The sequence below is a fragment of the Rhodococcus sp. NJ-530 genome (assembly GCF_003860625.1).
Taxonomy (GTDB): Bacteria; Actinomycetota; Actinomycetes; order Mycobacteriales; family Mycobacteriaceae; genus Rhodococcus_F; species Rhodococcus_F qingshengii.
Map to the genome: position 1 here is coordinate 57672 of NZ_CP034152.1, position 56774 is coordinate 114445.

Here is a 56774-nt window from a genome sequence, read left to right on the forward strand (position 1 = left end):
GGGAGACAACCGGCTGATGGTGCGTCCGAGCTTGGCTTCGACGGTCACGGGTACGACGGCCTTGTTCGTGCGAACTGCTTTCACGATGGCACTGGCCACTCGATCAGGAGTGAAGTTCCGCTTGCGGTAGAAGTTGTCGACCTTGGTCTGGTTCTCGAGCTGCTCCTCGGCGGTCGTCCCGGCGAACTCGGTGGTCTTGAGGATGTTCGTGTGAACGAGGCCGGGACAGATGGTGCTGACGCCGATGCCGTGTGGAAGCAGCTCTGCCCGTAGGCAATCCGAGAGCATGAATACCGCTGCTTTGCTTGTCGAATACGCGGTGAGGGCCTTCTGTGGTGTGTACGCGGCGGCCGAGGACAGGTTGACGACGTGCCCTCCTGTTCCCCGGTCGATCATCATCGGGGTGAATGCCCGGCAGCCGTAGACAACTCCCCAGAAGTTGATGTCCATGACGCGCTCGAACTGGCGCTGCTCGGTGTCGGCGAATGTCCCGGAGAACCCGATTCCGGCGTTGTTGACGACGATGTCCGGTACGCCGTGATGTGCCGCGACCGTCTCCGCGAACCGAATCACGGCCTGTTCGTCGGACACGTCCACCTGATAGGCGTGGGCACCGCCACCGAACACTGCTTCGGCGCCGCCCGCTTGCGAAGGGATGTTTACAAGTGCCGCAGTGTCCTGCGCGCTTTCGAGATTGATGTCGGAGACCACGACGATAGCTCCCTGGGCAGCGAAGGCGAGGGCCGTTTCACGCCCGATGCCGCTGCCCGCACCGGTGATCACCACCAGCGTGCCGGTGAGATCGCGCAGTCGACGCTGCAACTTCGTTCCGCGTCGCCAGCCGGTGACGTCCTTGAGTAGCCCCATTGGTTGCCCTTTTCGTGTGTACGTTTGTGGCGTGTGTCTCTAGCTGACTTCCCCTCTGCGAAAGGTATCCGATGAGCGAGCTTCGTGTAGTTGCAACCATCCCGGCCAAGTCCGGTTCCGAGGACGACGTCCGATCGGCTCTGACAACTCTCGCGGAGGCGAGTCGGTCCGAGGACGGCTGTGTGTCGTACGAGTTGTTCGAGTCAGCGGCTGCGCCCGGCACGTTCGTCACGATCGAAACTTGGCGCGGGCAGGAGGAGTTGGACGCTCACATGCAGTCCCCGCATCTACAGGCCGCGCTGGCCGCCGCCGGACCACTTCTCGACGGCGCTCCGGCGATTCATCCGTTGAAAGGCGCCTGAATCAGAATGAATTCCTGACCTTCGCTAAGGGTCTGACCTGCGAATGTCGCTCGAAACTGACGAATCGTCGCGCTTCATTCCACTGAGCGGGACCTGCGACTAATACCTGTGCCTTAAGTCACAAACTGTCTCGACAATGCTTCACATCACAGTTTCTGACCTGGAGGTTTTGAATGAGTCGCAGTTCTCGGCGCGGTCACCGCAAGGTTGCCGCCGTCGCGCTGGCAGTCTCCGCCGGCCTGTTCGTCTCGTCGTGCGCTGACAGCGGGAACGGGGGTGGGAGCGGCGACGCACCGGACTCCGGTTCGGGATTGTCCATCGGCCCGGTCAACGAGCAGTCCGGCGAGGGCGATCCGGTCAAGGGCGGCACCCTCACGTTCAGCGGGTACTCCGCCGTCACCAATCTCGATCCGGCGAAGACTCAGATTGCCGGTTCGGTCGCCGGTTCGGAGTTGGGCGCGATCTACGACACGCTCCTGCGGTACGACCCGGCGTCCAAGGAATTCGTTCCGAAGCTCGCAGAGTCGATGGAGCCGAGTTCCGACTTCAAGACGTGGACCCTCGAACTGCGTGACGGTGTGAAGTTCAGCGACGGGACGCCGGTGGATTCGGCGGCCGTCTCGGCGAGCCTCAATCGCTACGTCACCAACAAGGGACCGCAGTCGAGTCTGTACGCGTCGAAGGTCGCGTCGGTAGACACTCCGGATCCGTCGACGGTCGTCTTCAATCTCGTCGACCCGTGGACCGGTATCGAGTCACTGCTCTCCACCGGCCCCGGCATGATCGTCGCGCCGAGCGCCCAGCAAGGTGATCAGTTCACCCCGATCGGCGCGGGTGCCTTCACCCTCGAGAAGTTCGCTCCCAACGAGGAATTGATCCTCGACGCTCGGGAGGACTACTTCGACGGTGCCCCGAACGTGGACAAGCTGCGGTTGATCAGCATTGTCGGTTCGCAGTCCACCACCGAATCGCTCAAGAGCGGCGGCACGGACGTCGCATACATGCGTTCGCTACCGAACGTGCTGGATCTGATCGACTCCGGCTACCCGGGCTTCGTCGACATTCCGTCGCTGTCGTACCTCTCGCTCGTCAACACGGCACCCGGTCGTCCCGGTGCCGACGTGCGCATCCGTCAGGCATTGGCGCTCGCAACCGATCCCGTCGCACTCGACAACCGACTCAACGAGGGCAAGGGTCTGCCCGGACAGGTCATCTTCCAGGACACCTCCCGCTGGCATAACGACGTCGCTCCGATCGGCGTCGACACCGCCAAGGCGAAGCAGCTTCTCGACGAGGCCAAGGCTGACGGTTACGACGGCAAGATCACATACCTGACGCTGCAGGAGAATTCGGCGCAGGCGATGGCTCTCGCACTGCAGTCGATGGCCAACGCCGTCGGATTCGATTTCCAGATCGAGTACGTCAACTCGGTTGCCGACGTCGTCAAGCGTTTGTACGCCGACCGCGACTTCGACATGGCAACAGGTTCCGCCAGCCTCGCGGAAGCCGATCCTTTCGAGCGTCTGTACTCCAATCTCAAGTCGGGTGGACGGAACAACGCCACGAGCTTCTCCGACCCCGAGATGGATACGCTGCTCGATCAATTGGGTGTCGCGACGTCGACCGACTCGAAGATCGAGGTGCTCGCCAAGATCCAGGAGCGCGCCAATGAGGTTGTGCCGTGGCAGGTTTACGGCAACACCCCGTGGCTCGGTGTGTGGGGACAGAACGTCCACGGCATTCAGCAGAGCCTGGACGGAATCATGTTCTTCGACAAGGCCTGGAAGAACTAGACACCTGAATGACTGAATGGACCCGAGAAGCGTCCCTGCGGGGACGCTTCTCGGCATCAGAGAGTGGGATAGATCAAGAAGTGAGATCGAGGGCAGCGCGGACGATGCTGTCGGAGTCGAGGCCGTGGTATCGGTAGACGTCCTCGAGCGAACCGACCTGACCGAACCGGCTCACTCCGAGCGCAGCACCCGGAACGTTGTTGATTCCCGTCAGGAACGCGAGGGTGTGCGGGTGCCCGTCGAGAACGGTCACCATCGGCGCGGACCGGCTACTCGGAAAGACCTGATCCAGGATCCACGACGGACCGTCCGCGAGACCGCGCCGAGACTGGAGTGCTTCGAAGAGCAAGCCGGGGCTGGTCACGCAGACGACGTCGGCGGAAATGCCCTGCTCGCCCAGTCTTTCGGCTGCGACCAGTGTTTCGGTGACAGTGGCACCCATGCCGACCAGGGTGACGGCCGGATCAGGGTTGTGCCGCAGTGTGTACGCGCCGGCCACCACCTGACGTCGACGGCGTTCTCGCGCAGCCGGATCGGTCGGTACCGCGGCCAGGGCCTGATCGACCGGACGGGTCGACAGGCGCAGGTACGACGAGCTGCCGTCTGGTCGGCCCAGGCGTCCGATGCTGTCGAGGAGCGTCCACTCCACGTCGACGGCGAATGCCGGTTCGAAACTGGTGCAACCCGGCTGTTCCAGTCCGATGGACGGGGTCTTGATCGACTGGTGCGCACCACCTTCGGCGGCCAAGGTGACGCCCGACGGAGTGCCGACCATGATCGACTGTCCACCGGCGTAGATGCCGTACGACCACGGTTCGAGAGCCCGCTCGATGAAGGGGTCGTACATCACGCCGATAGGGAAGAGTGGCTGGCCCCAACGACTCCAGGTTGCACCGAGTTCGCCCATCAGTCCGACCAGGTTGGTCTCGGCGATACCGAGTTCCATGTGCTGACCGGTGGGCTTCTCACGCCAGTGCATGATCGTTTCGGCGTCGTCGGCAAACCAGTTGTGCCGCTCGTCGGGGGACCAGACCCCGACCTTGTTCAGCCAGCCTGCGAGGTTGGTGGTGGAACTGACGTCCGGGCTCAGTGTGACAACACGTTTCGCGGCGTCCGGCGCTTCGCGGCTGAGGTCGAGTAGTACCCGGCCGAGAGCTGCCTGAGTGGTGGACGTGCCGGAGGGCGTACGGCCGATGTCTTTCGGAACTGCCGGGGGCACCAGATGCTCCACCTTCGGGCGAGTCAGGCGCCCAGCGGTTTCGGCGCAGATGCGGCCGGACGGGCTGTCGGTCTCGAACCGTTCCCAGGGCTTCGACGGATCCATGCCGAGTTCCGCCGCCAGGTGCTCGAACTGCTCGGCGGTGAGCAGCGACGAGTGGTTCTGCGGATGACCCTGCGTCGGCAGACCCCGACCCTTGATCGTGTACGCGATGATCACGGTGGGACGGGTGTCGTCGATCTGTGCGTACGCCTCTCGCAGAGCGTCGAGGTCGTGGCCACCGAGATTGCGGATGGCCTCGAGCACCGTGGCGTCGTCGAGGTCGTCGATCAGCGCCGTGATCGCGTCGGCGTCCGCCGCGTCGCCGGGCAGTCTCAGACGTACCTCGTCGGCCGTGCATCGCAGCAGGCGCTGGTACTCCGGATTCGGCATGTCCAGGATTCGTTCGCGCAACGCGGTGCCGCCCGGCCGGGTGAACAGTGATTCCAGCAGCGCACCGAACTTCACGGTGATGACCTGCCAGCCGGCACCCGAGAACATGTGCTCCAGGCGGGTTGCCGCGATGTTCGGCACCACCCGGTCGAGTGATTGGCGGTTGAGGTCGACTATCCACACGATCTCACCCAGTTCGGCAACCGAATGATCGAGAACTGCTTCCCACACCGCGCCCTCGTCGAGTTCGGCGTCACCGACCAGGGAGTACTGACGCCCGGTTCCGGCGCCGCCGAGGGAGGCGTCGACGTATCGGCGAGCGATGGCGCCCCAGATGGGAGCCGTCGCGCCGATACCCACCGAACCGGTCGAATAATCCACCGGATCAGGATCTTTCGATCGACTCGGGTAGCTCTGCAGGCCCCCGAATTCGCGCAGAGTCGTCAGGTAGGACTCGTCGAGTTCGCCGAGCAGATAGTTGATGCCGTGGAGCACCGGCGCCGCATGCGGCTTGACGGAAACCCGGTCGCCGGAACGAAGTTGGCCGAACCACAGGGACGTCATGATCGAGACCATCGACGCGCACGAGGCCTGATGGCCGCCGACCTTGAGCCCGCTGGGATTCGGACGGACACGGTTGGCGTGATGGATCATCGCGGTCGACAACCACAGAACGCGCTTCTCGATCTCCGCCAGTGACTCGGGAGCGTTCTGGTCGATGTTGGGGCTGTTCACGGCCGGTCCTGCCTTCAGTAGTGGACATCGATCACCGCACCGCCTGTACCCCAGATCGTGGGGCCGACGATGTGGTTGTGATCTTTGGCAGGACTTCCTGAGGCCGAACCGTTCGGTGCGGCAAAGTCCAGCCGCACCTGTCGATCTGTTGTGCAGATTCTGCGTCAAAGTCCATCATCGGCATACAGATTGAGCAATAGCTACCCGGTGGATTGAGCAATGTGCGCAACACCGAGGGCTGTGCGCCGTGACAGGTGGGCACTATGCGCAGTGCACTGCCAGTCGCGCGCGGTCAGTCCATCAGGTCGTGGACGTAGCACCAGCGCCAGGATTCGCCGGGCTCGTGTGAGCGCATGACCGGGTGCCCGGTTTCGCGGTAGTGGTTGGTGGCGTGCTGATGAGGGCTGGAATCGCAGCATCCGACGTGGCCGCAGGACAGGCACATGCGCAGGTGAGACCAGTTATCCTCACCCAACTCGGCGCACTCCTGGCAGACGCCGGGCGTCAGCGCCGCCGGGTCCGTTTCGGGCGCGTTGGTTAGTTCCTCGCAACCGGTGGGAGCGGGTGCGGGCTGCTGTGTGCGAGCTGCTGCTCGCTTCAGGATTTTCTTCATCGCCTTCCATACTGCATGCTGCCAGGGTGAACGGCATATTACTGGGGGTTGTAGTAGCGGCGTTGCTGGTGGCGGCGGTCGCGCGAAGGTTCGGGCTGTCTTCGCCGCTGATCCTCGTCCTGGTCGGTTTGATCGCCTGTCAGATACCGGGTGTTCCGGAATTGGAACTCGATCCCGACCTCGTCCTGTTCGTCGTGTTGCCTCCACTTCTGTACTCGGCAGCACTGGACAGTTCATACCTGGCTTTGCGCTCGAATCTGCGTCCGATCGGATTTCTCGCGGTGGGGCTTCCGCTGGCGACGACGGCTGCGGTGGGCTTTGTCGCCTACCTGATCGTGCCGGAGTTCTCGATAGCGGCTGCTCTGGTTCTCGGCGCCATCGTGGCGCCGCCGGACGCGGTGTCCGCGAGCGCAATCGGACGCAAGCTCGGCCTGCCGCGCCGGATCATGACCCTGCTGGGCGGGGAGAGCCTGCTCAACGACGCCACCGCTCTGACGGCGTACAAGGTCGCTCTCGCGGCTGCCGTCGGTACGGGTGCGACGCTGATCGGCGGCTTCGAGACCTTCCTCGTCGCGGCGGTCGGTGGAACGGTGATCGGCCTCGCGGTGGGGTTCGTCATCTCGAAGGTTCGCGGCAAGCTCCAGGATCCGGTGATGGAGAGCGGAATCGGATTGGTGGTGCCGTTCTTCACCTACCTGGCTGCGGAAGAGGTCCACGCGTCGGGCGTCATCGCGGTCGTCGTAGCCGGATTGTTCCTCGGCCAGCGCTCCACCCGTGCGAGTTATGCGACGCGTTTGCAGGACACGGCAGTGTGGAGGGCCGTCGACCTGATCCTGGAGTCGTTCGTCTTCCTGTTGATCGGTCTCCAATTGCCCAGCGTCGTCAACGGATTGCAGGGGTACAGCACTTCGATCGTCGTCTGGGCGTCGGTTGCCGTTCTCGTGACCGTCGTGGTGGTCCGAATCGCCTGGGTGTTCCCGTTCACGTACGTACCGCGCTGGCTGTCGCCGCGTATTCGAGCGAGGGAGCCGGAGATTTCGGCGCGGGCGGTGTTCGTCGTGTCGTGGGCCGGTATGCGAGGGGTCGTGTCGCTGGCAGCTGCCTTCGCCATTCCGCTGACGGTCAACAGTGGTGAGGACTTCCCGGGGCGGTCGCTGATCCTGTTCCTGACGTTTGTCGTCGTGGTCGGCACGCTGTTGCTGCACGGCCTGACGTTGCCGTGGGTGATCCGTGTCCTCGGCGTGCAGGGGGACGAAGAGCAGTCCGACGCTCGCGCCGAGGCGGCCGCTCAGGACAAGGCTGCACGGGCCGCTGCGGCGCGGCTGGACGAATTGGTCGGAGCCGACGCCGACGACGTCCCTCAGGTCCGCAATCGTGCCGCGGACATCTTGCGAAGCTGGAACACCCACCGCGCGAACTCGGCGTGGGAGCGACTGGGACGCAGCGACGAGGATCTGGGGGAGAGCCCGTCGAACGCCTTCCGCTCGCTGCGCCTCGAGATGATCGATGCCGAGCGAGGCGTCTTCATCGCCGAACGCGATGCCGGCCGGATCGACGACGAGGTCCTCCGGAAGGTACTTCGCGAGCTCGATCTCGAGGAAGCGACGCTCGACCGGGACTAGACCGGCTGGTCTGCTGTCCACGAAGGTAACCGCTGGCCAGGGTCGGTTTACCTGACTGTTGAGGCCTGCAACTTAACCGATTCCACTGAGCGAGACTCGATCCAATTTTCTGTGCCTCCCATCACAGACTGTTTCGTGTTCAACATCACGTCACGGTCTTACCCCGCCTTGGAGGCATTCGAATGAGTCGTAGTTCCCGCCGCGGAAGTCGCAGATTGGCTGCGGCTGCGCTGGCGATCACCGCAAGTATGTTCCTGGCGTCGTGCGCCGACGACGGCTCGAGCAATGGCGGCGGCGAATCCGCTGATTCCGGTTCCTCGCTGAAGATTGGCATGGTCAACGAGCAGGCCGATCCCGGCACTCCCACCAAAGGCGGCACGCTGACGTTCAGCGGCTACTCGGCGGTCACGACTCTCGATCCCGCGAAGGCTCAGGTTGCCGGCGCCACCGGAGGCAGCGAGCTCAGCGCCATCTACGACGTGCTCATGCGTTACGACCCCATCGGGCAGAAGTTCGAGCCCAAGCTCGCTCAGTCGCTCGAAGCGAGTTCGGACAGCAAGACCTGGACGCTGAAGCTCCGCGACGGTGTGAAGTTCAGCGATGGCACAGCTCTCGACTCGAAGGCCGTCGCCGACAGCATCAACCGCTACGTCACCAACAAGGGACCTCAGTCGAGCCTGTGGGCTTCCAAGGTTGCCTCGATCGACACCCCCGACGCGACGACCGTAGTCTTCAACCTCGTTGATCCGTGGACAGGCATCCAGTCGATGCTCGCCACCGGACCCGGCATGATCGTCGCCCCGAGCGCCCAGCAGGGTGACCAGTTCACCCCGATCGGCGCCGGCGCCTTCACCCTCGAGAAGTTCGCTCCCAACGAGGAACTGCTGTTGGCTGCTCGCCCCGACTACTACGACGGCGCACCGAACATCGACAAGCTCAAGCTGATCAGCATCGTCGGCGCTCAGCCCACCGCCGAAGCACTCAAGACGGGCGGCATCGACGCCGCGTACATGCGTACGCTCACCCCGATCCTGGATCTGATCGAGTCGGGTTACCCCGGCTTCGTCGACATCCCGTCGCTCGGTTACATCGCCAACGTGAACATGGCCCCGGGCCGCCCGGGCTCGGATGTCCGTGTCCGCCAGGCGATGGCGCTGGCCGTCGATCCGGAGACGCTCAACACCCGCGTCAACAACGGCAAGGGACTGCCCGGCCAGGAGATCTTCCAGGACACCTCGCGCTGGCACAACGACGTCGCACCGATCGGCGTCGATCCCGCCAAGGCGAAGGAACTGCTCGATCAGGCCAAGGCCGACGGCTACGACGGAAAGATCACCTTCCTCTCCATCCAGGAACCGTCCGCACAGGCAACGGCTCTGGCCATCCAGGCGATGCTCAACGCAGTCGGCTTCGACGCTCAGATCGAATACGTCACCGGTGCAGGTGATCTGGTCAAGCGGATGTACGCCGATCACGACTACGACATGAGCACCGCAGCACTGAGCCTCGCCGAGGCCGATCCCTACGAGCGTCTGTACACGGGCATCAAGTCCGGTGGCCGTAACAACGCGACCGGCTACTCCGACGCCGAAATGGATGCTCTCCTGGACAAGTTGGGCGTCGCAACCACCGACGAGGACAAGAAGGCAGTCCTGGCACAGATCCAGGAACGCGCCAACGAGACCGTCCCGTGGCAGGTGTGGGGCAACGTCGCCGCACTCGACGTGTGGAACCAGAACGTTCACGGACTCGAGCAGAGCCTCGACGGAATCGTGCTCTTCGACGGAGCTTGGAAGTCCTAGAGAGCCTGAAGTTCACAGCCGGCCCCGCGCCCGTATTGCAGCGGATCGGGGCCGGCTGCGAACGAAGAAATGAAATCAGAGGAACTGCTGTGTATTGCGAGCTCGCTGTCCGAAGGAGACGAAATCGATGAACATCGGCGCAATAGGTAAGAAATTGGGCCAGCTCGTCATTGTGATCCTGATCGTCAGCTTCGGAACCTTCGTGCTGGCATCACTGATCCCCGGCGATCCCGCTGTCTCCGTTCTCGGTGAAGGCCGAACGCCTGCCGAGTACGAGGAAGTTCGGCAGCAGCTCGGACTCAACGATCCACTCCTGGTTCGCTATTGGGACTGGCTGACCAGCGCTCTCCAGGGCGACCTCGGCAACTCGCTCGTTCCCCCGCAGCAGGACGTCCTCACCGCGATCAGTTCCGCTCTCCCCGTCAGCGTTCAGTTGGCAGTGATGGGTCTGGTCATCGCACTGGTCGTCGCAGTTCCGCTCGCACTCTGGTCGGCGCACCACGAAGGCGGCGTCATCGACCGCGTCATCAGCGCCGCGACATTCGGTGTTCTTTCCGTCCCGAGCTTCCTCGCCGGTCTGTTGCTGATCATGGTCACCGTCAACTGGCTCGGCTGGTTCCCGCGATCACAGTGGGTGCGCATCGGCGACAGCCTGTCCGGAAACCTCTCACACGCAATACTTCCCGCGATCACCATCAGCCTCCTCGAGATGGCGATGTTCACTCGCGTTCTCCGATCCGACCTGGTGACGACGCTCCGTGAGGATTACATCCTCGCGTCGAAGGCCAAGGGAATGCCCACGCTGCGAGTGCTTTTCAGCGACGCGCTTCGCCCGTCGTCGTTCTCGCTCATCACGATGATGGGTCTGGCTCTCGGCGGCATGATCGGCAGCACCGTGATCGTCGAGACGCTCTTCTCGTTGCCCGGAATGGGCACGCTCATCGTCCGCGCAGCGCAGCAGGGTGATTCGCCGATGCTGCTGGGCGCGGTGGTCGTGATCGCGGTCATCTACGTCCTCGTCAACAGTGCGATCGATGTTCTGTACACCTATCTTGACCCGAGGAGTCGTCGTGTCCATGTCTGAAGTGACGCCAGACGGAGCGGCCCCGTCGCCGGCCCCGTCCGAGGTGATGACATACCGGCAGCAGACAGTCCTGCTGGCTCCCGGTCCCGTCGAGACGCTGGAACAGCCCAAGAATCTGGTCCTGATCGGATCGATTCTCACAGTGGTCGGCGTTGCGCTGCTCGGCACCGCACTCTTCGGTTCAGCGATCATGATGACCGTCCGCATCGTGCTCGCGCTCGTTGCCCTGGTTTTCCTCTTCAAGGGGCTCGGCAAACTCGGTACGTCCAAGTGGGGCAGTCAGTTCGATCTCTCGTACTGGTTGGCGTGCATCTGGCTGGTCGCGCTGATCCTGGCCGCGATCTTCGCGCCGCTGCTGCCGCTCGGTGAGTACAAGGACACGGTCAAGACCTTGGCCGAGCCGGGCTTCGCATCGCCGAGCCTGCTCTCCGATCATCCGTTGGGTACCAACAACTTCGGTCTCGACCTGCTTGCCCGCGCCCTGTTCGGTGCTCGCGCCTCCTTGACTGTCGCCATCTGCGCCGTGCTGATCGGCATGATCATCGGTGGCACCATCGGCGTCATGGCCGGCTATTTCCGTGGCAAGGTCGACGCCGTGGTCGGAATCCTGACCAACTCGCTGCTGGCCATTCCTTCTCTGGTGCTGCTCATCGCACTGGCCGCGGTGCTCACGTCGAACCTGCGCAACATCACCCTCGCACTGTCGATTCTCTGCATTCCCAGCATGGTTCGAATCGCCAGGGCAAACACCATCGTCGTAGCCCAACGCGAATTCGTGCTTGCCGCGAGAGCCATGGGCGCCACCAAATGGCGCGTCATCTGGCGCGAGCTGGTTCCCAACGTCCTCGTTCCCGTCGCCGCGCTCGGCCTGGTGGCCGTCTCCGGCCTGATCGTCGCGGAAGCATCACTGAGCTTCCTCGGACTCGGTATCGCACAACCTGATCCGACCTGGGGCAACATGATTGCGGAAGGTCAGGGCGGGATCGTGGAGAAGCATCCGTTCATCGTCCTGGTACCAGGCGTCTTCCTCTTCCTGACGGTGTTCTCCTTCAACCTCATCGGCGAGAAGTATCGGAGTAAGCTGTGACCACTTCAGCTCAGCACGGCGTTCCGCTGCTGCAGGCGGACAACATCAGAACCGTATTCGCCACTCCCCGTGGCCAGTTGCGAGCAGTCGACGGTGTCTCGATCCACGTCTCCGCCGGCGAAACTCTCGGCATCGTGGGTGAATCCGGTTCCGGCAAGTCGGTTCTCGGGCGCACCATCATGGGACTGCTCCAGAAGGGTCCGGCTCTCGACATCAGCGGGACGGTGACGTTTGCCGGCCGCGACATGTCGACGATGAAGAAGTCGGAGATGAAGCACTTCTGGGGACCCGAGATCGCCATGGTCTTCCAGGATCCGATGACCTCGCTCAATCCGTTCAAGCGCATCGGTACCCACATCACCGAATCCTTGAAGTTCCACCTGGGTCTGAAGAAGGACGCGGCCCGCGATCGCGCAGCGGAACTCTTGTCGATGGTGGGTATCCCCGAGCCCAAGCGTCGGCTCGACCAGTACCCCCACGAACTTTCGGGCGGTATGCGACAGCGCGTGGTCATCGCGATGGCCCTGGCCTGCGAGCCGAAACTGCTGATCGCGGACGAGCCGACCACCGCTCTCGACGTGACGGTGCAGAAGCAGATTCTCGATCTGCTCGCCTCACTCAACGACAAGCTCAACATGGCCGTCATCCTGATCAGCCACGACCTCGGTGTGGTCTCGGGTCGATCGGATCGCGTCGCTGTCATGTACGCCGGTTCCGTCGTGGAAACGTCGGCGACCGAAGAGTTGTTCACTCGTCCTCGCCACCCGTACACCGAAGCGTTGATGGCTGCGATTCCGCGACTCGAATCACCGACGCACACAGTGCTGCAAACAATTCCGGGTGTGCTCCCGGACATGACGAAGCCGATCACCGGTTGCCGCTTCGCCGCTCGCTGCCGGTACGCCCAGGACGACTGCCTGACCGGCGACCCGGCCCTGGCTCCCGGCGGCCCGGGGGACAACACAACCGAAAGCCACACGTTCGCGTGCCACTACCCGGTCGACACCCCTGAAGGCACAACGGCATTGGTCGCCAACGAGAAGGCCGGCACTACCGCAGCGGGCCTGACGCTCGCGGTGAAGGAGATGGTCTGATGACTGCAGCAACCGATACCAGGAAGCCCGAGACGGTGGACGCGGCCCTGACGGTCGAGGACTTGGTCGTCGAATTCAACGTCGGCAAGGGCCAGACCGTTCACGCCGTGTCCGGAATCAGTTTCACCGTCGCTCCGGGCGAAACCTTGGGCGTGGTCGGTGAATCCGGCTGTGGCAAGTCCACGGCGGGCCGGGCGATCATGCAGTTGCCCTCACCGACGTCGGGCTCGATCCGCCTCGGAGAGACGGAAATGACGGCACTGGGCGCGGAAGAATTGCGTCGCAGCCGCACTCAGCTGCAGATGATCTTTCAGGATCCCATCTCCTCCCTGAATCCCCGTCGCAAGGTCAAGGCTCTCATCACCGAGGGTCCGTCGATCTGGGGTGGAAAAGACAAGGCTGCCATCGAAGCTCGGGCGCGCGAGGTTCTTGCCGAGGTCGGGCTGGACCCGGACATGGTGTGGGATCGAACCCCACGCGAACTCTCGGGTGGTCAGTGCCAGCGCGTGTGCATCGCCCGCGCATTGATGCTCGACCCCAAGGTCCTGATCTGTGACGAGCCGGTCTCGAGTCTCGACGTCTCCGTGCAGGCGCAGATTCTGAACCTGCTCGAGGACGCGAAGAAGCGTCACGGGCTGTCGCTGCTGTTCATCGCACACAACATGGCCGTAGTGAAGAACATCAGCGACCGCGTGATGATCATGTACTTGGGCCGCGTCTGCGAAATCGTTCCCGCAGAAGACATGCAGAACCGCGCGCTGCACCCGTACACGCAGCTACTGCTGGCGTCGATTCCCGATCCCGACGCCACCGTCACCGCGGCGCAGAACGTCGAGCAGAAGGTCATCGAACTGCCGTCGCCGCTCAATCCGCCCAGTGGCTGCCGCTTCCGCACGCGGTGCCCGCTGGCTACTGATCTCTGCGCCGAGGAAGTTCCCGAGCTGCGTCTCGTCGAGGGCGGCCATCAGGTGGCGTGCCACCACGTGTGACTACACGCGAAGCATGTTGCGTACGTGACCGGTTTCGTTGATCGACCCGACCCTGCGGCTTCCGTTTCGCGACACGAGAATGCGCGTGACGGACACGTACTCGATCGGGAAGGTCAACGGGCGCTCCAGTCCGAGCAGTTCCTGCAGAACGATGTTGACGACGCCGCCGTGGCAGAAGATCGCCACGGTGGCGTCGTTGTCCGTTGCCGCGACTATCTCGTCGATCGCACCGAGGACTCGCGCACGAAAGGCGTCGCCGTCCACCGACTCGGGGAGCCAGCCCGCTTTGATGCGCGCATAGGTTTCCGGCGCCCGCTCCAGGACCTCGTGCATCGGGATGTAGTGCGGCTGCTCGTAGTCGTATTCCGCCAGACCCTCGCGCTGGGTGACCGGAAGGCCCAATATCTGCGCTACCGGGGCTGCGGTCTCGAGTGCGCGCTTCTGCGGGCTGCTGAAGAGTCCGGTGATCCGGTACGGCGCCAGTGCTGCGGGCAGCCGTAGTGCCTGGGCACGACCTTCGTCGGTCAGCGAGGGATCTGCGCGGCCTTCGGTGACCTCGGCCAGTTCGGGGAGCGCGTGTCGGATCAGGAGTAGTTGCACCTACGTCACCTTGCCATGTAGAGATCGAACGCCACCACGAGGTTTCGGCCGTCGCGTTTTGCCTGGTACATCGCGTTGTCGGCGATATCGAGCAGAGTCTCCATGCCCGGCATCGCGCGATCGGCCCAGGCGACGCCGATACTGACCGTTCCCGCGAAACCGCGAATGGATCGCGCGTGGGCCTCTTGCGCCTCTCTGATGCGCTCCGCGAGCTGGATGGCTTCCTCGAAGGTGCAGTCGGCGGCGGCGACGGCAAATTCTTCACCACCCAGTCGGCCGGAGAGTGCCAGCCCTTCGGTAGCGGCGAGGAGGGTGTTTCCGAACTGTTCGAGGACCGAATCGCCGGTGAGGTGGCCGAGGTTGTCGTTGATCGATTTGAAGTGGTCGAGATCGAGCATCATGACGGCGATCGGTCGTTGCGCCGCGTGCTGGGCGTCGAGGAGTTCCTGCGATTGGGTCCAGAACGCGTGGCGACTCAGCGTTCCGGTGAGGGCGTCGCATTCGGCGATGCGTTGGAGTTCTCGCTCAGCGCGCCGCTGTGCGCCAGTGGCGACGGCTACGGCGATGGGGGAGAGTGCCATCAAGATGACGGAGATCCGGGTGGTCACCCCCTCACTGAGTAGGTGCACCGGATCTGCCAGTGCCAGGCGTCCCTTACCCGCCATGACCAGTGCCCACGCGCTCCATCCGGCTGCCAGGAGCGAAGTGCTGAACAGTGAGACACGCATTGCGCACCACAGGAGCGCCGGCATCGGCAGCAGCAGCGCAAGGGCTCCCTGGACCTCCAGGGCGAGTGGCAGACAGGCCAGGAGAGCGGCCAGAGGTGCCAGGATCTGTGCGAGCCGCCTCAAGCGCAGACTCTGCCGCACGGACGGCCCGCAGGTTCTTCGAATGTGTTCGAGCGTCGGTGCCGACAGAACGATCGGCAGCACGATCAGATACGTACACAGGTCGGCGAAGAACCACCCCACCAATTCCGTTGCCGCACCGCTTCCTTCGTGGAGTTGAGTGCGTAGTGCGCTGGCGGACCCGGCCGTGAACGACGCCAGAACCGAGATGAGGAAGATTCTGGCCGTGTACTTCGTCTCGGAGATTCGCCGCGGAAAGCAGCCGAGCAAGTTCGCGGCGATCAATCCTGTCGTGACGCCGACCAGATTGATCGCATTCAGTTCGAAGGCCCTCTGCACGGGGCTTCCGGTCGCAAGATCCGCCGTCAGCAGCGCTGCGCCGCCGACAGCGAGTCCGATCGGCGCAAACGAGCGCGGGTTACGGAGGAGAATGCCCAGAAGGATCGCGTTGGCGGGCCAGAAGGTCGACAGAAAACCGGGCGGACGGGCGGCGATGCCCGCCAGGGCGACAACGAGGATCGCCACGAAAATCAGGCACGAGCGCACCCGACGTGTCGAACGGTCCATGGTCAGCCTGTCGTAGAAAGCAGAAGCTGTCCGAGACTAGCAATGATCCGGCTACTGTCCGAGTTGTAACTTTAAGTGTCATCCCCGACGGTTCGGCTGCGTGAGGCGCCGAATCAAGTTCGCCAACTCCTCGGGCTGATCGATCATCGCGTGGTGATGCGCCGGGCGCAGGACGTGAAAACTCCCGCCGAGGTAGGTGGCGAGTTTCTGCTGCTTTGCCATCCAGGCGATGGACCAGGGAGTGGTGTGGCCAGTGTGTGCGGCGACGACGCTGAGGTCGATGTCGGGCAGTGGATGCTTGCTCGAGCGTCGTAAAGCGGTGAGCTCCAGCGCCATATCGGTGTACGCGACGTATTCGATCATCGCCGCTTCCAGATAATGAGGCTCGCGGTAGATCTTCCGGACCCATTCGAGAGTGGCTTCGGACGACCCGCTCGGCGGCACGGACTGGTTGAGGATCTTGCGCGTCGTCGTGCCGAGGAGTCGTTGGAGCCCGGTGGTGCTGAACGAGGCCGCGGCGGCTCGGGAGGCGATCAGCAGCAGGTCGCGGGGGAAAAGACGTTTCGGTTCTTTCTCGGCACTGGAATCGAGGAGCAGCATCCCCGCCGCCCGATCGGGGAACAGGCGCGCGAAGCCTTCGACGTAGAAGCCGGCGATGGAGTGGCCGACCACCACGGCCGGACCACTCAGTCCCAGAATGTCGAGCACGTCGCGGATCCGCTCAGCTTCGCCGCGGACGGTCGGAACTTCGGAAGTAGGCTCGCTGAGCCCGAAGCCCGGGCGATCGAAGCGGACGACGGTGTGGTCCGACTGAAGATGACGCGCGCAGTCATCCCAGTCGAACCAATTGCCCGCCAGCCCACCGCACAGGACGACGACGGGGCCGTCGCCCTCGGCAAGAACATGCAGTCGGCTCTCGCCGACCTGCAAGATCTCGCCCGGTGGTTTCACGTGGAACAATTCCGGCACGCGAGAATCCGGACTACTGACGCGGTTTCGCGAGGGGGAAGGCCAGCGTCTCGCGGATGCTGCCACCCGTGATCAGCATGACGATTCGGTCGACGCCCATCCCGAGACCACCCGTCGGCGGCATCGCGTGTTCGAGGGCTTGGAGGAAGTCTTCGTCCAATTCCATCGCTTCTGGATCACCGCCGGCCGCGAGCATCGACTGCTCGGTGAGCCGGTTGCGCTGATCCACAGGGTCGGTCAGCTCGCTGTACGCGGTTCCGAGTTCGACGCCCCACGCCACCAGGTCCCACTTCTCGGCGACGCCGGGGATGCTGCGGTGCGGCCGGGTGAGCGGCGACATCGAGGTGGGGAAGTTGGTGTAGAACGTCGGAAACTCCGTGTAGTCCTCGACCAGATGCTCGTACATTTCCTGCGCGATGGCGCCGGTATCCCAGCTGGACTGGTACGGGATCTCGTTGGCGTCGCACAACTTCTGCAGGTCTTCGAGACTTGTCTCGGGGGAGACGTCGACACCAAGTTTTTCGGCGACGGCGCCGTGCATCGTCTTCACCGGCCACTCACCGGAGATGTCGACCTCGACCAGTTCGCCGTCCGGGCCGGGACGCATGATGATCTCGCGACCGAATGCTGCGACGGCCGCCGCCTGGATCAGCTCGCGGCACATCCGCATCATGCCCTCGTAGTCGCTGTGGGCTTCGTATGCCTCGAGGATCGTGAACTCGGGATTGTGTTTGAAGTCGACGCCCTCGTTGCGGAACACGCGGCCGATCTCGAACACCTTCTCCATACCGGCGACGCACAACCGCTTCAGGTACAGCTCGGGTGCGATGCGGAGATAGAGGTCGAGGTTGTACGCGTTGATGTGTGTCAGGAACGGAGCGGCATTCGCGCCGCCATGCACCTGCTGCAGAATCGGGGTCTCGACTTCGAGGTATCCGCGACCACCGAGTGAATCGCGCAGCGACTTCACGACGGCGCTTCGGGCCTCGAGCAGTTCGCGGGCCTTCGGGTTGAGGGCGATGTCGAGGTACCGCTGGCGGACGCGGGTCTCGGGATCCGAGAGGCCCTTCCACTTGTCCGGCAGCGGGTGCAGGCACTTGCCGTTCATGCGCCACTCGACGGCGATGAGCGACAGCTCGCCCTTGCGGCTGCGCCCGATGGTTCCGCTGACTTCGATCAGGTCACCGAGATCGAACTCGGCAGCGAACTCCGCCAACTTCTCGCGGCCGACGTTGTCCTGGTCGACCAGAACCTGGATGTCGCCGGACCAGTCGCGCACGTCCGTGAACACCACTCCGCCGTAGTCGCGGACCCGCAGGAGGCGTCCCGCGATTCGCACGCGGGTGCCCTCCGGTGACTTCGCTGCGGCGGCAATCGTGTGGGTCGGCGGATAGGCGACGGGGTACGCGGCGATCCCTTCGTCGGCCAGTTGCGCGAGCTTGTTCATGCGCACGCGGACCTGCTCGGGTCGACGCGGACCGTTGGTCGTGAACGTCGGCGCCGAGTCCGGCGGGCTGCCGTCGGCATGCAGTCCTTCGGAAGTCACCAGAGCTGCCGGCACCGCCGCATGCGTGCCCGTGTGCTTGACGACCTGGCTGGACTTGCGCCCGAAACTGGGCAGAACCACAAAGCCTTCGGCGATGGCCGACGCGAATCCGACGCGCGGCAGTTCGCGGTTGTCCTCGAAGCAGAGGAAGCGCGGCGCCCAATCCGGCTGGTATTTCACGTTCGAGCGGTACAGCGCTTCGAGCTGCCACCAGCGGGAGAAGAAGACGAGCACCGAGCGCCAGATGCGGAGGATCGGGCCCGCGCCGATGCGCGAACCTTCCTCGAACACCGAGCGGAACACGGCGAAGTTGAGCGAAACTCGCACGACGCCGATCTCGTCCGAACGTGTGGCCAACTCCGAGACCATCAATTCGACGACACCGTTGGGCGCCGTCGGCTTACGGCGCATCAGGTCGAGCGAAACACCGTTCGGTCCCCACGGCACGAGCGAGAGCATGCCGACGACGCTTTCGTCCTCGGTGCCTTCACCCATGACGGCTTCGACGAGGAGGCAATCGCCGTCGAGGTGATCGCCCAGTCGGCCGAGCGCCATGGAGAAGCCGCGCTCGGTGTCGGTGTCGCGCCAGTCGTCGGCGCGGATGATGACGGCTGCCATGTCCTCGGGCGGGATGTCGCGATGGCGTCGCATCCGGACGGTGACGCCGTGACGCCTCACGCGGGTGACCGCCTGGCGCACCGGGCGCATGTCGCGTCCGTTGAGATTGAACTCGCGGGTGCGCAGGATCGCTTCGTCGCCGAGCTGCAGGACGCTCAGGCCCGCCTTCTTGTATGCCGTCGCCCCGGTTTCGCTGGCGCCCATGACGGCCGTCGCCCAGCCGTACTGCGACGCGAGCCCCTGCCACGCTTCGATGGCGTGCGGCCACGCTTCGGGATCACCGATGGGATCACCACTGGCGAGGCAGACGCCGATCTCGACGCGGTACGTGATCGCGGCCTTGCCGCTCGGCGCGAAGATGACCGCCTTGTCGCGGCGGGTGGCGAAGTAAGCGAGAGAGTCGTCGGCACCGAAGTTCTGGATCAACCCGCGGATCGCGGACTCGTCGTTTCCGGTGAGGGCGTTGTTGGAGCGTTGCGCGCGGAAGAGCGTCATGACGGCGGCGAGGAGCGCGATGGCGCCGAGCAGACCGAGGACCGTGTTGACGAAGACGCGCGGGTGGCCGTCGAACACCTCGTTGTCGACCGAAGCCGCCGCGGTGACGCGGTTCAGGGCCCACAGGAATCGCTGGTTCTGCGGTAGGTCACCTGGGAAGAGTTCGACAAGGCCCCAACCGATCACGGTCGCTACAGCCATGCCGCCGATCAGCACGCCGAGTGCTTTCCAGCCGGCGCCGCGCCGTACGCGTGTGTAGAACTCGGGCCTCGCCGCGATGAGGATTCCGATCACGACAAGCAAAACGACAACGGCCACGGCGTTGTTCGGGTTCTTGTCGACGATCGCGGAGGCGATGTTGGTGAGGGTGATCAGTGACAGGTAGATCGTCAGCAGCCACCAGGCGATGCGCTTGCGGCTCGCGAGGGCGGCGGCGAGCAGGGCGACGACGAGCGCCCACGACAGGCTCGTATCCGGTGCGTCGAAGTAGTAGCTGTCGATGTATTCGCGTGGGACGCGGAGGATGTGCCGCAGTACCGGCGAGATGCTCCACAGGAACACCAGTACGGAGAAGACTCCGAGGATCAGTCCCGAGATATGGGGAACCTGGCTGAACCGCCCTTTGCGGAATCGACGCGCCTGGCGCGGATTTTCGGGTGGCGATTCCACCAACTCTGCAGTGGTGTCCGATACCTCGGTCAATGGTGCCATCGAGCTTCCTCTCCTACCGGTCGATCAGATCCTCACGCTAAGTGTGGTCTGTCGTGTCCAGTTTTGTGGGAGGAGGAAGATGATTGACATGACCGACAACATTCCAGCAGTACCCATCCGCGACGAAATGATTCGGCTCGGTCAGTTTCTCAAGCTCGCGAACCTCATCGAATCGGGCGCGGAGGCCAAGGAAGTGATCGCCGACGGCATGGTTTCGGTCAACGGTGAGGTCGAGGATCGCCGTGGCCGTCAGCTTCGTGACGGCGATGTCGTCGAGATCGGCGGGATGGCCGCCAAAGTGGAAGCCCCCGCCTGATCCCGCGACTTCTGACTAGCTTTCGCGAACGACGACGCCGTCCTGGTCGCTGTAAACGATCTCGCCGGGGTTGAAGGTGACTCCGCCGATTTCGATCGGCACGTTCTTCTCGCCCGAACCGGTTTGCGTGCTCTTGCGCGGGTTGGTGCCCAAAGCCTTGACGCCGATGTCGAGGGTGCGCAGGATCGCGGAGTCGCGGACGGCTCCGTTGACGATGACGCCTGCCCAGCCGTTGTCGACGCCGCGGCCGGCAATGATGTCGCCGACCAGCGCGGTGTGGATGCTCGCGTCACCGTCGACGACGAGGACTCCGCCGTTGCCGGGTTCGCTGAGGGTCTGCTTAACGAGCAGGTTGTCCTGGAAGCACTTGATGGTGGTGATGGGGCCGGCAAAGACTTCACGTCCACCGAACTGGGTGAACTGCGTGTCGCAGCTACGGATGTCGGGTCCGATCTCGTCGGCAAGGTCAGCGGTCGCTACAGGCTCGGTCATGCCCACAGGATAGTCGGCGGGGTTGGCGCCTAGTTGTCGTCGGGGAGTATGCCGTTCAGCACTATGTCGGCAAGAGAATCGGCAAACGGTCCCGGGTCCGAGACGTCGCGAACCGACATCGCAAAGATGGCCGCGCCAGCCATGATGTCGAGAAGAGCGTCGGCGTCGACGCCGCTTCGGATGTCGCCGCGCTCTCTCGCCGCCTCGAGTCGACGGTTCAGCTCGACGCGGACTCCGGCCAGTTGCCGCACCACGAGAACGTCGCGTAATTCCGCGTTTGTTCGCACTTCGCTCATCAATCCGGGAGCAGCGGCTCGCGTGGCGGGAGCTGCGAACAGAGCAACCGCGCCGTGCACCAGCGCGCGGATCTGATCCGTGATCGTGCCCTCGGTGCCGAGTTCGGTGTCGATGTCCGCGCCCTGTTCGACGTCGAGTACGGGATAGATCGCGTCGTTGACGATGTGTGCCTTCGACGGCCACCGACGGTAGATGGCTGGACGTCCTACTCCCGCACGCGTGGCTATGGCGTCGATGGACGTGCCCGCGTACCCCTTTTCTTCCAACAGTTGCCTGGTCGCGTCCAGTACTGCGTCGTCGATTGCAGGGTTTCGTTGCGGGCCCAGGCGGTGCTGAGTTTCGGAATCTTTGGACATTTTGGGCAAATCCCTTGCGGTATCGCTGTGATGGCCGTTACATTCTGTCACGGCTTTAGTCGATACATATTGTATCGACAATCGGCACGTGCGCATCGGCGCCACCGAACCACGAGGAGTGGTGATGAACCTTCGAACCGAAACAGAAAACTCCGGCGAAGATCCCGACTACGCCGAATTTGCCAGGCCCGGCGAATCCCGCAACGACCCGGCAGAGATGCGGCGCAGCCTCGAAGGCTGGCTCGCAACCGTGCTGTGGCGAGGCTCGAAACCTTCCGTGACTTCGGTCGAGGTGCCGGCCGCGAACGGCATGTCCAACGAGACTGTGCTTTTCGATGCGACGTGGATCGAGGACGGGATTCGAGGCGAGCATCGCCTGGTCGCCCGTATCGCCCCGCGGGACAGTGCGGTACCGATCTTTCCGTCTTACAACCTGGACCAGCAGTTTCGGGTCATGAGCGCCGTCGCCGCTCACACGTCGGTGCCGATCCCGCGGGTGTACTGGTCCGAGAGCAACCCGGACGCGCTCGGCGGTGAGTTCTTCGTGATGGAACGGCGCGAGGGCGAAATCCCGCCCGATGTCATGCCGTACACGTTCGGCTCGTGGCTCTCGGAAGCTTCGGCCGACGACTGTTCTCGACTCCAGCAGTCATCGGTCCGGGTGCTCGCCGAGCTACACGCTATGGCCGATCCGCACCTCGCACTTCCCGAGTTGTGCCGCGAGGGTGCCGAACCGACTGGGGCAGAGGCACTTCGCGCGCACCTCGAGGACCAGCGACGCTATTACGAGTGGGCAACAGCCGACGGACCAGGATCTCCGTTGATCGAGCGCGGTTTCGACTGGATCGAAGCGAACTTTCCCGTCGATGCCGGTTCCGCAGTGCTCTGCTGGGGTGACTCGCGGATCGGAAATGTCATCTACCGCGACTTCGAGCCGGCGGCGGTCCTCGACTGGGAGATGGCCACACTGGGGCCGCGTGAGCTGGACCTCGGCTGGATGATCTTCCAGCACAGGTTCTTCGAGGATCTCGCTGCCATGGCCGGACTCCCCGGAATGCCGGACTTCCTTCGTCGCGAGGACGTGGCAGATGCCTACCGCTCGCTTTCGGGCCGCCAGGTTGTGGATCTAGATTTCTACATCCTTTACGCCGCGCTGCGGCACGCGGTGATCATGTTCCGAGTCCAAAGTCGCGCAGTGGCTTTCGGTCAGGCCGAATTCCCCGACAACCCGGACGAGATGATCCTGCACCACAAGACACTCGAAGCCATGCTCGACGGCACCTATTGGGATTCGCTCGCAACATCCCCGCTCACAACAGGAGATGCACGATGACACTGTCCCCGCTCGACGACTACCCGGTACATCAGATCGCCGAGACCATCCGCCACGTGGGCACCTCGGATCGAAACTTCTACGACCGTTACTACTTCAACTGCCATGCAGGCGTCGACGGCGACACCGAGCCACTGTTTCTCATCATCGGTCTCGGTCAGTACCCCAATCTTGGTGTATGCGACGGCTTTGCGGTTCTTCGGCGCGGCGATGACCACATAGTCTTCCGGGCATCCCGAGCCTTGGGTGACGATCGTATGGACCTGTCAGTAGGCCCGCTGCGAATCGAAATCATCGAGGGTCTGCACCGCCTACGTGTGGTGTTGGACCCGAGTCCCGAAGCGCCGGACCTGAGCTTCGACCTCACCTTCGAGTCCGACGGCCCCGCCAATCTCGAGGCCAGACATTTCCATCGCCAGCTCGAACGAGTCACCTTCGACACGCAACGATTCGTGCAGACCGGAACATGGTCCGGATCCTTGACCGTCGACGGCGACGTCATCCCGGTCACCCCGGAGACGTGGCGGGGTAATCGCGATCGGTCCTGGGGTGTGCGACCGGTCGGCGAAGCGGAACCGCCTGGACGCAAGGCAGATCCGGCGATAGCCGGCAGTCAGAACTTCTTCTGGATTTACTCGATCATGCAATTCGGCGACTTCACCATCGTCACGATCGTCCAAGAAGATCAGCATGGACGCCGAATCCTCGAAGATGCGACTCGCGTCTGGGCGGACCGCTCGCGCGAGCCGGAGTGGTTGGGTCGACCGGACCACCAGCTCACGTTCATTTCCGGTACTCGCGAGGTGAAGAGCGGAACTCTGTACTTCCGGCGTCCCGGTGCACCAGGCGAATCCGACCACATCCTGGAGATAACCTGCGAACCGATTCTGCCCAACTACATCGGTGTCGGTACGGGCTACGGACTCGAGCAGGATTGGCGCCACGGGATGTGGCAGGGAGAACTGGTGGTTCAGGGCCTGCGAGAGAAGGTTTCGGACATCGAACCGTGGAAGAAGATGCTGTGCCCGGTCGACAGCTTGGCTCGGTTCACCCTCGTCGAGGACGGCGTAACCCGCACCGGGACAGGCCTGTTCGAGGTAGCAGTCATCGGACCTCACCAGCGATACGGATTTACCGGCATCGGTGATGTCGCTCCGTAACTCCAGATCACCACACCACAAATCCCAAACTGCAGAGAGAGGCACTGCCACATGTCCACACGCACACGAATGTTGTTCGCTCGCACTGCAAAGGCCGCCGCATTAGTTGTTACAGGTGGTCTGATGTTTGCTGCTCCCGCCACGGCAATCCCGCTCGACCTGGGCTCTCTCAACACAGGCTCGCTTGGAGCGGTCGATCTCGGCTCGCTCGATCCTGTCCTCGCGCCGACACCGAACTTGGCCTCCGTGGCCAACTTTCGCGACGTCGCCGGCAACGACGGTAGGGGATACGCCACCGTCGACGGCTCACACCTCAAGCGCGGCGTCATCTACCGGTCCAATGCGCTGACCGCGACCACCGACGCAGACAAGACGACACTCACCGGCCTCGGACTTGCCGACGCCTATGACCTGCGCGGCGCAACCGAGATCTCCAACCCGTTCATCGGTGGCGCGGACAAACTCCCGGACGGTGTGACATACACGAACATCCCCATCGAGTTCAAGGATCTCACTCAGCTCGCCACAACTATCAAGTCGCCGGAAGAGGCCAAGCAGTTCTTGGTCGACACCAACCGCAGTTTTGTCACCGATCCCGTTCGCCGTGCCGGCTTCAAGCAGGTCCTCTCGGACATCGCTGCGAGTGACGGGGTGCAGTTGTTCCATTGCACCTCAGGCAAGGACCGCACGGGTTGGACCGCGATGTTGCTGCAGTCCATCGCCGGTGTCCCCGCCCAGACGATCATGGACGACTATCTGTTGAGCAACACCTACCTTCAGGCGACCAACGAGAAGATCCTTGCGCAGATCTCTCAGGCCCTGAGCCCGCAGGTAGCGACCAATCTCGAACCGGCCCTAGGTGTCGATGCGTCATACCTGGAAGCTGGACTCGCGCAGATAGCCAGCGATTACGGAACCGTCGACGGTTATCTCACCGAAGGTCTCGGACTCACTCCGGACACGATCGCGCTTCTGAAGGCCAAGCTGGTCGGCTAGTTTCTCGCTGCTAAAACGCTTGAACGAACGAGTACCAGTCGCCGTCGAACTCCTGGTATCCGATCTCGCCGTCGCGGCGGGGCTTGCCGAGATATGGTGCGCCGTCGGGTAAGTACGCCAATCCGATCGAATCGATCAGACCGCCCTCGATGTGGAAGCGGCACCCGTTGCCGACGGGCCAGACCTGCAGGACCCGGTAGACGCCAATTGTTCGGTTTTCCAACGACTTCTGGCAATCCGCCGCCACTGCTTCGAGCGAATCTTTCGACAATGCAAACGCAACACGCGAAGGGACGGACAAGTTCACGAGCGCGCCGGTGACGAGGACTATCACCGGCGCGATCGTGCTCAACCGGAGCGTTTTGTACTTCATCCAACCAATCAGGCTGAGTATCAACCACACTCCACCCAATCCGAGTAATACCGAGGCGGCGAGCGCAAAGAATGGAAAGTACACAACCGGCGGCATGAAGGACCACACGATGACGCCGCATGTGAGAGCGACAAGCACTGCGATGACAACTGCCATCACCTTCCACCAGGATGCCGGACCTCCGCGCATAGTTATCGGATCACCGTCAGTCATCGGACAACCCTTGCACAAGGCAGTAATTGTGGGGTGGCAACGAATGGAATTGTTGCCACTGGTTTACGTCGAGGCCGTCGTGCGTTGATCCGAGAGTTGGTCACTTTCAGCGCCGGCTATCTCTCTGATGCCGGAGGGTATGGTCGGATTGTGAACCAGGATCTGATCATTCGCCGCTACGTATCCTCGGATGAGGATGTGGTCGTCGACCTGTGGTCGCGCGCTGCCCGTGAAGCCCATCCGTTCCTTGCGGGTGAGGGGACGGGCGAACGCGAGCAGAAGATGCGAGAGGTCTATCTGATTCAGGCCGACAATTGGGTCGCTGAGCACAACTCCGCTGTCGTTGGACTGTTGGGAATGATCGGCTCCGAAATCGGGGGACTGTTCGTCGCGCCGGCGTCACAAGGGTTGGGCGTCGGGCGGGCGTTGGTCGAACACGCCACAACCATGCACGGCGAGGTGACACTGGAGGTCTACACGCTCAACGATCGCGCCCGCAGGTTCTATGCGCTGATGGAGTTCGAAGAAGAGGGGCGTCGACACGACGCCGAGACGAACCATGAATTGATCACCCTGCGTCGCGCGGGTCGAGGCTCTTCCCTTTCCCAGGCATGAGAATTACGGATCAGCCCAGCACGGGCCTGACATTGTGCACAGATCTGGCGGCTACCGATTGGCTGGTCGATCAGGATCTTCCTTGGTATCAGTTGGCGGGGCGCGGCCCGATCGGATTTCCGAAGTATGCGCGCTTACGGTTCATCCCCGATCCGAGCTTTCCCGGTCAGAAATCCAATGATGTCGACTTCGATCAAACCGGGCCGGAAGAGAAAGTGCTGATCGGCTTCGCCCTGGATGTGTTGTCCAGTTACACAACCACACCCGACGAGTGCTATTTCTGCATGTGGACCGGGTGGGGGTCGGCAGTCGGTGATGACGTTCCGCGGTTCGAGATCCCCAATCGTGACTACTGGCTCTTTCGTGGAACGCTTGCCGACTACGCCGATTGGAGCGTGGAAAACTCAGCTCGTTGGCCGTGGGGTTCTTCCCCTGATCCGGCCTTCATCTGGCCGGCTGATCATTCCTGGTGCATAACCAATGATGTCGATCCACATTTCGCGACCATTGCGGCCCCCGAGGAGGCCATCATTCGAATTGTGGCTGATTCGCGGATCGACGCCGTGCTCGACGACCCGGATATCGATCCGCCGTATTGGCACTGACGCCCGATCACTTCCAAGTCTCGAGTTCGACTACCAGCGTGTTCCAGCGGACGCCGAAATCGGTAGGTACCCAACTCGTCTCGCAGTACACCGTCGGCCCGTCGAAGACGACGTTGAAGAGACCGGGATGAATTGTCGTCAAGAGTGTTTCGTGTTGAACGAGGTGGCCGGGCCGCTCTTTCACCCGCACCCGCCCGGTGGGCTGAGTGCGGTATCGAGTCCAGAGGTAGCGATCCCACACCAGGCAGCCTCTCAACCGCGTCTTGCCGACGGCTCCGACATCGTCGCCGATCAGTGTCGTAAATCCGTTTCTGAGATGGGCTATGTGCTCAGTGCGGCCGTCGATTGTCACGGTCGCGATGCGTGCATCGATTTCGCAGCAGACCTCGGCGGGAAGGTCCAACATTTCGGGACTGGCCCAATAGGTCGTCGGTTCGCAAGTATCGCCAGGCATGGGGGTGTCGCGCCACGGTTCGAGATCCTCGAGCATCCAGAGTTGCGCCACCGTGCAAGTATCCCAGGTGCTTACGCTTGGGCCTGCTGGTCTGCCTGCAGGTGCTTGACCGGGCATCCCGTGGGGAAGGTGCCGAGGTCTTCGACCTTGTAACCGTTCGGGTAGCTGCGGATGTTGGGCAGCTCGCGGGCGAATTTCCGCTTCGTACGCACGGGGAAGAACCGCAGCAGGCGCGCGCGGACCTTCAGCGCACCGCGCGAGACGACGCGCATCGCGGTGCTCGGGTGCTTGTAGTGGAAGGCGTCGAGTAGGTGATCGTCCATGAGAGCGAAGGCGAATCCCTTGACCAGAGCCTTCGGCGCCAGGTTGTTGGGCGGGAAGGTGCACATCAGGTCGAGGGTGGAATCAGCGACGGCTCGGGCGCCGGGATCGAATGAAAAGTGTTCGCGCTCATAGTCGTCGAGAAGTTTAACGAAGCCCTCGTAGGTGTCAGGAGTGTCTTTGATGTTCATGTACCGACCCAGGTGGCGGTAGTAGTTCGTCGACCCGACGATCTCGTTGTCGGTCATCTTCCGCCAGCCGTACTCGTCGAGCCATCTGACCGGCGTGACGACGAAGGTGGCCAGAACGTAGAGCATGTCGTCGTTGGAGATGTCGTACGAGCCGTGCATCTGATTCATTCGACGCACGCTCTTGCGGCCTTCGGTGCTGCTGAGGCCGTGCTCGAGGATGGCGTCGAGGATCAGGCTGGTGTCGTCGTAGCGCTTCTGAACCTTGTCGGTGAACTCGCCTGTGGAGAAGAGGAGCTTGCCGATCGAGGGGACAGCGTACGTACGAAACAGTGCGAAGCTGAGCGCCTGATTGATGTCCCAGGGAAACTCTTGCGCCGCGAGAATGCGCGACATCTCTTCGTAATCGGTTTCGGGATCGAGTTGATCCGTGCGACTGCGGAGGTCGTAGCGCTTCATCTGAACACTCCCTGGGACTGGTCTGCACGCGGCAGAGATAGGTGTGAGCTGCACCACCGACTGTAGTTCTGACAACACGCGTTGTCTAGGGGGGTGTGAATAGTCGTCTTTCCTTCGTTTCGGGCGTTGTACCAGGGGTATCCGGAAAGTGTTGTCGACCCGAGGAGCAGCTATGAGCGTCACACGCACGGCCGGGGTTTTTGCGGCCATCGGACTACCGATTGCCGCGAGCGTCATGTTCGCCGGAGTCGCCTCGGCTGATCCGCCCCACCCTTTCGGCGGCGCCGCCGTCACTATCGGGTGTCCGAATCAGGGGTCGCTGGCCTCGTTGACCGGGCTCACCGGCCAGTCCGGGCCAGAATCCAATCCGCCCATCGCCAAGGGTGACATTCGCTTCGATTCGTTCCCGGCCGCTGCACCCATCCCGGCGGCGGGTCAGGTGACTGTTGCTTGGGTCAACACCGACACGGGCAAGTCCGGAATCGTCGACCTGGTCGGTACCTATCCGTACCTGTCCGCGACGGTGAACACCGGCGTCGGCAATGTCGTTGCGACGGCGTTCGGTTCGATCAACTGGGGCAGTAGTCCCATTTGCCAGTCGAATCCGACGATCGGCAGGTTCATAGCCTGATCTTTGAAGCCTCATCGTCACAGCCTGGACGGGCACAGGGTTGGCGGTATCGCGTGATTATCTGTCATCTCGGAGATACCGCCGCGTCCGTCCCATCCCATATTCTGAAACATGTTAGGTGAAAGCATATTTCAGGGATGGAAAAGGTGGCGACGTGAACGGGTCGAGCGCGCGTCAGTTGATGAGCCAGATGCTCGTCGAAAAACGAAACAGTCTTGCGCCCGAAAAGGTCGGCATGCGCTGCGAGGGTGCTCGCCGAATGCACGGCCTCAGTCGGCGCGATGTCGCGCAGATTGCCGACATCAGTTTCAATCACTATCAGCGGCTGGAACAGGGTACGTCCGTTGGTGTTTCGGCTCCGGTCATCGTGAGGATCTGCGATGCCTTGTTGATGGAAGACGACGAGAAGGCGCGCATGCTGGCATTGCACCAGGTATGGGCGCGCCCTCGTCGACCGCTGGCTGGATCCCGAGTTGCCGGACCTCAGGCTGCCGGTGAAATCTCCGGCAGGCAGCGGGCCAGTTCGTCCGGCGTGTAGAAGAAACTTCCGGCGCTCACCGGAGCGCACGGGGCAGCAAAGGCCGTCTCGCGCTCGTTGTAGAGCATTCGGACCAGACGCTTACCCTCCGGTCCGGCGTAGACGTCCCACTGCACGTTCGCAGCCATCGGGCTGACCTGTGATCCGCGCCAGGGGTTGTTCGCATAGGTGTAGAGGTCGCCCTCCGCCTGCGAGACGGTGCTTCCCGGCAGTTTCAAGAGTGCTGCGAAGGGGATGATCGTTTCTGCGTGTGCAAACCGGAAATCCGCTCCCGGGACGGCGTCGTCGCCGGTATGTTTCTGCAGGCCGCGCAGGAACTCGTCGCGCAGGACAGTTGCCATCCGGTAGGTGACGTCTTCACCGGTGAAGCCCGGGCCCTTGGCGTAGAAGTCCTCGGCATCGTTCGTGTATGCGAGCCACTGCGCGTCAGCAGGTTCGATGAACCGCTCGAAATTCCACTTGCCTTCTTCGGCCATGCCCGGAGTGATGATGTACGTGTTGTACAGCATGTACGCGGCGTCGACTTCGTTGTCGATCGTGCTGGAACCCTTGCCACGGTCGACGAGTGAGAACTCGCCCGCACTCAGCCGGTTCACGAAGTCCTCCGAGTAGAGCCTGAGCATCATGTGCCGCGAGACCTCGCGGGTGCGGGGAAGATCGGCGATCTGGTCGTCGACGGCTTTCAGTCGAGGATCGGACTCTTCGTAGTCCTTGTAGTCGGCGTTTGCATCCGAGTCGTGGAAGTAGAGAAGGTCGGCATCCGTGGTCACCGGTGCAACATCGCCGGCGACGGCTGGAAACGCACCGGTCAGCCCTTGCGCGAAGTTCTCGGCGCTGTCCACGGCACGGTCCACACCCGACGAGGTCAAGGTGATGGTGCCCTGTTGCGCTGCGATGGCGTCGAACAGTTGGGGGAGGCGTTCAGTGACCCGCGCGCCGAGCTGTCTGTGTTCGGTGATCCCGCGTCCGCTGAGGTTGCCGTACCCCAGCTTCTTGTTGGCGGCCATGAGATCACGGAGGGCCGGGCCGAATTCCTTGCCGACGGGAGTCAATGCGTTCTCGGCTTCGGCGATTTCCCACAGCTGCAGGCTCAGGTCGTCGTACTTCAGGCTCGACAGTGCTCTGGAACCATGGCGCGCAACACTTTCCGTGTACACGGGGGAGTATCCCGTCGGCGGCGCCTGATAGTCGGCGATGCGCTGGCCGGGAGTGTAGGGCGTCTTGGACGTGAAGCCGCCGTCGCTGACGGTTGGTATCTCTGTCGAACCGGAGCTCGAACCGGCGTCGAGCGAACCGAACGGTGACGCCGTGGCGATGGACTGGACGCTGCTGGTGACAAGCACTAGTCCGACAGCGCCGGCAGCGGCCAGCACGCCGAAGCGTGAGCTTCGCATGGTGAGTTGATCCTCTCCGTCGGTGCCGAGGTGACACGACGGAAGGAAAGTTAGAACAGCTAAGCGTCCGAATTGCACCTATTTGCCCATGTGCAGATGGACGCGGGGTTACAAGTTTCGGATTCGCAGAGCTCAGGAGGGTTTGGCGGCAATCCCGATCGACACGGAGAGCGACAAAGCGATGAGGGTCATGGCCAGCCACTGGTAGCTCTTGGGCGTGGGCTGCTTCTTACGTCCGAACTTGCTCACTGATGTCTCCCGTTTGTCCGTGGGTACTCAGCACATATTACTGTTCCATTACCCCAATGGCGCGGTCGACCGGAAACTGTGCGCGATCAGACAGCAGGCGGACCGCGAAGTCCGCCCGCTGCCCCGCGATCAAGAGATCGTGCGCAGTTCCCGTCGCAGTATCTTGCCGGTGACGGTCTTGGGCAGTTCCTCCACCAGCACCACGGAGCGTGGGTACTTGTACGCCGCCATCCGCTGCTTGCAGTGATCGATCAGATCTTCCGGGGTGACGGACGCCCCCGCGACGAGGCTGACAAACGCCTTCACCGTCTCACCGCGGTATTCGTCGGCGATCCCGACGACTGCCGCCTCACGGACTGCGGGATGCTCGGCAAGAACGTCCTCGACTTCGCGTGGCCACACCTTGTAGCCGGACGCGATGATCATGTCCTTCTTACGGTCGACGACGTAGAACCAGCCGGCTTCGTCCATGAAACCGACGTCGCCGGTGTGGAACCACCCGTCGCGAATGGCCGACGCACTCTCCTCCGGCTTGTTCCAGTAACCGCGCACCACCTGTGGACCTCGGACGACCAGTTCGCCGATCTCTCCGATCGGCAGGACCGCACCGCCCTCGTCTTCGATGCGGACCACGGTGTTGGGTACGGGAACGCCGACAGACAGTGCTCCGGATGTTGGGTCGACCGGCGTATCCGCACCAACGGGAACGGCATGGGTCGGCGACGTGGTCTCGGTCAGCCCGTAGATGTTGTGCAGCGCAGCACCGGTCATGGCGCGGACGGCCTCGGCGGCAGTCGGCGAGATGGGTGCGCCGCCGGAATACAGCAACCTCATGGAGGTGAAGTCTTCCGGCGCGCAACCCGGAGTGTTGAGCAGTGCGGTGAACGCAGTGATGGCGCCGACTGTGAATGTCGGGCGGTGCTCACGAATCGCGTCGAGCATCACCTCGGGGTGGAAGCGATAGGCCAGCACCAGCGGCATTCTCGCCAGGACGGACACCGCGATGTGACCGATCAACCCCGTGATGTGGAAGAGCGGTGCAACTCCGAGAACCGTGTCTTTCGGGGTGAGCCCCAGCCAGTCCCGGTAGACCTGGGCGTTGAAGGTCATGTTCGCGTGAGAGGTCATCGCTCCCTTCGGCGGACCGGTGGTTCCCGACGTATAGGTCAGTACCGCAATGTCTTCCGGTGCAGCGTCGGTAGTGATCGGATCGCCGAGACGATGCTGGTCGATCAGCGTCGCAAGATCGTCGGTACCGAGGTCCTTCTTCACGATTCCGTCGAAAATCCTCGGATCGTTGCGGCTTTGGTACTCGAGTTCCGAGGTGGTGATGACTCGCCTGACCGGCGAGTCGGAGACGACATTGCGGCCGACGGACTCGTAGAGCCCCTCGAGAGCGATCAGAACCGCTGCTCCGGAATCTTCGAGTTGGTATCCCAGTTCTCGTTCACGGCTCATGGGATTGATCGAGACTGCGACGCCGCCGGCTTTCCAGATTCCGGCGAGCGCAAGCACGAACTGCGGAACGTTCTGAAGGAACAGAGCGACGCGGTCACCCTTCACCAGTCCACCGGCTCGGAGTGCTCGGGCCAGGGCGTCACTCTGCTGATCCAGTTCGGCGAAACTGAGTTGACCGTCGAAGTACTTCACAGCCGTGGCGTCCGGATCAGAGCGGACCGCCGCTGCCAACATTTCGAGCATCGTGGGGTGTTCGACGTCGATGTCGGGGGGAACGTCGTTGCGGTACAACGCCAACCAAGGGCGATCTTCGTATGTCATTTGATGGCAACCGGATTCACGGGAGAGCCGCTGGCCTTGGCAACCTTGAGTGGTGCGGCGACGTACAGGAACGTGTACTGGCCGTCGGCCGCGCAGTCCGCGGCCAACTTCTCCAGATCGCAGATCTCGGTGAATACCACTCCGAGGTTGCGCATCAATGCGTTGTGGAGAACCAGTGCCACACCGTTTTCGGGGTCGGTGGTGACCTCGTTGGCAATGGTGTCAGTGACAAGGTTGGGGATCTCCATGTCCTGGAACCACTGCACGAGTTCGGGGCTGTAGATCAAGCCGGGCTCGCAGAAGCCCTCGTAGAAGGCTTCGCCCTGGTCGAAGAACAGCTTGAGGAAGTTGGTGCGGATGACGAGGATGTCACGCTTCTCGATGGTGACGCCCTGCGCTTCGGCACAGGCCAAAAGATCATGGTGCGTGAATGTTTCGGCCTTGTCGAGGTTTTCCTTGCCGCGGAACTTCGCCATGTCGAGAAGTACTGCGCGTCCGACGACGCCACGGTCGGCAATCGGTTCGACGCTGGCCTTCTCGAGGCCGCCGACAGTGGTGTCAGCGGAGTATCCGTTCCACAGGGCGCCGTCGTACCAGACATGGCCGAGTGCGTCGTACTGCGTCGAGCCCTGCAGGAACGCGTCGATCTTGTCGTCCGCGTAATGCAGGCCGCCGGGGAAGTTGGGTGCGTCGTCGCCGTCCCAGCTGCTCTCGTCGAAGATCTGTGTGCGCTCGGCGGGGCTCCGGCCCGGCCAGACCGGATCACCCTTGGGGTCGCCGATGAGCCGTTGAAGCGTGAACACGGAACCCTGCTTGATGGTTCCGACGCCACGAAGCACCTGTCCGGCGTCGAGGTAGTTCAGTGAACCGACCTCGTCGGACTCTCCCCACTTGCCCCAGTTGCTGGGTGCGTCGCGCAGGAGTTCTCCAAGATATGGCGCCTCGGTCATGGTGATTCGATCCTCTCGCTACCGACACCGAACGATCGCTCGGGCGGACCTGGGTCTTTGTGATCCACATCATGTTCAGGCCGATAATCAGTAGTCAACAGGTTCACCGATTGCCGTGGTCATCGCATTGTTGGAAATCCAATGTTCGGGAATACTGAACACTGTGACCGAATTCGAGAATGCCGTCCTGATCGGAGCGTCGATCCGGCAAGCGCGGCGTCACAGCGGGCTCTCGCTGCGTGAATTGGCCAGGCGTCTCGATGTCAGCCCGGCTACCCTCAGCGCTGTCGAGACCGGAAAGACCAGAGTCAGCGTCGACCGGTTGGCGGCAATCGGCGGGATTCTCGGAGTGCGTTTCGACGCTCTGCTCCCGGCTGCGATAGTGCGTCCGCCGGAACAGCCGCGATGGGGAGGCGACGACGCCGACCAGGACGCACATTCTCGGCCGAACGAGTGGCGAAGGTTCGGCCCGAGTCCGTTCGATCCGGTGTTGGCGGCCGCGCTCGCGGAGATGGTGAAGACCGGATATCACGGCGCTGCGATGCGTGAGATCGCCAAACGTGCGCAGATGAGTGTTCCAGGTCTGTACCACCACTATTCCAGCAAGCAGCAGATGTTGGCCGAAATTCTCGACCTCACCATGGATGAACTCAACACGAGATCGTTGGCGGCAATCGACGAGGGCGAAAGTCCCTCCGAAAGGCTGGCTTTCCTCGTCGAATGTGTGACCTTGTTCCATATCTATCGGCGTGATCAAGGATTTCTCGGTGCCAGCGAAATGCGCAGTCTCACAGCCGAGAACAGGTTGCGCATCACGGAATCACGCAACTACCAGCAATGGTTGATGACGAAGCAGGTCGACGACGGAATCGCTGCCGGTGTGTTCGGGACGGATCGGCCGCGACAGGCCGCGCGTGCAATCGTCGTGATGTGTGTCTCTGTCGCGCAATGGTATCGGCCGAGCGGACCACAAACGCCCGAGGAAATTGCACGCGACTACGCGCGTTTTGCACTGGATCTGGTGCGCCTTCAGCGACCGTGACGGACGTCATCCGGTTCGGGTGATGCGCCAGCGGGCAAAGGGGTCCATGCTTGGAAGGTATCCGTACCGCGACTCGAGTAAGGAACGAAACCCAATGTCTTCCAAGCTGTCTCACAAGGCCTACATGATCGGTGCCGGCATCGGAAACCTCTCGGCTGCCGTCTATTTGATTCGAGACGGTGAGTGGAGCGGTGAGGACATCACCATCATGGGGCTGGACATGCATGGAGCGAACGACGGCGAATCTGCCGCTACCTTCCAGCACCAGTACGGTCATCGCGAGCTGGGCAACGACGCGGGCTTCATCAATCGTGGCGGTCGCATGCTCAACGAGGAGACCTATGAGAACCTCTGGGACGTGCTGAGTGTGGTTCCGTCGCTGGACAACCCGGGAAAATCGGTGACGGATGACATTCTCGATTTCGACCACGCGCATCCAACGCACGACGTCGCACGATTGATCGATCGCGACGGCATTCGCAACAAGGGTGAAAACGACTACAAGCACATGCAATTCGACAACAAGGATCGGTACTTGTTGACGAAGCTGATGACGATGCCGGAGTCGGACGAGGCAAAACTCGACGACATCAGTATCGAGCAGTGGTTCGAGGACACTCCGCACTTCTTCACCACCAACTTCTGGTACATGTGGGAGACCACATTTGCTTTCAAGCGGGTGAGTTCGGCGATGGAGCTGCGCCGGTACATGAACCGAATGATTCTCGAGTTCAGTCGGATTCAAACTCTTGCCGGTGTCACCAGATCCCCGTACAACCAGTACGAGAGCATCATCTTGCCGATGCGGGCCTTCCTCGAAGGCAAGGGCGTGAAGTTCGTCAACGAACTGAAGATCACGGAGTTCGTGTTCAAGGACACCCCGCTACGAGACGAGATCATCGTGACGGGACTCGATTACGAAAACGTCCGCACCGGTGAGAAGGGCCGAATCGACGTGGCGGAGGGCGATTTCGTCTTCGACACCAACGGCAGCATCACCGACAGTTCTTCGATCGGCGATCTCGACACGCCGATCGTCGAAGACATGAGATACGCACCGAGTGCGCTGCTGTGGAAGCAGGCCACCGAGCATTTCTACGATCTCGGGAATCCCGACAAGTTCTTCGGGGACCGGGCGCAGAGTGAGTGGACCAGCTTCACCGTCACCACTTCGTCACACGAGCTCATCAACGAGATTTCCCGAATCACCAAGCAGCTCCCCGGAAATGCGCTCAACACATTTGTGGACTCGAACGTGCTTCTGTCGATCGTGGTCCACCATCAGCCGCACTACCACGCGCAGAAGGAGAACGAAGGAGTCTTCTGGGGTTACTGTCTGTTCCCGCGCAAGGACGGCGACTACGTGAAGAAGCCGTTCATCGAGATGACCGGGCGGGAAATGCTGGAAGAGACGCTCGGACACCTCGAGGCGCTCGACGAGAGCGGTGCGCTCGCCGCGCGTCGACAAGAGATTATGGACAGCGTCGTGAATTCGATACCCAGCCATATGCCTTACGCCAGTGCGCTGTTCAATCGGCGCGCCGTCGGCGACCGGCCGCTGGTGGTGCCGAAGCACTCCAAGAACCTGGCGTTCATCAGTCAGTTCGCGGAGCTGCCGTTCGACATGGTGTTCACCGAGCAGTACTCGGTGCGCTGCGCTCAGGTAGCCGTCTACAAGTTCCTGGGGATTCCGGAAGACAAGCTCACCAAGATGCATCACTACGAGAAGGATCCGAAGGTCCTCGCCAAGGCCGCAGTGACGATGTTCCGCTGAGGGGTGCTCAGCGACCGTGCCGCTTCTCGTAGTCCTCGCGAGTGCGATCGGCACGGCGCTGGGCCTTCTCGTCGAGCAGTTCGGGATCGAGTCCGTGGCTCAGCAGGCGGTGACGGCGGTAGATGGTCCCGAGCGCCACGACGAAGTACGCGAGCGGGATGAGCAACAAGGCCATCATGGCCAAGGGAATCCAGATCGGTCCCGGGATCAAGAGGAACAGCAGAAGAATCAGCGTCGCCGGCACGGTGAAGCGGATGATGTAGCGGGCCTGGGCGCCCGGGCCGACCAGATCGTTCCGAACCCAGTCTTGATACCGGTCGGGGAGCGTCTTCCCCAGGAGGTATCCGCAGTACTGAGGAAAGTTCGGGCGAGTCTGTTCGGCCATGGCATCCAGGATAGTGCCTGGTACTGCCGCTTACACCGGTGCCTTGAACGTGCGTCGGTAGGCGCTCGGTGAAACGCCGAGGGCCTCGTTCATGTGTTGACGCATGGATGTCGCAGTCCCGAAGCCGGTTCGAGCGGCAATCGCATCGATCGACAGATCGGATTCCTCCAATAGTTCCCGCGCCCGATCGACGCGTCTGCTGGTCAACCAGCGGTTCGGTGTGGTTCCGACTTCGTCGCGGAATCGACGGCTGAACGTGCGGACGCTCATGTTGGCGCGCGTCGCCAGGTCCGCCAGGGTGATCGGGTCGTCGAGATGTTCGAGGGCCCAGTGCCGAGCGTCGGCAGTCGATTCCGAAGGCTTGTCGGCCAGGGGGCGTCGGATGTACTGAGCTTGGCCACCGTCGCGCCACGGCGGTACGACGCAACGCCTCGCGACGGTGTTCGCCACTTCCATGCCGTGGTCACGCCTGACGATATGCAGGCAGAGGTCGACTCCCGACGCCACCCCGGCCGAGGTCAGGATGTGGCCTTCGTCGACGAACAGCACGTCCGGATCCACGTTCACCTTGGGATAGACACGCTGGAAATGGTCGGTGTTGCGCCAGTGCGTCGTGGCGCGGAGTCCGTCGAGCAGACCCGCCGCGGCGAGGATGTACGACCCGGTGCAGATCGAGACCAGCCGAGTGCCCGGCCGGATGTGTTGGAAAGCTGCGGCCAACTCGGGGAGAGGTAGCCGTCTTCGTAGGCCGGACCCAACTCGTACGACGCGGGGATGACGACGGTGTCGGCGGTGGCGAGCAACTCGCTCCCGTGGTCGACCGAGATGCTGAAGTCTGCGTCGGTCTGCACGGGATTGCCGTCGACGGTGCACGTCAGGATCTCGTACAGCGGCCGATCCTCGACGTCGAGGGCACGTCCGAAGATGCGCGCCGGGATGCCGAGTTCGAAGGGGATGACTCCATTCAGAGCCAGTACGACGACGCGATGCGGACCAGACATGGCTTGATTCTTTCATATATTGGCAATCTGGCCACTGTTCTCGATCGAATCCGAACTGCAGAATTCTCTCTGTGACTTCTGAGACCGCTCTCCCCGAATCAGGCCAACAGCAGGTGAGCCCGCCGCGCTTTCACCGCGCCTGGTCCGTCGCGATCGTGGCATTCCTGGCGTTGGTCGGTGCGGCGAGCTTCCGCGCTGCCCCATCGGTGCTGATCGATCCGCTGCACGAAGATTTCGGGTGGTCGCGCGCCAGCATCTCGGCGGCCGTCTCGGTCAACCTGATTCTGTACGGGTTGACCTCGCCGTTCGCTGCTGCCCTGATGGAGAGGTTCGGTATCCGGGCGGTCGTCACCTCGGCGTTGGCGCTCATCTCGCTCGGCAGTGGTCTCACCATCTTCATGACCTCGAGTTGGCAGCTCATTCTGCTGTGGGGTGTCTTCGTCGGTCTCGGTACCGGTTCGATGGCGCTGGCGTTTGTCGCCACCGTCGTCGATCGCTGGTTCGTCGAGAAGCGTGGTCTCGTGACCGGCATCCTGACGGCCGGTGGTGCTGCCGGTCAGCTGGTGTTCCTCCCGGTCCTGGCGAAGATCGCCGAAACGTACGACTGGAAGAGCGTCGCCTTCACAGTTTCGTTTGCCGCACTGGCCGTTGTGCCGTTCGTTCTGCTGTTCCTGCGTAACTATCCGTCAGACGTGGGTACGACGCCGTACGGCGCGCCCGCCGATTACGCCCCACCCGCCAAGCCTGTCTACCAGCGCGGCGGCGCCGGAGGCCGGGCGATCTCGGTGCTGGTGATGGCGTCGAAGACCAAGGTGTTCTGGCTTCTCGCCGGTACCTTCGCGATCTGTGGCGCGAGCACCAACGGCCTGATCGGCACGCACTTCGTCCCGGCGTCGCACGATCACGGAATGCCGATCACCACGGCCGCGTCACTGTTGGCGTTGATCGGAATCCTCGACATGGTCGGCACCATCGCTTCGGGTTGGTTCACCGACCGCATGGACTCGCGAAAACTTCTCGGCATCTACTACCTGTTCCGCGGAATCTCGCTGCTCTTCCTGCCGTTGTTGCTCGCCAACACCGTGAATCCGCCGATGATCGCGTTTGTCATCTTCTACGGGCTCGATTGGGTGGCGACGGTTCCGCCGACCGTCGCGCTGTGCCGTCAACACTTCGGCGCCGACGCTCCCATCGTGTTCGGTTGGGTGCTGGCATCGCACCAGATCGGTGCGGGTCTGGTGGCCTTCTTGGCCGGCCTCGTTCGTGATCAGATCGGCTCGTACGACGCTGCCTTCTTGGTGGCCGGCGCGCTCTGCGCGATCGCTGCAGTCATGTCGTTGTTGATCGCAAAACGTCCGAAAGAGGCAGTATTGGTTGACTCTGTCTGATTCGGCACTGTGATCGGTACCACCGACGGGGTAAGTTGTGTGTAACTCCAAGAACTACTCACCAGTAGGGGTACTGAAATGCCTGCTCCGTCCGCTGCGACCTTCTCGCGGCTCGCCGATCTGATCGCCATCGACAATGTTGCCGATCGCCCGACGAAGTCCATCACCGAGGTGTTCACCGGCAAGGAGCTGGCGACCATCCCCGTCGGCACCGCCGACGACGCACTTGCGGCCATCGCCCGTGCCCGCGTCGCCCAGAAGGAATGGGCCAAGCGTTCCGTCCTCGACCGCGCTGCCGTCTTCCACCGCTACCGCGATCTCATCCTCGAGAACCGCGACGCCCTCATGGACATGGCTCAGGCCGAGACCGGAAAGTCGCGTACCGCAGCTCAGGAAGAAGTCCTCGACATCTCGATGACGTCGCGGCACTACGCACGTGTGGCTCCGAAGCTGCTGCGTCCGCGTCGCGTCTCCGGCATGCTCCCGGGCCTGACGAAGACCGTCGTCCGCTACCAGCCCAAGGGTGTCGTCGGCGTCATCTCGCCGTGGAACTACCCGATGACGCTGGCCGTGTCCGACGCCATCGCCGCGCTGCTCGCCGGTAACGCCGTTGTCCTCAAGCCGGACAGCCAGACGCCGTACTGCGCGCTCGCCTGCGTCGAACTGCTCTACAAGGCGGGTCTGCCTCGCGACCTCTTCGCCGTGGTTCCCGGGCCGGGCTCCGTCGTCGGCACCGCCCTGGTCGAGAACACCGACTACCTCATGTTCACCGGTTCCACCGCGACCGGTCAGCTCCTCGCCGAGCAGGCAGGCCGTCGACTGATCGGCTTCTCCGCCGAACTCGGTGGCAAGAACCCGATGATCGTCGCCGCCGGCGCAGACCTGCGCGAGGTCACCGACGCCGCTGTGCGTGCGTGCTTCTCCAACTCCGGTCAGCTGTGCATCTCCATCGAGCGCATCTACGTCGAAGAGTCCATCGCACCCGAGTTCATCCGTATGTTCGGTGACCGCGTCAAGAAGATGAACCTCGCCGCCGGATACGAATTCGGAATCGAGATGGGCAGCCTCGTCTCCGAGGCGCAGGTCAAGGCAATCTCCGCTCATGTCGACGACGCAGTGGTCAAGGGCGCCACCGTCATTGCCGGTGGCAAGGCTCGGCCGGACATCGGACCGCTGTTCTACGAGCCCACCCTGCTCACTGGGGTTCCCGAAGACGCCGAGTGCTACCGCGACGAGACCTTCGGGCCGCTCGTCTCGATTTACCCCGTCAAGGACGTCGAAGAGGCCATCGCTGCGGCCAACGACACCGAGTACGGCCTCAACGCCAGTGTGTGGGCGGGAAGCAAGGCTGCCGGCGAAGCCATCGCAGCGCGCATCCACGCCGGCACTGTCAACGTCGACGAGGGTTACGCACCCACCTGGGGCAGCACCGCAGCACCGATGGGTGGCATGGGTGTCTCGGGCGTCGGTCGTCGTCACGGCGCCGAGGGGCTGATCAAGTACACCGAACCGCAGACCGTTGCCACCACTCGCGTCATGAATCTCGGTGGACCGCGCGGACTTCCGGCCAAGGTGTGGGCAAAGCTCATGCCTCACGCCATCAAGATCATGTCCTGGGTTCCGGGCCGGTAACGGGTGGAAACCGCCAGCGCGTACATCGAGGCAACGCCGGTATCGGTGTGGAAGGTTGTCAGCGACATCGAAGGTATGGGTCGCTTCAGTCCTGAAAACACCGGTGGAACATGGACTTCCGGAACTCCGGGCACTGTGGGTGCAAAGTTCAAGGGCACCAACAAGCATGGTCTGATTCGGTGGAGCACGCACTGCACGGTGGTCGACGTGGTCGACTGCCGGAGGTTCTCCTTCGAATCGGACGAGCCGAAAGCGCGGTGGACCTTTGTGCTCGAGCCTTCGGGAACGGGCACCGTGCTTACCGAGACTCGTGAGATCTATGCGACGCCAGCGCTTTACGTGCGCATGATGTCGGGTAGCGGCCTACTCGGTCGGGGTCGAGATCAGCTGATGCAGACCGGAATGGAAACCACCCTGGCGCGCATCAAGGCGTTTCTGGAGAGCTAGAAACTGACACAAGTGGGGCTGCACTCGATTCGAGTGCGGCCCCACTTCTGTTGTTGGAGATCTAGTTTGCAGTGCTGATGAGCGCAGCGTCGATGAGCGCGGTGTAGACACGCTCCGGTTCTTCGGCGATGCGATTGAGTACGTACAGCCACCACTGTGTTCCGAAGATGACGTATTCGCGTGTGGTGAAGCCTGCTCCTCGGAGTGCGTCCAGTTGCTCGGTGCCGAGGCCGAGCAGCATCTCGAACTCGACGTGCTCGCCTCTGAGCTTCGAATCATGCTCGGCGCGTAGTGCTTCGAGGATGTCGCGGTCATGTGTCGCGATGGAGACCTGGTGACCCGAGTTGACGATCCGGGCTGCGTAGTCGAGATACGCGCTGCGCAGTTCGGCACTACCGCGTGGGTAGGCGACGGACTCGGCTTCGAGGAAGGCGCCCTTCACGAGACGGATGCGACCGGGTCGGTTCAGCAGAGCGGCGAGATCCTTTGCCGTGCGGTGCAGTCGGGCCTGAACGGTGATCCCCACGTGAGTGAACCGCTCGGCCAGTCGCGCGTGCATGTCGAGGACCAGGTCGGTGCGGTCGGACGCCTCGGCAGAGATGATCAGCTCGGCACCTGCGCGTTCCGTGGTCTCGGCCAGGCGCACGACATTGCGAAAGCACTGCTCCGGATCGATGACCAAGCCGATGTGCGAGAGGTCGAACGACACGGTGCTGTCGACGCCCGACGTTCCGATCCGTTCCGCCAATTCCACGAACACATCGGTTTCGGCGTTCGCGAGTTCGGGATCCCGGACGCTTTCCCCGGTGTATTCGATGCTCGCCTTGTGTCCTCGCGCGAAGATCGAGGGGAGTCGGTCGAAAGCGTCGTCGATGGTTTCGCCGCCGATGTAGCGAGCGGCGACTTTCCGTGCGAGTGCTGCCGTCGCGGCGTCCGCCATGGTGCGTTCTTTCAGGGATTCGTCGAGTGCGAGGCGGCGTAGGACGTCCGCGGCCTGGGCTTGTAGATCCGTGTTCACGGCTTCAGCGTATCCGGACGAGGGTGCGGGAATTATTCTACGAACCCTTGCGTTCGATCTATTGTCGATATATCGTCGATACGTCAAACAAACACAGACAGTCCAGGAGGACAACATGTACGCCCCACACAACAACCCAGAAATGCAAGAACGTCGCGAGCATGGCCGCCGAGGCCCGCATCGTGGACACGGTTTCCGTCGAGGATTCGAGGGCGAGCGACCCGAGGGTCGCTTCGAAGACCGAGCAGAAGGACGCCCCGAAGGCCGGCGCGGTCGACTTGACCAGCGCGGACACGGTCGGCCGGGTTTCGGTGAAGCCGGCGCAGCGCTCCGTCCCGCGATGGGCCTACTCCGAGGTGCCGCTGTCGCGGTAGCCGCAGGTGGGACCGCTGAGCAGGTAGCCAAGGCCGAGGCAATTCTCGCCGAGGCACGGCGAGCACTGTTCGAGATGCTGGCGGAAAAGTCGGCTGACGCGCAGCAGGCTCACACAGAATCTACCGACACGCTGCCGGCAGAGTGATCACGGCGCTCAGGCGCCGACGGTGACTTCCTCGCTGTTCATGCCGGAAACGTGGCCGTCGGCGCCCTCTCGCCAGTACCCGACAACATTGTGCTTGTCGCGAGCAATTCCTCGAACTTCCCTCAGGTGCTTGCGAATACGACGGCTGGTTGCGCTTTCGCACGCCACCCACGCGTAGACGTCGGCCGTTTCGGATTCGGGAAACTCGACCTTCTCCACAGCTTCGAACAGCGCGCTCGGCGCCTTTCCGAGGCCACTCCCCACGAGCCACGTGTACGTGACGTCGCCGCGAGTGACAAATTCCTGTCGATCCTCTTCGGTTTCGACCTCGATGATCGCCTGTGCGACATCGCCTTCACGAAGTTCTTCGACAATCCTGCCCAGTCCGGGGAGACCCGTGGCGTCTGCGACCAGCAGCTGCCAGCGAGGACCCGCCGGTGCTTGGTAGTGGGACCGCGAACTGTCCGACCAGAAGACGCCTAGTAGGTGACCTGGTTCGGCCCGCAGGGCCCAATCCGCTGCAATACCGCCAGGGTGCACGACGAAGTCGATTTCCAGACGTCGGCCGCCGTCGTGCACCTTGCGCACGGTGTAGTGCCGCCACGGTGGCTCGGTTCCGAGATCGGCCTTGCCGTAGTCGGGATTGTTGAAGTAGTCGTATTCTGCTTCTGTTTCACCGGGTTTCGGGAACGCGAGGTCGATGCGCTCGTCGCCTTGTCCGCCGGTCGGCCAGTGCCAGTCGCCTTCTGCCTCGATGCTGATTCGCCGCATGTGCGGGGTCAGGGACGTGACGGTGACAACGCGGGCGGGTTCGCAGAAAGACATGCCTCGACCCTATGGGTCCGGCGTGTCGAAGTGGAGACAGATGCTGTCGCAAGACGGACATCGAGCGCAGCCGAAAAGGCCAGCGTATGCCCCGGGGCATGATTCTTCCCCGGTGCACACGCTGGCCTTTTCAGTTATGTCGGTTCACGCCGCTGTCGGTGGGCTGTTCCCGCCGATCGGATGCTGATACGGATCAACCGACATCGGTGGATAGAACACCGATTTCCGATCCGGTCCGATCTCCACCCGCCACTCCGTGTGATGCAGCGTCCGATGATGATGACCGCACAACAAGATCAGGTTGTCGAGATCTGTTGGGCCACCATCGTTCCAGTGAACAATATGATGGGCATCGCACCACCCCGACGGAGTTCCGCACCCGGGAAACGCACACCCGCCATCACGAACCGCCAACGCTCGCCGCTGCGGCACCGTCGCTGTTCGCGCTTCCTTACCGCAGTCGAGCGGAACACCATTCTCATCCAACAAAATTCGCGTGACCGTGCAATCGCAGGCCAACATCCGGGCAGTGTCGATACTGATCGGGCCCACCCAATCCGTCCACGCGAAACCCAGTTCCTGAGTCGACGGCAACATATCCTTCATTGCTTTGAGGTCGGTCATGTCTTTCGCCGACGCAGTCACCGTGATGTGCGGTTTCACCCCGCCCTCGATCGGACCCAACCCCGCCCGCTCGTACCGCCGCAACAACTCGCAAAACCCGTCCGCCCGCCGTAGCGCCGGGGTGCGGGTGTCTTTGACGCCGTCCTTCTCCGGTGTCGGAGCAGACAGGCTCGACAGCAACGTGATCAACCGGGCCCCGTTCACAGCATCCAGGTCGCCCTTCACCGACACGCGCCCGTACAGGCCTTTCGACGCGTAGAACTCGTTACGTTCGGAATCCTCACCGAACGGAACCCCGTCCTCGCGTTTGCCGTACTGCTTCTCGATCCGCCGGATCGCCGCCCGCACCGCATCACAATCGGCGATGTTCTTCGACGCCAGGCCAAGCAGGATCCCGCGGGCCTTGTCCACATCCGCCAGGGTCATGTTCTTCGGCGGATGCTGACAAAACGACGCCACCTGACGGGCTTTCAACGCATCAACCTCACCACGATGAAACGCATCCGCGACAACAGGTTCGAGCATCAACAACCGCGCCAACCCGACCAACAGACTGCACTCACCGATCTCCAAATTCGTCGACCCGTGCAACCACTGCGCGATCGCCCGAAAACCCTTCCCACCGAGAACCTCCCGGGAAAACATCTCCACGATCAGCAACACCAACCGCGACTGCAACTCGTGCCGGACACGCACCAGATCGAGAACCTCACTCTTGAGGCCCTCGCCATCCAGCTGCCACGCTTCCCGACTGTCCATGCCCAAAGTCTAATCGAACAAAGTTTCGAACACAATAGAATTGCGAGCGAAAATTGCTGCTGTCCAGCTACTTTCGACAATTCGGGCAAATGTCAGATCGAACCCAGCTCCCGCGCACGAGCTACCGCCGACGTCCGCGACTTCACTCCCAACTTGCCGAAGATGTGAACCAGATGCGATTTGACCGTGGTCTCACTCAGGAACAGTTCTTTGCCGATCTCTCGGTTGGAGCGACCCGCCGCCACCAACTTCAGAACTTCGATTTCCCTTGGGCTGAGGCTGGTTTCGGGTTTGCGTACCCGAGTCATGAGCTTCGACGCGATGGCGGGGGAGAGAACGCTGTCCCCGCTCGCAGCGGCACGGACGGCTGACAGCAACTCGACCGGTGGTGTGTCCTTGAGTAAGTACCCGCTGGCCCCGGCCTCGACAGCGCTCAAGATGTCTGCATCCGTGTCGTAGTTGGTCACGACGAGTACGTGCGGCGGATTCGGCAGCGCGCACACCGCGCGGGTGGCGTCGACGCCCGTCTTCCCGGGGCCGAATCGCAGGTCCATGAGCACGAGGTCGACCGGCGTGGTGGCGCAGAAGGCTATGGCTTCCTCGGCGGTGCCCGCTTCGCCGACTACCTCGATGTCGGCTTCGCTTTCGAGCAGCGCTCGTAACCCGGCGCGCACGATCGCGTGATCGTCGGCGAGCAGCAGGCGGATCACGGTTCGCCGACTTCGAGAGGAAACGTCACTGCGACGGCCGTGTGTCCCGGCTCGGACTCGATGGAGAAAGTCCCGCCCTGCAGTTCGACGCGTCGGCGAATTGCATTGAGGCCGAAAGATTCCGCCGGGCCACGTTCGAGAACTGCCACGTCGAAACCGCGACCGTTGTCGACCACGTCGAGGCTGACGGTGTCATCGGAATAGGTCAGTGTCACAGCCATTCTGGTTGCATCGGCATGGCGGAGAACATTGGACACCGCGCCCTGAGCGATGCGTACCAATGTTGCTTCGAGGGGCATCGGCAGCCGCACTGCCTCGCCTTCGACCACGGAGCGCGCTTCCAGTTCAGGACTGCTCGCGCGTTCGCAGATTCGACGAAGCGCGTCGGCGAGCGACTGACCGTCCAAGGCCGCGGGCGTCAATTCGGCTATGAGTTGGCGGGTTTCGGCAAGACTGTCCGCGGCAGTTTCCCGTGCGAGGCTGATCTGACGGATGGCCGGGCTGTCCGGATCGGCGCGTTCGGCAGCGTGAAGGAGCATCTGGATGCTCGAAAGTCCCTGGGCCACGGTGTCGTGAATCTCGGCGGCGAGTCTTTCACGTTCCGCGAATTTTCCGGCATCGCGAGACGTCGACGCCAATTCTTCACGAGTATTCATCAACTCGTCGATGAGACGACCGCGCTCGGCTGCCTCGCGGTACAGAGCTTGATATCCGAGACCGATAGCAACGGCTACGGCGGCGCCGATGATCGGGCCGACGGCGCCGGCCACCGTCCACCCGCGATGCAATCCGGTGCCGATCACGGCGACAGCCGTTGCCGCGGTGACGGCGAGAAGACTCCAGGGGCGTCGCAGAATATGGAGATAGAGGAAGAAGAGTCCGAACGCGAGGTAGGCGGCGTCGGCGGATACCGCCATCGTCGCGATCCAGACGAGGGTCAGCACGGCCAGCCACCAGCGGGCAGCGTTGCCGCGCAGCCTTTTGGCGACCCCGAAAAGATAGACGGCAACAAAGATCACGGCCAACGCGATGATTGTTGCGGTCAGGTCGGATTCGTCGATCAGCGCTCGAAGAAACACCACACCGGCCAGCGCCATGACAAGGACATGCAGGCCCAGTTGTAGGCCGGCGAAGACAGGCGTGAGCGGAGATCGGTGCATCTCGCCCAGCTTAGCGAGGTTCGGGCCTGGTTCATCCATCAAAAGTTGTAAACCGGGATGGTTCTTTCGAGCGCTGGAATGTCGATCCGAGGTGCGATGGAAAGAGTCTGCATCCGCGAGAGCGTAGAGGCAAGCACAGGAAAGGAATTCACAGTGTTTGTCGCAATGAGGGACTTACGGGCAGCGCGAGGTCGTTTCGCGCTGATCTCCGTCGTGGTTCTGTTGGTTGCACTTCTGGTCAGTTTTCTCAGCGGGTTGACTGCAGGACTTCGCCATCAGAACGTGTCGGCCATCGAGGCCATGAATGCCGACACGGTGGTGTTCGCCGACACCGGAGCCGGGGCGTCGTTCGACGAGTCGGCGCTCACGCAGGACCAGGTCAACGCTTGGACCTCCACGTCGAAGGACGTCGATCCCATCGGAATCGGTCGCGGGAAAGCGGGATTGGCCGACGGAAATCAGAAGTCGGTGGCCCTGTTCGGCGCTGATGGCGGTTTCGGTGACGTGACGCCGTCGGCGTCAGGCACTGTGGTGTTGAGCGAAGGTGCCGCCCGCGAACTGGGGGCGGGCGCCGGCGATCAGGTGAGCGTCGGTACGAAGCAGTTCACCGTCAGCGCCGTTCGCGGTGACGACTGGTACAGCCATTCGCCCGTCGTCTGGATGACGCTCGACGACTGGCAGGCGGCCAATCCACGCGGCGGAGTTGCGACAGTACTGGCTGTCACCGGAGCCTCTGACGCTTCCGCAACGGACAAGGCGGCTGCGACGACGTCGACGACGGTCAGCGGTTCGCTCGACGCGATCGGTTCGTACAAGTCGGAGAACGGGTCGTTGACGTTGATGACGCTCATGTTGTTCGCGATCTCAGCCCTGGTGATCGGTGCGTTCTTCACGGTGTGGACGATCCAGCGAACTCCGGACATCGCGACGCTGAAAGCGCTCGGTGCGACTACCGGTTCGCTGGTGCGCGACGCACTGGGTCAGGCGCTCATCGTTCTGATTGCCGGTGTCACCGTCGGAATCGGGCTGACGGCCGTGGCCGGATCGCTGATCGGTGACGCCATGCCGTTTGTCCTGGACGCATCCACCACCGTCGTACCTGCCGTGGCATTGATCGGGCTCGGTCTGCTCGGCGCGGCCTTTGCACTTCGATTCCTCTCGACCACCGATCCACTCACAGCATTGGGGAGCGCACGATGACCATGACAACCGGCACCACAGTTCTCGACATCCAGAACGTCGATCTGACGTTTCCCGATGGGCAATCGCGGGTGACGGCGCTGGACGACGTGTCTCTGCGACTGCACCGCGGCGAGATCGCCGCGATCACCGGGCCTTCGGGTTCGGGTAAGTCCAGCCTGTTGGCGGTGGCGTCGACGCTGATCCGTCCGGATTCCGGGCACGTCTATCTCCGGACGCCGGAAGGCAGCACCGACATCGCTGCGCTGAGTCGGCGGGCGGCGTCGGAGCTGCGACGCTCGTCGATCGGCATCGTCTTCCAACAGTCGAACCTCGTGTCTTCGCTGACTGCACTGGAGCAGCTCGAGGTGATGGCGCATCTGGGGCAGTCCGTGTTCACGTCACGGGCCCGTCGCAAGGCCGTGAAATCAAAAGCGATGGATTTGCTGGACGCTGTCGGGCTCGCGGATCAGAGCGGAAAACGGCCGTCCCAGCTGTCGGGAGGGCAGCGACAGCGCGTCAATCTCGCGCGAGCATTGATGAACGATCCGCAGCTTCTCGTGGTCGACGAGCCCACGAGTGCGCTCGATCAGGAGCGCGGTGCCGCTGTCATGGATCTGATCATCGGGGTGGTGCGGGAACGCGAGGCGGCAACCCTTCTCGTGACACACGACCGAAGTCACCTGTCTCGGATGGATACTGTCTATCGTGTTGTTGACGGTTCCTTGGCGGAGGATCAGGAGGCGCTCGCGGCGTGACTCAGGCGGGCACGATTCGGGCATTCGTCACTGCATCCGGGCGGGAAGTCAACCCGCGATTTGCTGGGCAGTTAGACTGTTGTCGACTCGGGCAACTTGAGAGGACGTGTTATGGAACGCCGCCGCAACGTTGCGCAGCCGCCACAATCGCCGATTGCGGATCTGGAGCAGATGCCTGCCCTGATTCTCCTCGACAGGCTTCCGGTGCCGGTCATGGCCGTTCACCGCGATGGCAGCATCGTTTTTGCCAACCCGTCTTTCGCTGACATGCTGGGATATCCCAAGAAGGCCGTCTCGGCGTTGCGTTTGCAGGACATCCTCTACGACAAGGATGCCGACGACGTCAGTGCAGAGCAGGCCCATCGTGAACTGAGTTCCGAGCCGGGCTCGGTCAAGGAGTTCGTGCACTCCGACTCCACGTTGGTGCGCGCGACGGTCAGCCAGTCTCTGCTCCGACGGGACGACGACACGATCACCCTTGCCGTCCTCCACGATCTGACGGAGCGCCTGTGGAACAACCCACGGCACATCGACGACAAGCCCACCAAGTAATCCCAGCTACTTCCGGGATTTGACGGTTCGGTCCAGGCCGAGGGTGGCGGCAAGGGTGTTGACCACCCATTCTTCGTACTGTTGGCCGGTCCAACCCGCGCCGACCACGAGGTCTGTATAGGTCTCGGGACTGAGCAGCGTGAGTGCGACGTTCACAGCTGTTTCGAGGTCGACGGTTGGCGCTTTTTCGACGATGCCGACCATCAGATGTTCCTGCACAGTGCGTCGCTGAGTGCGGTTGATTTGCCACAGACGGGCGGCGTCCTCGTCGGCGGAAGCGGCGGCCCGCAGTGCCAGGAGGATATCTGCGGTGCGTTCCAGAATGAGCCGTCCGTGGTGAACCTGAATCCGGAGTTGCCCGAGTGGATGTGGGGCGCCGAGTGCTGCCGCCACCCACGGACGGTCGAGAGTTGCCGTCTTTTCCTCGTCGCCCGCAACGGCCACGTCGAGCAGTGCTGACAGCACGCTCGGCTTGTTGCCGAACACAAAATAGACACTCTGCACCGACACGCCCGCCGCCGCGGCAAGCTGCTTGATCGTGGCGGCCGCGTAGCCGGGATCGACAAAAACCTCACGCGCTGCCTCGATGATCTTGCGCCGCGCCGACGTGTCTTCCCGAAGAACCTCAGTCATGACTAGAGTCTAACTCTAGAGTCGAACTCTAGCGACTCGGGAGGCGAAGTAATGACGAAGGTTCTTGTACTCGGTGGCTACGGTGCCGTCGGGATTCCCCTGATGAAACAACTCGCGAAGGTCCCCGAAATCTCCGCGTACTCCGCCGGCCGTGACCCTGCCCGCGCGGACGTCGTCGTTGATCTTAAAGAACCAGGCGCGTATTCGACTGTGGTTCGAGACTTCGATGTCGTGGTGAATGCCTCGGGTTTCGAGGATGTTCGCCTGGCCGACGAAGCGGTACGCGGTGGGGCGGCATTCGTCGACGTCACGGCAACCTCGAACTACTGCGAAGAACTGGAAGCGGTCGACGGACCCGTCCTGATGGGCGTCGGATTGGCGCCGGGATTGACCAGTGTCCTTGCCGTCGAGGCGCATCGACTCGGCGGGGGACCCGTGGACATCGTGATCGGCCTCGGCGGCGGAGAACTACACGGACCGGCCGCGACGGCGTGGACGTACGGAATGTTGGGCACGAGGTTTCCTGATCCCGACGGACGATCGATTCGCAACTACACCGGGATGAAGACGTTTCGAATACCGGCCGATGCGACCGGCTACCGCACCGGTCCTGCTGTGCGGGCCGACTTTTCGGACCAGCATGCGTTGACGCGAGACCTCGGTGTTCCGGTCAGGACGTACCTGCGATTGGACACGTCCACCGCGACGCTCGGACTTGCGGCCATGACGTGGGCACCCGCGCTACAGAAGGTCGTGCCGAAGAAGCTGTGGGGCTCGGATCGTTGGGTAGCGATGGCCCGAGCGGATACCGGCCCGGCGCTGTGGGTTTCGGGGCGTAGCCAGTCGGTCGCGACGGCAGCTATCGCCGCGCGCGCCGTGCAGGTGATTCGGGATGCCGCGATCTCGAAGCCGACGTGGTTCCACGCGGTGGAAACCACCGAGTCGTTGCAAGCGGCGGTTCCCGAACTGTCAGTGCGGCAATGGGATGGTGCGAGCCGATCGTCCGGCAAGACTGTCCACTAGTCGGGGCGAGCCGAGAAACGGCAATCCGGCGGCCGCATTGGTGAGACAACCGGGTACGACGACGCGGACGACGTGCAGGCCGGCGTGGAGAACATCAGTTGTGGTGAGATCGACCCATGCCGGCCGGAAACCGGCTGCCGTCAGAGCGCTTTCGGTGCCGGCGGCTGATGTCAGAGAGTCGAGTCCCACCTCGCCGACGACGGCACCGACCAGCTCACTCTCGAATCGTGCTTGGATCTCCGGGTCCAGGTGAAGTTGCAAGTGGCATCCGTAGTCCATCACGTCGGCAAAATCCGATCGGTAGGCGCCTGCATAGCTTCGGTCAGCTCGCCAAGGCGCAAGCGGACTGGTCGGGGAGGCCGCGGCTCGACCGATGCCGCTCTGCGGGTTGTCGTAGTCGGCGGAAAGCAGCTGCAGCTGAAGCGCTTCGCCGAGTGACTTGAACGCAGCGGTCTGGGCGTCTTCGTGGCAAGCGGTACCCATGGTCGAGTATCCGGTCAGTCGGTCGCAAACCAGGGCGCCCAGGACGGGGATCTCAAAATCACTCTCGAATGAAATCCACCTGGTCGAGAGGCTGTCGTGATTGCCCAGTCGAAGAAGCGCCTCGGGCATGCCGGTGACGACCCGAACACCACGCCGCCCGGTCCAGGACAGCGTCATCGCGTCTCGTTCGACTATCTCGCGCAAGGCATTGTCGATTGCGAACTTCACCGAGGGTCCGGCGGCGAGACCCGCCTGAGCTACCGGAGAGATCGCCGGACCCGTCCGGGCGACGAAATGAGGATACGAACCCCAGACGAGTTCGGCCGGTACCCAGATATCCGAACCCGTGATCAGGTCGGCTCCGCGAGTCCAGTCCATCTCCAGATCGTCGGTTGGTTCGACGAACGGGAACTGTGGCCGCGCGTACTGGGCGGCGTCGAAACGCGCGAGTTGTGACAGGTCGATGCTTGCTCCGATCAAGGCATCGGCCGACCCGCGGACGATCGGTTTGGCGACGATGTTGCCGCAATATCGTTCCACCGCTTCGCCTATCGCAGCTGCGGTAGGCCGTGCACGGTTGCCCAGATCGAAGCAATATCCGGCGCCGGCCGAGTCACTGGACCAGGGTGAAAAGCGTGCTGAATCACTGACATACGAGTGAATCAGCTTGAACTCGGGCGGAAAGTGCTGGGGAACAACGGCGTCGACCAGCTCTCGAATGATCCCAGTTCGGCGGTCGACGAGCGAAGATGTCATGCGAGGGGGACCGGCAGATGCAGATGGGTGGTCGATGCGCTGGTCAATCTGCTACCTCCAAGAAGGGGAAAGGCTGCCGGGGCGTTGTTGTACAGGCCCGGAGTCAGGACGCGGACGACGTGCAACCCGGCAATCGAGATGTCGCCGGTGGTGAGATCGACGGAAATCGGCTGGTGTCCCCGTGACGTCAGAAACGCTACGAGAGAAGCCAGATCCAACGGCGCTTCGTCGGGAATCTTTGATACCGAAAGTGTTTCGGTGTAGTCGAAGAGATGTTCCTCTGCGGCCAGAGCCATCGTGGGATCAAGATAAAGTTGGGCGACGGTCGGCAGATCGACGACGTCTTTCCATTGCGGATCGAACTCGTTCCGGTAACGACGGTCGGCCCGAAAGGGTTTGTACAGGTGCGCCGGCAGCGTTCCGTCCGCCACGCTGCGCCAGGTCGGCCCGTCGGGGTCGGCGAGGTCGATCGTGATGGCAAGTACGGCATACGCCTCGACAAGCGCCTTCGAGACTGCCGCCTCCACCGTCGGTCGACAAGCTGTGCCCAGCGCGACCAGTCCACGTCGGTCATCGCGGATCCACGCTGCGGCGACGGGAATGCCGAAGGGGGAGGGAAGCAGCAGCACTCGAACGCTCCGGGTCTGGCTCTCCAGATCCCCGAGTTGGCGGTGCGCAGGCAACCGCTCCCAGTCGGAAAGCTCGATCGCCGGCTGTGACCGGTCCCCGCACCACCACAGCGCGGTGGCATCGCGTTCGAGAAGTTCCAGCAGAGCTGACATCTCGGCCTCGTCGCGTGAGCGTCCCGCTGCGATTCCGGCGTACTGCAACGACGCGATCGGTGGCTCGCAGCGACGGGTGCCTGTGTAGTACCCGAGATAAGTCAGGGCCGCAGGCACGTAGGTGGGCACCTTTTCGTCCATGGTGTGACCCAATGCCCAGCGAATGTTCAGATCAGAGGTGAAGGGAACAAAGGGGAATCCGGGAAGGCGGTACTGATCCTCGCTGTACAACGCAAATTCAGCGGGATCGACGACCCGTGAGCCGGCCAGTTCCAGCGCTGACGCACTGCTGCGGACCAGATCCTCGGGGACCACGTTGCCGCAATATCTTTCGACGGCCTCACCGGTTGCCGCCCCGCGAGCTGCTGCATCGTCGCGTATCGAAGCCCCGAATCCGTAAGGGTCCGCGCGAAACAGTGAACCGCTGCCGCCGAAGTTTCTGGTGTCGGCCACCCTCGCGGCCCAACCGACCCAGCCTGTCGGCATGTCCGAGCGAATGTGTGGTTCCAGTGAGGTCAGCACGCCGCTCCGGTCGTCGACCAGCAAGTCATCCACCGGCAGTTCCTCCGCGTATCGGCAGGGTCAACGACCCGGAAAATGATTGGTGCAGTGCGGTACTGCGTGTTCCTCGATAGCGATCACCGTCTCCGAGATTGAGTGCGAGTCGTGGGAAGTCCGAGCCGGCGATCCGCAGCGTCAAGACATCACCCGCGCGCACAGTGTGCAACACGGGATCCAGATCGATTGTCACCATCGTCGGCTGCAGGCTGACACCCGCGCCCCGTGCGATCGATCTGGTAACTCCAGCGGGATCGACGACGCTCAGTTCGGCGATCCAATCGGCTTCGCCCTCGGGTGAATACACTTTCAGCTCCACCGATGGTGTTCCGGAGAGTACGGAGTCGTGCTTGATATCGAAAGTCCAGAAAACACAGTCGTTTCGGTCCCGTGAGGCGTCATACAGGAAGCTGCAGGCCGCATCCTTCCGATCTGGTTCGAGATGAACGCGATTCGCACCCGTGACAAACGGTTCGGTCGACCATTCGCCGACACCCCGGTCGAATACCCGATTGATGGTCAGGGGCCGCGCAGCGAATACCGATTCCATCCACTCGACCTGAAGGCGGCCGAAACTTGTCTCGCCGACCATTCCAGGGCGGAGGTCGTGCGCCCAGGGGCCCACGATCAAACTCTGCGGCCCGCGCCCAACGGACGTGAAGTGCCGCAGTGTCTCCCGAATCATCGCATCGTCCCAACCGCCGATGTGCAGCCCGGCGATGTCGAGTTCGGAGAGTTCGTCCGCGGACACCAGATCATCGCCACCGAAGTCTTCGCGTTTACGAGCGCGAAGGATCGGCGTCAACCAGCCCGGTGAATCGGAGGTCAGGCCGACCTCCTCGATCATCGACTGCACCGGGAGATGTTCCAGCAAAGACGAATCCGAACGCATCAGTTCAGGGATGAAACCCTCACGAGAGGAAGACGAATCTCCGTGCTCGCCCCACCACGCCAGATGCTCGGCGAGGAGAAGTATCCCGAGGGATCACGTTTGACGCGGTCGCTTCCGATGGTCGGCACCTTGGAGACGACGCCGTCTACACGAAATGACCGATCGGCGCTGTTGGTCTCGGCAGCAAATGCCCAGGCGGTTCCGGCCGCATACGAAGCCCCGCTTGCGATGACGCACTCCGGTGTCCACGGCTGATCCTGCAGCCACTCGGCAAGGGCGGCGCTGTCCTCGCGCTCGTGGACGTACGGTACCCAAGATCCGGTGGAATCGTGCCGTCCACGTACGTCCTGACAGATGAAGGCAATTCCTCGTGATCGCCATTCGAGCCCCTCCGCCAGATGCCATCCACGCCCGTACGGGGTGCGGATCACGATCAGTCCCCGCGGTGAAGAATCCGGTGGGAGAAGCACATCCGTAGCCAACGAAGAACCGTCTGCCGCCGGGATCTTCACTCCGAGTGAGATCACCGGAGCGTCGGCGAAGGCTCGAGAACGCCGCCCGGCAGAGGTAGCACGGGATGGCGAGTCATCATGAGGGTTCGCGGATTCATCCGGATCTGGTGGTGAATGTGTGATGGCGGTGCGCCATGTACACCAGCCACGACGTCCGAACATGCAAGCGCACTGGCCATTGCGGCTGCGGTGGGTTCAAGTTCGAGCGGGCGAGGTTCGCTGCCGGCGAGGTGATTCCACAGTGCCCGCAGATGATCCGGGACGCGCGACGCGGCAAGCCGTCGACCGCAGACGTCCCGGTAGCTTGCGCTGCCGATACCGCCGAAGAAGGGTCCGATGCAGATCTCACCCAGCTCCGCGTGGACGCGTTGCCACGGTGTTTGGTTTCGGCGGCACCAGGTATCGAGTTCCGACCACTCGTCGTGAGGAGGAGCACCGGCAACCGACAGTACGAGGTCCGACGACGCAACGTCGTCTTCGATTGGCGCAGTGGTGGATACGACCTCGAGATGCGGAAGAGCCTTGGAGAGCAGGGCGATGCAAGCATCGGCAACGGGTCCGATCCCGTCCATCAGCACACGCTGTGGACCCGGAATCTCCGGCGCTTGACCCGGAACAACCAGCACGCCGCGAGAGACGAGGGCGTCGGCGATCTCGATAGCTCCCGGGCCGAGCACCGAACCAGAGCGCCTGAGAAAGTTGTCGAGTTCCGCGAGGTCTTCGGCCGGCGCGCCGATCGTGACCGCGTTCTCGTCCGGTGTCAGGTAATGCCAAACACCGTCCGGGGTCGGATACAGCTGGTGTCCGTCGGCGAGGGCGTACACGGATCTCCTTGTCGGTGCCCGCACCCGACGAGTCGGATGCGGGCGGGGTCATCGGCAGATCAGACTGTCGAAACAGTCTGGATCAGGGGAGGTTTCAGCTCTGGAAGCTGAACGGGTTGTCGACGAGGGCGTTGGTGCCCACACCCTGCAGGGCGTGTGCGGACGTTGCCTCGGCAACCGGCTCGAAGGTAAACGGGTTGTCGACGAGAGCGTTGGTGCCGACGCCCTGGAGTGCATTGGCCGGAGCCGAGTTGGAGACGCTGTCGAACGAAATGTTGCTCATTGTCATCCCTTCCGTAATGGAAACCATTTCCATTACGATGCCACCGTACGAAAGATCGCCACGGAGAGCAACAGGTACAAGAGAGTGCATACATGAGCGAGACCCCGACGACGGGATCCGTCGAAGCGCAACCACATGTCTTTCGGGACAGATCGTTTCGATTGTTCTTCACGGCTCGTACGATTGCCGTAGCCGGTGCGGCGGTCACCGGAGTGGCCATGCCGATCCTGGTGTTCGACATCAGCCGGTCTCCGTTTCTCACCTCGCTCGCGGCTGCGGGGACGGTTCTGCCGTATCTCGTGTTCGGCTTGTTCGCCGGCGCCGTGGCAGACCGAGTCAACCGGCGGACGGTCATCCTGTGTGCGCAGGCCGTAGCTGCACTTGCTTTGGCGAGTATTCCGGCGGCGCAGGCACTCGGCGTATTGACGGCGTGGAATGCCGTCGGCGTATCGATGTGCATCGGAACGTGTTTCGTGTGGTTC

The 56774-nt window shown here is 62.6% G+C and carries 55 protein-coding genes and 1 pseudogene (2 of these 56 cut by a window edge); 27 read left to right on the forward strand and 29 right to left on the reverse strand.

Features of this window, described 5'->3' with window-relative positions:
- Positions 1-867: the 5' portion of an SDR family NAD(P)-dependent oxidoreductase gene (locus EHW12_RS00245; RefSeq protein WP_003943614.1), read on the reverse strand. The gene continues 36 nt to the left of window position 1, outside the view; 867 of the gene's 903 nt are visible here — the first part of the coding sequence; the start codon lies at positions 865-867; its stop codon lies off the left edge, out of view.
- A gap of 71 nt (positions 868-938) precedes the next feature.
- Here EHW12_RS00245 and EHW12_RS00250 point away from each other — a divergent pair, with 71 nt between their 5' ends.
- A complete protein-coding gene (locus EHW12_RS00250; protein ID WP_003943546.1) occupies positions 939-1229 on the forward strand; it encodes a putative quinol monooxygenase in 291 nt (96 codons plus the stop codon).
- Positions 1230-1402: 173 nt separating this feature from the next.
- Positions 1403-3022, forward strand: a complete 1620-nt coding sequence (locus EHW12_RS00255; protein WP_042453342.1) for an ABC transporter substrate-binding protein — start codon at positions 1403-1405, stop codon at positions 3020-3022.
- Positions 3023-3095: 73 nt separating this feature from the next.
- Here the strand turns inward: EHW12_RS00255 and EHW12_RS00260 are convergent, their stop codons facing one another.
- Together EHW12_RS00260 and EHW12_RS00265 are read right to left on the reverse strand one after the other, a co-directional pair.
- Positions 3096-5408 carry a pyruvate dehydrogenase gene (locus EHW12_RS00260; protein WP_075831717.1) on the reverse strand — a complete coding sequence of 771 codons (2313 nt, stop codon included), beginning with the start codon at positions 5406-5408 and terminating at the stop codon, positions 3096-3098.
- A 292-nt stretch (positions 5409-5700) separates the two neighbouring features.
- Positions 5701-6021, reverse strand: a complete 321-nt coding sequence (locus EHW12_RS00265) for a UBP-type zinc finger domain-containing protein (RefSeq protein WP_003943615.1) — start codon at positions 6019-6021, stop codon at positions 5701-5703.
- Positions 6022-6047: 26 nt separating this feature from the next.
- Between EHW12_RS00265 and EHW12_RS00270 the strand changes: the two genes are divergently transcribed.
- The 6 genes from EHW12_RS00270 to EHW12_RS00295 all read left to right on the forward strand — a co-directional run bounded on the left by EHW12_RS00270 (position 6048) and on the right by EHW12_RS00295 (position 13699).
- On the forward strand, positions 6048-7643 hold the full coding sequence (locus EHW12_RS00270) for a Na+/H+ antiporter (protein ID WP_030536674.1): 1596 nt from the start codon (positions 6048-6050) through the stop codon (positions 7641-7643).
- Positions 7644-7825: 182 nt separating this feature from the next.
- Positions 7826-9445: an ABC transporter substrate-binding protein gene (locus tag EHW12_RS00275; protein WP_125050146.1), complete on the forward strand. Its 1620-nt coding sequence runs from the start codon at positions 7826-7828 to the stop codon at positions 9443-9445.
- A gap of 127 nt (positions 9446-9572) precedes the next feature.
- Complete coding sequence (locus EHW12_RS00280; protein WP_003943571.1) at positions 9573-10529, forward strand: ABC transporter permease; 957 nt, start codon at positions 9573-9575, stop codon at positions 10527-10529.
- Entirely contained in the window at positions 10522-11616 is a 1095-nt protein-coding gene (locus EHW12_RS00285; RefSeq protein WP_007735813.1) for an ABC transporter permease, read from the forward strand. The genes EHW12_RS00280 and EHW12_RS00285 overlap by 8 nt, the downstream gene beginning before the upstream one ends.
- On the forward strand, positions 11613-12710 hold the full coding sequence (locus EHW12_RS00290; RefSeq protein WP_125050147.1) for an ABC transporter ATP-binding protein: 1098 nt from the start codon (positions 11613-11615) through the stop codon (positions 12708-12710). The genes EHW12_RS00285 and EHW12_RS00290 overlap by 4 nt, the downstream gene beginning before the upstream one ends.
- Positions 12710-13699, forward strand: coding sequence for an oligopeptide/dipeptide ABC transporter ATP-binding protein (locus EHW12_RS00295; RefSeq protein WP_064442916.1), 990 nt, complete (start codon positions 12710-12712; stop codon positions 13697-13699). The genes EHW12_RS00290 and EHW12_RS00295 overlap by 1 nt, the downstream gene beginning before the upstream one ends.
- Here the strand turns inward: EHW12_RS00295 and EHW12_RS00300 are convergent, their stop codons facing one another.
- From EHW12_RS00300 to lysX, 4 genes are all read right to left on the reverse strand, one after another.
- Positions 13700-14299, reverse strand: coding sequence for a histidine phosphatase family protein (locus tag EHW12_RS00300; protein WP_003943544.1), 600 nt, complete (start codon positions 14297-14299; stop codon positions 13700-13702). It abuts the gene before it with no gap.
- A 5-nt stretch (positions 14300-14304) separates the two neighbouring features.
- A complete protein-coding gene (locus tag EHW12_RS00305; RefSeq protein WP_125050148.1) occupies positions 14305-15714 on the reverse strand; it encodes a sensor domain-containing diguanylate cyclase in 1410 nt (469 codons plus the stop codon).
- Between the two features lie 78 nt (positions 15715-15792).
- Positions 15793-16683 (reverse strand): alpha/beta hydrolase, encoded by an 891-nt coding sequence (locus tag EHW12_RS00310; RefSeq protein ID WP_003943576.1) that lies wholly within the window; start codon positions 16681-16683, stop codon positions 15793-15795.
- 13 nt (positions 16684-16696) lie between these two features.
- Positions 16697-20053 (reverse strand): bifunctional lysylphosphatidylglycerol synthetase/lysine--tRNA ligase LysX, encoded by a 3357-nt coding sequence (gene lysX, locus EHW12_RS00315; RefSeq protein WP_003943575.1) that lies wholly within the window; start codon positions 20051-20053, stop codon positions 16697-16699.
- Positions 20054-20141: 88 nt separating this feature from the next.
- On the opposite strand from lysX, the gene EHW12_RS00320 reads away from it, so the two are divergent.
- Positions 20142-20369, forward strand: coding sequence for an RNA-binding S4 domain-containing protein (locus tag EHW12_RS00320; RefSeq protein ID WP_003943569.1), 228 nt, complete (start codon positions 20142-20144; stop codon positions 20367-20369).
- Positions 20370-20384: 15 nt separating this feature from the next.
- Here EHW12_RS00320 and rraA read toward each other — a convergent pair whose 3' ends face one another.
- Positions 20385-20861 (reverse strand): ribonuclease E activity regulator RraA, encoded by a 477-nt coding sequence (gene rraA / locus EHW12_RS00325; RefSeq protein ID WP_003943552.1) that lies wholly within the window; start codon positions 20859-20861, stop codon positions 20385-20387.
- A gap of 29 nt (positions 20862-20890) precedes the next feature.
- Positions 20891-21514, reverse strand: coding sequence for a TetR/AcrR family transcriptional regulator (locus tag EHW12_RS00330; RefSeq protein ID WP_042453334.1), 624 nt, complete (start codon positions 21512-21514; stop codon positions 20891-20893).
- A 124-nt stretch (positions 21515-21638) separates the two neighbouring features.
- Here EHW12_RS00330 and EHW12_RS00335 point away from each other — a divergent pair, with 124 nt between their 5' ends.
- Genes EHW12_RS00335 through EHW12_RS00345 form a run of 3 tightly spaced genes read left to right on the forward strand, consistent with a single transcriptional unit; the run spans position 21639 to position 25003 of the window.
- On the forward strand, positions 21639-22847 hold the full coding sequence (locus EHW12_RS00335; protein WP_125050149.1) for a phosphotransferase family protein: 1209 nt from the start codon (positions 21639-21641) through the stop codon (positions 22845-22847).
- Positions 22844-24007 (forward strand): hypothetical protein, encoded by a 1164-nt coding sequence (locus tag EHW12_RS00340; protein ID WP_125050150.1) that lies wholly within the window; start codon positions 22844-22846, stop codon positions 24005-24007. The genes EHW12_RS00335 and EHW12_RS00340 overlap by 4 nt, the downstream gene beginning before the upstream one ends.
- 51 nt (positions 24008-24058) lie before the next feature.
- Positions 24059-25003, forward strand: a complete 945-nt coding sequence (locus tag EHW12_RS00345; protein ID WP_099696862.1) for a tyrosine-protein phosphatase — start codon at positions 24059-24061, stop codon at positions 25001-25003.
- A 10-nt stretch (positions 25004-25013) separates the two neighbouring features.
- Here EHW12_RS00345 and EHW12_RS00350 read toward each other — a convergent pair whose 3' ends face one another.
- Positions 25014-25589, reverse strand: coding sequence for a hypothetical protein (locus tag EHW12_RS00350; protein WP_241199080.1), 576 nt, complete (start codon positions 25587-25589; stop codon positions 25014-25016).
- A gap of 150 nt (positions 25590-25739) precedes the next feature.
- On the opposite strand from EHW12_RS00350, the gene EHW12_RS00355 reads away from it, so the two are divergent.
- On the forward strand, positions 25740-26204 hold the full coding sequence (locus EHW12_RS00355) for a GNAT family N-acetyltransferase (protein ID WP_064442919.1): 465 nt from the start codon (positions 25740-25742) through the stop codon (positions 26202-26204).
- A complete protein-coding gene (locus tag EHW12_RS00360; RefSeq protein WP_003943589.1) occupies positions 26201-26809 on the forward strand; it encodes a hypothetical protein in 609 nt (202 codons plus the stop codon). The genes EHW12_RS00355 and EHW12_RS00360 overlap by 4 nt, the downstream gene beginning before the upstream one ends.
- A gap of 7 nt (positions 26810-26816) precedes the next feature.
- Here the strand turns inward: EHW12_RS00360 and EHW12_RS00365 are convergent, their stop codons facing one another.
- Both EHW12_RS00365 and EHW12_RS00370 read right to left on the reverse strand, forming a co-directional pair.
- Positions 26817-27314: a hypothetical protein gene (locus EHW12_RS00365; RefSeq protein ID WP_064442920.1), complete on the reverse strand. Its 498-nt coding sequence runs from the start codon at positions 27312-27314 to the stop codon at positions 26817-26819.
- Between the two features lie 20 nt (positions 27315-27334).
- Positions 27335-28231 (reverse strand): oxygenase MpaB family protein, encoded by an 897-nt coding sequence (locus tag EHW12_RS00370; protein WP_007735854.1) that lies wholly within the window; start codon positions 28229-28231, stop codon positions 27335-27337.
- Positions 28232-28403: 172 nt separating this feature from the next.
- On the opposite strand from EHW12_RS00370, the gene EHW12_RS00375 reads away from it, so the two are divergent.
- Together EHW12_RS00375 and EHW12_RS00380 are read left to right on the forward strand one after the other, a co-directional pair.
- Positions 28404-28862 (forward strand): hypothetical protein, encoded by a 459-nt coding sequence (locus EHW12_RS00375; protein WP_003943607.1) that lies wholly within the window; start codon positions 28404-28406, stop codon positions 28860-28862.
- Positions 28863-29016: 154 nt separating this feature from the next.
- On the forward strand, positions 29017-29400 hold the full coding sequence (locus EHW12_RS00380) for a helix-turn-helix transcriptional regulator (protein ID WP_125050151.1): 384 nt from the start codon (positions 29017-29019) through the stop codon (positions 29398-29400).
- On the opposite strand, the gene EHW12_RS00385 is transcribed toward EHW12_RS00380, so the two are convergent.
- The 3 genes from EHW12_RS00385 to EHW12_RS00395 form a co-directional block, all read right to left on the reverse strand.
- On the reverse strand, positions 29346-30794 hold the full coding sequence (locus EHW12_RS00385; protein ID WP_003943593.1) for a histidine-type phosphatase: 1449 nt from the start codon (positions 30792-30794) through the stop codon (positions 29346-29348). The two genes, EHW12_RS00380 and EHW12_RS00385, sit on opposite strands and share 55 nt — an antisense overlap.
- Positions 30795-31172: 378 nt before the next feature.
- Positions 31173-32822, reverse strand: coding sequence for a long-chain fatty acid--CoA ligase (locus EHW12_RS00390; protein ID WP_116057482.1), 1650 nt, complete (start codon positions 32820-32822; stop codon positions 31173-31175).
- The gene (locus EHW12_RS00395) at positions 32819-33772 is read right to left on the reverse strand and encodes a cyclase family protein (protein ID WP_007735859.1); all 954 of its coding nucleotides are present in this window, start codon (positions 33770-33772) and stop codon (positions 32819-32821) included. Before EHW12_RS00395 ends, EHW12_RS00390 begins: the two co-directional genes overlap by 4 nt.
- 163 nt (positions 33773-33935) lie before the next feature.
- Between EHW12_RS00395 and EHW12_RS00400 the strand changes: the two genes are divergently transcribed.
- Both EHW12_RS00400 and EHW12_RS00405 read left to right on the forward strand, forming a co-directional pair.
- Positions 33936-34814, forward strand: coding sequence for a TetR family transcriptional regulator (locus EHW12_RS00400; protein ID WP_230359344.1), 879 nt, complete (start codon positions 33936-33938; stop codon positions 34812-34814).
- A 46-nt stretch (positions 34815-34860) separates the two neighbouring features.
- Entirely contained in the window at positions 34861-36588 is a 1728-nt protein-coding gene (locus tag EHW12_RS00405) for an oleate hydratase (protein WP_073512952.1), read from the forward strand.
- A 7-nt stretch (positions 36589-36595) separates the two neighbouring features.
- Here the strand turns inward: EHW12_RS00405 and EHW12_RS00410 are convergent, their stop codons facing one another.
- Positions 36596-36973 (reverse strand): DUF5313 family protein, encoded by a 378-nt coding sequence (locus tag EHW12_RS00410; RefSeq protein ID WP_003943558.1) that lies wholly within the window; start codon positions 36971-36973, stop codon positions 36596-36598.
- Between the two features lie 30 nt (positions 36974-37003).
- Positions 37004-37974, reverse strand: a pseudogene (locus EHW12_RS00415) (helix-turn-helix domain-containing protein).
- A 71-nt stretch (positions 37975-38045) separates the two neighbouring features.
- On the opposite strand from EHW12_RS00415, the gene EHW12_RS00420 reads away from it, so the two are divergent.
- The 3 genes from EHW12_RS00420 (at position 38046) to EHW12_RS00430 (ending at position 41441) form a co-directional block, all read left to right on the forward strand.
- On the forward strand, positions 38046-39362 hold the full coding sequence (locus EHW12_RS00420; RefSeq protein ID WP_030536659.1) for an MFS transporter: 1317 nt from the start codon (positions 38046-38048) through the stop codon (positions 39360-39362).
- 78 nt (positions 39363-39440) lie between these two features.
- Entirely contained in the window at positions 39441-40994 is a 1554-nt protein-coding gene (locus EHW12_RS00425; protein WP_003943578.1) for a succinic semialdehyde dehydrogenase, read from the forward strand.
- A gap of 3 nt (positions 40995-40997) precedes the next feature.
- Positions 40998-41441 (forward strand): SRPBCC family protein, encoded by a 444-nt coding sequence (locus EHW12_RS00430; protein ID WP_003943564.1) that lies wholly within the window; start codon positions 40998-41000, stop codon positions 41439-41441.
- Between the two features lie 61 nt (positions 41442-41502).
- Here EHW12_RS00430 and EHW12_RS00435 read toward each other — a convergent pair whose 3' ends face one another.
- The gene (locus tag EHW12_RS00435) at positions 41503-42459 is read right to left on the reverse strand and encodes a proline dehydrogenase family protein (RefSeq protein WP_125050152.1); all 957 of its coding nucleotides are present in this window, start codon (positions 42457-42459) and stop codon (positions 41503-41505) included.
- 115 nt (positions 42460-42574) lie between these two features.
- Between EHW12_RS00435 and EHW12_RS35030 the strand changes: the two genes are divergently transcribed.
- Positions 42575-42979 carry a hypothetical protein gene (locus EHW12_RS35030; protein WP_231782786.1) on the forward strand — a complete coding sequence of 135 codons (405 nt, stop codon included), beginning with the start codon at positions 42575-42577 and terminating at the stop codon, positions 42977-42979.
- A 9-nt stretch (positions 42980-42988) separates the two neighbouring features.
- On the opposite strand, the gene EHW12_RS00450 is transcribed toward EHW12_RS35030, so the two are convergent.
- The 4 genes from EHW12_RS00450 to EHW12_RS00465 form a co-directional block, all read right to left on the reverse strand.
- Positions 42989-43804 carry a siderophore-interacting protein gene (locus EHW12_RS00450; RefSeq protein WP_064073632.1) on the reverse strand — a complete coding sequence of 272 codons (816 nt, stop codon included), beginning with the start codon at positions 43802-43804 and terminating at the stop codon, positions 42989-42991.
- A 144-nt stretch (positions 43805-43948) separates the two neighbouring features.
- Positions 43949-45187, reverse strand: coding sequence for an HNH endonuclease signature motif containing protein (locus tag EHW12_RS00455; protein WP_125050153.1), 1239 nt, complete (start codon positions 45185-45187; stop codon positions 43949-43951).
- Positions 45188-45279: 92 nt separating this feature from the next.
- Positions 45280-45897, reverse strand: a complete 618-nt coding sequence (locus EHW12_RS00460) for a response regulator transcription factor (RefSeq protein ID WP_003943536.1) — start codon at positions 45895-45897, stop codon at positions 45280-45282.
- Complete coding sequence (locus EHW12_RS00465) at positions 45894-47096, reverse strand: sensor histidine kinase (RefSeq protein ID WP_125050154.1); 1203 nt, start codon at positions 47094-47096, stop codon at positions 45894-45896. The genes EHW12_RS00460 and EHW12_RS00465 overlap by 4 nt, the downstream gene beginning before the upstream one ends.
- A gap of 114 nt (positions 47097-47210) precedes the next feature.
- Between EHW12_RS00465 and EHW12_RS00470 the strand changes: the two genes are divergently transcribed.
- The 3 genes from EHW12_RS00470 to EHW12_RS00480 all read left to right on the forward strand — a co-directional run bounded on the left by EHW12_RS00470 (position 47211) and on the right by EHW12_RS00480 (position 49546).
- Positions 47211-48257, forward strand: a complete 1047-nt coding sequence (locus tag EHW12_RS00470) for an ABC transporter permease (RefSeq protein WP_042920776.1) — start codon at positions 47211-47213, stop codon at positions 48255-48257.
- On the forward strand, positions 48254-48994 hold the full coding sequence (locus EHW12_RS00475) for an ABC transporter ATP-binding protein (RefSeq protein ID WP_003943539.1): 741 nt from the start codon (positions 48254-48256) through the stop codon (positions 48992-48994). The genes EHW12_RS00470 and EHW12_RS00475 overlap by 4 nt, the downstream gene beginning before the upstream one ends.
- A gap of 111 nt (positions 48995-49105) precedes the next feature.
- Positions 49106-49546, forward strand: coding sequence for a PAS domain-containing protein (locus EHW12_RS00480; protein WP_003943598.1), 441 nt, complete (start codon positions 49106-49108; stop codon positions 49544-49546).
- Positions 49547-49552: 6 nt separating this feature from the next.
- On the opposite strand, the gene EHW12_RS00485 is transcribed toward EHW12_RS00480, so the two are convergent.
- Entirely contained in the window at positions 49553-50179 is a 627-nt protein-coding gene (locus EHW12_RS00485) for a TetR/AcrR family transcriptional regulator (RefSeq protein WP_003943606.1), read from the reverse strand.
- 51 nt (positions 50180-50230) lie between these two features.
- Here EHW12_RS00485 and EHW12_RS00490 point away from each other — a divergent pair, with 51 nt between their 5' ends.
- Positions 50231-51202, forward strand: a complete 972-nt coding sequence (locus EHW12_RS00490; protein ID WP_164490542.1) for a sugar nucleotide-binding protein — start codon at positions 50231-50233, stop codon at positions 51200-51202.
- Here EHW12_RS00490 and EHW12_RS00495 read toward each other — a convergent pair.
- The 6 genes from EHW12_RS00495 to EHW12_RS00515 form a co-directional block, all read right to left on the reverse strand.
- Complete coding sequence (locus EHW12_RS00495) at positions 51149-52441, reverse strand: YcaO-like family protein (RefSeq protein ID WP_030535883.1); 1293 nt, start codon at positions 52439-52441, stop codon at positions 51149-51151. The two genes, EHW12_RS00490 and EHW12_RS00495, sit on opposite strands and share 54 nt — an antisense overlap.
- A complete protein-coding gene (locus EHW12_RS00500) occupies positions 52438-53778 on the reverse strand; it encodes a YcaO-like family protein (protein ID WP_030535882.1) in 1341 nt (446 codons plus the stop codon). Before EHW12_RS00500 ends, EHW12_RS00495 begins: the two co-directional genes overlap by 4 nt.
- Positions 53771-54673: a CocE/NonD family hydrolase C-terminal non-catalytic domain-containing protein gene (locus tag EHW12_RS35035; protein WP_241199081.1), complete on the reverse strand. Its 903-nt coding sequence runs from the start codon at positions 54671-54673 to the stop codon at positions 53771-53773. Before EHW12_RS35035 ends, EHW12_RS00500 begins: the two co-directional genes overlap by 8 nt.
- Positions 54673-55200, reverse strand: coding sequence for a CocE/NonD family hydrolase (locus tag EHW12_RS35040; protein ID WP_241199082.1), 528 nt, complete (start codon positions 55198-55200; stop codon positions 54673-54675). The genes EHW12_RS35035 and EHW12_RS35040 overlap by 1 nt, the downstream gene beginning before the upstream one ends.
- Positions 55197-56009, reverse strand: coding sequence for a hypothetical protein (locus EHW12_RS00510; protein WP_125050155.1), 813 nt, complete (start codon positions 56007-56009; stop codon positions 55197-55199). Before EHW12_RS00510 ends, EHW12_RS35040 begins: the two co-directional genes overlap by 4 nt.
- Before the next feature lie 94 nt (positions 56010-56103).
- Entirely contained in the window at positions 56104-56292 is a 189-nt protein-coding gene (locus EHW12_RS00515; RefSeq protein ID WP_003943543.1) for a streptamidine-related RiPP repeat protein, read from the reverse strand.
- 92 nt (positions 56293-56384) lie between these two features.
- Between EHW12_RS00515 and EHW12_RS00520 the strand changes: the two genes are divergently transcribed.
- A protein-coding gene (locus EHW12_RS00520; RefSeq protein ID WP_125050156.1) for an MFS transporter crosses the window boundary here: on the forward strand, positions 56385-56774 show its 5' end (the start). The gene runs 870 nt beyond the window's last position; only the first 390 of its 1260 coding nucleotides appear in the window; the start codon lies at positions 56385-56387; its stop codon lies beyond the right edge, outside the window.

What these genes read in the sequence shown, in the direction of transcription:
- rraA (WP_003943552.1), bottom strand. Translation starts at nt 20,861, where the DNA reads ATGACCGAGCCTGTAGCGACCGCTGACCTTGCCGACGAGATCGGACCC.
- EHW12_RS00250 (WP_003943546.1), top strand. Translation starts at nt 939, where the DNA reads ATGAGCGAGCTTCGTGTAGTTGCAACCATCCCGGCCAAGTCCGGTTCC.
- EHW12_RS35030 (WP_231782786.1), top strand. Translation starts at nt 42,575, where the DNA reads ATGTACGCCCCACACAACAACCCAGAAATGCAAGAACGTCGCGAGCAT.
- EHW12_RS00330 (WP_042453334.1), bottom strand. Translation starts at nt 21,514, where the DNA reads ATGTCCAAAGATTCCGAAACTCAGCACCGCCTGGGCCCGCAACGAAAC.
- EHW12_RS00475 (WP_003943539.1), top strand. Translation starts at nt 48,254, where the DNA reads ATGACCATGACAACCGGCACCACAGTTCTCGACATCCAGAACGTCGAT.
- EHW12_RS00345 (WP_099696862.1), top strand. Translation starts at nt 24,059, where the DNA reads ATGTCCACACGCACACGAATGTTGTTCGCTCGCACTGCAAAGGCCGCC.
- EHW12_RS00280 (WP_003943571.1), top strand. Translation starts at nt 9,573, where the DNA reads ATGAACATCGGCGCAATAGGTAAGAAATTGGGCCAGCTCGTCATTGTG.
- EHW12_RS00425 (WP_003943578.1), top strand. Translation starts at nt 39,441, where the DNA reads ATGCCTGCTCCGTCCGCTGCGACCTTCTCGCGGCTCGCCGATCTGATC.
- EHW12_RS00465 (WP_125050154.1), bottom strand. Translation starts at nt 47,096, where the DNA reads ATGGATGAACCAGGCCCGAACCTCGCTAAGCTGGGCGAGATGCACCGA.
- EHW12_RS00360 (WP_003943589.1), top strand. Translation starts at nt 26,201, where the DNA reads ATGAGAATTACGGATCAGCCCAGCACGGGCCTGACATTGTGCACAGAT.
- EHW12_RS00390 (WP_116057482.1), bottom strand. Translation starts at nt 32,822, where the DNA reads ATGACATACGAAGATCGCCCTTGGTTGGCGTTGTACCGCAACGACGTT.
- EHW12_RS00265 (WP_003943615.1), bottom strand. Translation starts at nt 6,021, where the DNA reads ATGAAGAAAATCCTGAAGCGAGCAGCAGCTCGCACACAGCAGCCCGCA.
- EHW12_RS00340 (WP_125050150.1), top strand. Translation starts at nt 22,844, where the DNA reads ATGACACTGTCCCCGCTCGACGACTACCCGGTACATCAGATCGCCGAG.
- EHW12_RS00410 (WP_003943558.1), bottom strand. Translation starts at nt 36,973, where the DNA reads ATGGCCGAACAGACTCGCCCGAACTTTCCTCAGTACTGCGGATACCTC.
- EHW12_RS00490 (WP_164490542.1), top strand. Translation starts at nt 50,231, where the DNA reads ATGACGAAGGTTCTTGTACTCGGTGGCTACGGTGCCGTCGGGATTCCC.
- EHW12_RS00515 (WP_003943543.1), bottom strand. Translation starts at nt 56,292, where the DNA reads ATGAGCAACATTTCGTTCGACAGCGTCTCCAACTCGGCTCCGGCCAAT.
- EHW12_RS35035 (WP_241199081.1), bottom strand. Translation starts at nt 54,673, where the DNA reads ATGCGTTCGGATTCGTCTTTGCTGGAACATCTCCCGGTGCAGTCGATG.
- EHW12_RS00255 (WP_042453342.1), top strand. Translation starts at nt 1,403, where the DNA reads ATGAGTCGCAGTTCTCGGCGCGGTCACCGCAAGGTTGCCGCCGTCGCG.
- EHW12_RS00485 (WP_003943606.1), bottom strand. Translation starts at nt 50,179, where the DNA reads ATGACTGAGGTTCTTCGGGAAGACACGTCGGCGCGGCGCAAGATCATC.
- EHW12_RS00455 (WP_125050153.1), bottom strand. Translation starts at nt 45,187, where the DNA reads ATGGACAGTCGGGAAGCGTGGCAGCTGGATGGCGAGGGCCTCAAGAGT.
- EHW12_RS00295 (WP_064442916.1), top strand. Translation starts at nt 12,710, where the DNA reads ATGACTGCAGCAACCGATACCAGGAAGCCCGAGACGGTGGACGCGGCC.
- EHW12_RS00395 (WP_007735859.1), bottom strand. Translation starts at nt 33,772, where the DNA reads ATGACCGAGGCGCCATATCTTGGAGAACTCCTGCGCGACGCACCCAGC.
- EHW12_RS00495 (WP_030535883.1), bottom strand. Translation starts at nt 52,441, where the DNA reads ATGACATCTTCGCTCGTCGACCGCCGAACTGGGATCATTCGAGAGCTG.
- EHW12_RS00405 (WP_073512952.1), top strand. Translation starts at nt 34,861, where the DNA reads ATGCTTGGAAGGTATCCGTACCGCGACTCGAGTAAGGAACGAAACCCA.
- EHW12_RS00375 (WP_003943607.1), top strand. Translation starts at nt 28,404, where the DNA reads ATGAGCGTCACACGCACGGCCGGGGTTTTTGCGGCCATCGGACTACCG.
- EHW12_RS00285 (WP_007735813.1), top strand. Translation starts at nt 10,522, where the DNA reads ATGTCTGAAGTGACGCCAGACGGAGCGGCCCCGTCGCCGGCCCCGTCC.
- EHW12_RS00370 (WP_007735854.1), bottom strand. Translation starts at nt 28,231, where the DNA reads ATGAAGCGCTACGACCTCCGCAGTCGCACGGATCAACTCGATCCCGAA.
- EHW12_RS00450 (WP_064073632.1), bottom strand. Translation starts at nt 43,804, where the DNA reads ATGTCTTTCTGCGAACCCGCCCGCGTTGTCACCGTCACGTCCCTGACC.
- lysX (WP_003943575.1), bottom strand. Translation starts at nt 20,053, where the DNA reads ATGGCACCATTGACCGAGGTATCGGACACCACTGCAGAGTTGGTGGAA.
- EHW12_RS00480 (WP_003943598.1), top strand. Translation starts at nt 49,106, where the DNA reads ATGGAACGCCGCCGCAACGTTGCGCAGCCGCCACAATCGCCGATTGCG.
- EHW12_RS00275 (WP_125050146.1), top strand. Translation starts at nt 7,826, where the DNA reads ATGAGTCGTAGTTCCCGCCGCGGAAGTCGCAGATTGGCTGCGGCTGCG.
- EHW12_RS00350 (WP_241199080.1), bottom strand. Translation starts at nt 25,589, where the DNA reads ATGACTGACGGTGATCCGATAACTATGCGCGGAGGTCCGGCATCCTGG.
- EHW12_RS00305 (WP_125050148.1), bottom strand. Translation starts at nt 15,714, where the DNA reads ATGGACCGTTCGACACGTCGGGTGCGCTCGTGCCTGATTTTCGTGGCG.
- EHW12_RS00385 (WP_003943593.1), bottom strand. Translation starts at nt 30,794, where the DNA reads ATGCGAAGCTCACGCTTCGGCGTGCTGGCCGCTGCCGGCGCTGTCGGA.
- EHW12_RS00335 (WP_125050149.1), top strand. Translation starts at nt 21,639, where the DNA reads ATGAACCTTCGAACCGAAACAGAAAACTCCGGCGAAGATCCCGACTAC.
- EHW12_RS00320 (WP_003943569.1), top strand. Translation starts at nt 20,142, where the DNA reads ATGACCGACAACATTCCAGCAGTACCCATCCGCGACGAAATGATTCGG.